The 54,928-nt window shown below is 41.5% G+C and carries 28 protein-coding genes and 6 pseudogenes (1 of these 34 only partly in view); 20 read left to right on the top strand and 14 right to left on the bottom strand.

All coding sequences use genetic code 11. From position 1 onward, the window contains the following. Window positions 1–931: 931 nt before the first annotated feature. The 3 genes from DXA05_RS08390 (at window position 932) to meaB (ending at window position 9,060) form a co-directional block, all read left to right on the top strand. A complete protein-coding gene (locus tag DXA05_RS08390; protein WP_165861490.1) occupies window positions 932–6,664 on the top strand; it encodes an alpha-2-macroglobulin family protein in 5,733 nt (1,910 codons plus the stop codon). A 225-nt stretch (window positions 6,665–6,889) separates the two neighbouring features. Then, entirely contained in the window at window positions 6,890–7,957 is a 1,068-nt protein-coding gene (locus DXA05_RS08385; RefSeq protein WP_004301426.1) for a DUF1573 domain-containing protein, read from the top strand. Window positions 7,958–7,968: 11 nt separating this feature from the next. Then, window positions 7,969–9,060 carry a methylmalonyl Co-A mutase-associated GTPase MeaB gene (gene meaB, locus DXA05_RS08380; protein WP_004305376.1) on the top strand — a complete coding sequence of 364 codons (1,092 nt, stop codon included), beginning with the start codon at window positions 7,969–7,971 and terminating at the stop codon, window positions 9,058–9,060. 91 nt (window positions 9,061–9,151) lie between these two features. On the opposite strand, the gene DXA05_RS08375 is transcribed toward meaB, so the two are convergent. Next, window positions 9,152–10,069, bottom strand: coding sequence for a DMT family transporter (locus DXA05_RS08375; RefSeq protein ID WP_118194829.1), 918 nt, complete (start codon window positions 10,067–10,069; stop codon window positions 9,152–9,154). A 122-nt stretch (window positions 10,070–10,191) separates the two neighbouring features. Between DXA05_RS08375 and DXA05_RS08370 the strand changes: the two genes are divergently transcribed. The 4 genes from DXA05_RS08370 to DXA05_RS08355 are packed head-to-tail and all read left to right on the top strand — an operon-like array spanning window position 10,192 to window position 14,415. Next, window positions 10,192–11,055 (top strand): AAA family ATPase, encoded by an 864-nt coding sequence (locus DXA05_RS08370; RefSeq protein ID WP_004315636.1) that lies wholly within the window; start codon window positions 10,192–10,194, stop codon window positions 11,053–11,055. Window positions 11,056–11,077: 22 nt separating this feature from the next. After that, window positions 11,078–12,106: a DUF4435 domain-containing protein gene (locus DXA05_RS08365; RefSeq protein WP_032852879.1), complete on the top strand. Its 1,029-nt coding sequence runs from the start codon at window positions 11,078–11,080 to the stop codon at window positions 12,104–12,106. Between the two features lie 37 nt (window positions 12,107–12,143). Continuing rightward, on the top strand, window positions 12,144–13,484 hold the full coding sequence (locus DXA05_RS08360; RefSeq protein ID WP_117809234.1) for a mechanosensitive ion channel domain-containing protein: 1,341 nt from the start codon (window positions 12,144–12,146) through the stop codon (window positions 13,482–13,484). Between the two features lie 34 nt (window positions 13,485–13,518). Then, on the top strand, window positions 13,519–14,415 hold the full coding sequence (locus DXA05_RS08355; RefSeq protein ID WP_004315639.1) for an AraC family transcriptional regulator: 897 nt from the start codon (window positions 13,519–13,521) through the stop codon (window positions 14,413–14,415). A 26-nt stretch (window positions 14,416–14,441) separates the two neighbouring features. On the opposite strand, the gene DXA05_RS08350 is transcribed toward DXA05_RS08355, so the two are convergent. Beyond that, window positions 14,442–16,007, bottom strand: coding sequence for an ATP-binding protein (locus tag DXA05_RS08350; RefSeq protein ID WP_128859035.1), 1,566 nt, complete (start codon window positions 16,005–16,007; stop codon window positions 14,442–14,444). Window positions 16,008–16,463: 456 nt separating this feature from the next. On the opposite strand from DXA05_RS08350, the pseudogene DXA05_RS08345 reads away from it, so the two are divergent. The 3 genes and pseudogenes from DXA05_RS08345 to DXA05_RS08335 all read left to right on the top strand — a co-directional run bounded on the left by DXA05_RS08345 (window position 16,464) and on the right by DXA05_RS08335 (window position 23,431). After that, window positions 16,464–19,177: pseudogene (locus DXA05_RS08345) on the top strand (TonB-dependent receptor). A 43-nt stretch (window positions 19,178–19,220) separates the two neighbouring features. Then, window positions 19,221–20,429 (top strand): hypothetical protein, encoded by a 1,209-nt coding sequence (locus tag DXA05_RS08340; RefSeq protein WP_009039047.1) that lies wholly within the window; start codon window positions 19,221–19,223, stop codon window positions 20,427–20,429. Between the two features lie 192 nt (window positions 20,430–20,621). After that, window positions 20,622–23,431: pseudogene (locus tag DXA05_RS08335) on the top strand (ATP-binding protein). Between the two features lie 140 nt (window positions 23,432–23,571). On the opposite strand, the pseudogene DXA05_RS08330 reads toward DXA05_RS08335, so the two are convergent. The 11 genes and pseudogenes from DXA05_RS08330 to DXA05_RS08280 form a co-directional block, all read right to left on the bottom strand. Continuing rightward, window positions 23,572–25,009: pseudogene (locus DXA05_RS08330) on the bottom strand (NADH-quinone oxidoreductase subunit N). Between the two features lie 37 nt (window positions 25,010–25,046). Next, window positions 25,047–26,531: an NADH-quinone oxidoreductase subunit M gene (locus tag DXA05_RS08325; protein ID WP_128859034.1), complete on the bottom strand. Its 1,485-nt coding sequence runs from the start codon at window positions 26,529–26,531 to the stop codon at window positions 25,047–25,049. 38 nt (window positions 26,532–26,569) lie between these two features. Further along, on the bottom strand, window positions 26,570–28,501 hold the full coding sequence (nuoL, locus tag DXA05_RS08320; RefSeq protein ID WP_004312108.1) for an NADH-quinone oxidoreductase subunit L: 1,932 nt from the start codon (window positions 28,499–28,501) through the stop codon (window positions 26,570–26,572). Between the two features lie 191 nt (window positions 28,502–28,692). Continuing rightward, entirely contained in the window at window positions 28,693–29,001 is a 309-nt protein-coding gene (gene nuoK, locus DXA05_RS08315) for an NADH-quinone oxidoreductase subunit NuoK (protein WP_004312109.1), read from the bottom strand. 37 nt (window positions 29,002–29,038) lie between these two features. Next, window positions 29,039–29,551: an NADH-quinone oxidoreductase subunit J gene (locus tag DXA05_RS08310; RefSeq protein ID WP_004312110.1), complete on the bottom strand. Its 513-nt coding sequence runs from the start codon at window positions 29,549–29,551 to the stop codon at window positions 29,039–29,041. Window positions 29,552–29,553: 2 nt separating this feature from the next. Further along, on the bottom strand, window positions 29,554–30,042 hold the full coding sequence (locus DXA05_RS08305) for a 4Fe-4S binding protein (RefSeq protein ID WP_004305338.1): 489 nt from the start codon (window positions 30,040–30,042) through the stop codon (window positions 29,554–29,556). Window positions 30,043–30,054: 12 nt separating this feature from the next. After that, window positions 30,055–31,131: an NADH-quinone oxidoreductase subunit NuoH gene (gene nuoH / locus DXA05_RS08300; protein ID WP_004312111.1), complete on the bottom strand. Its 1,077-nt coding sequence runs from the start codon at window positions 31,129–31,131 to the stop codon at window positions 30,055–30,057. A gap of 20 nt (window positions 31,132–31,151) precedes the next feature. Further along, a pseudogene (locus tag DXA05_RS08295) lies at window positions 31,152–32,743 on the bottom strand (NADH-quinone oxidoreductase subunit D). Between the two features lie 82 nt (window positions 32,744–32,825). Beyond that, window positions 32,826–33,428 carry an NADH-quinone oxidoreductase subunit B gene (locus DXA05_RS08290; protein WP_004301465.1) on the bottom strand — a complete coding sequence of 201 codons (603 nt, stop codon included), beginning with the start codon at window positions 33,426–33,428 and terminating at the stop codon, window positions 32,826–32,828. Beyond that, window positions 33,419–33,769 carry an NADH-quinone oxidoreductase subunit A gene (locus tag DXA05_RS08285; RefSeq protein WP_004312114.1) on the bottom strand — a complete coding sequence of 117 codons (351 nt, stop codon included), beginning with the start codon at window positions 33,767–33,769 and terminating at the stop codon, window positions 33,419–33,421. Before DXA05_RS08285 ends, DXA05_RS08290 begins: the two co-directional genes overlap by 10 nt. Window positions 33,770–33,887: 118 nt before the next feature. Further along, window positions 33,888–34,265, bottom strand: coding sequence for a hypothetical protein (locus DXA05_RS08280; protein ID WP_004312115.1), 378 nt, complete (start codon window positions 34,263–34,265; stop codon window positions 33,888–33,890). Between the two features lie 260 nt (window positions 34,266–34,525). On the opposite strand from DXA05_RS08280, the gene DXA05_RS08275 reads away from it, so the two are divergent. The 10 genes and pseudogenes from DXA05_RS08275 to DXA05_RS08230 all read left to right on the top strand — a co-directional run bounded on the left by DXA05_RS08275 (window position 34,526) and on the right by DXA05_RS08230 (window position 53,729). Beyond that, complete coding sequence (locus tag DXA05_RS08275) at window positions 34,526–36,130, top strand: DUF6377 domain-containing protein (RefSeq protein ID WP_032851024.1); 1,605 nt, start codon at window positions 34,526–34,528, stop codon at window positions 36,128–36,130. Window positions 36,131–36,322: 192 nt separating this feature from the next. Continuing rightward, complete coding sequence (locus DXA05_RS08270; protein WP_004312117.1) at window positions 36,323–36,847, top strand: RNA polymerase sigma-70 factor; 525 nt, start codon at window positions 36,323–36,325, stop codon at window positions 36,845–36,847. Between the two features lie 77 nt (window positions 36,848–36,924). Further along, window positions 36,925–37,155 carry a hypothetical protein gene (locus tag DXA05_RS08265; RefSeq protein WP_008650696.1) on the top strand — a complete coding sequence of 77 codons (231 nt, stop codon included), beginning with the start codon at window positions 36,925–36,927 and terminating at the stop codon, window positions 37,153–37,155. A gap of 12 nt (window positions 37,156–37,167) precedes the next feature. Beyond that, a complete protein-coding gene (locus tag DXA05_RS08260; protein WP_128859033.1) occupies window positions 37,168–39,732 on the top strand; it encodes a glycoside hydrolase family 38 C-terminal domain-containing protein in 2,565 nt (854 codons plus the stop codon). A gap of 18 nt (window positions 39,733–39,750) precedes the next feature. Further along, window positions 39,751–42,090 carry a GH92 family glycosyl hydrolase gene (locus DXA05_RS08255; RefSeq protein WP_128859032.1) on the top strand — a complete coding sequence of 780 codons (2,340 nt, stop codon included), beginning with the start codon at window positions 39,751–39,753 and terminating at the stop codon, window positions 42,088–42,090. Between the two features lie 48 nt (window positions 42,091–42,138). Further along, window positions 42,139–45,227: pseudogene (locus DXA05_RS08250) on the top strand (discoidin domain-containing protein). Between the two features lie 45 nt (window positions 45,228–45,272). Beyond that, window positions 45,273–46,679 (top strand): SGNH/GDSL hydrolase family protein, encoded by a 1,407-nt coding sequence (locus DXA05_RS08245; RefSeq protein ID WP_128859031.1) that lies wholly within the window; start codon window positions 45,273–45,275, stop codon window positions 46,677–46,679. 9 nt (window positions 46,680–46,688) lie between these two features. After that, window positions 46,689–49,370 (top strand): family 78 glycoside hydrolase catalytic domain, encoded by a 2,682-nt coding sequence (locus DXA05_RS08240; RefSeq protein ID WP_128859030.1) that lies wholly within the window; start codon window positions 46,689–46,691, stop codon window positions 49,368–49,370. Window positions 49,371–50,402: 1,032 nt separating this feature from the next. Further along, the gene (locus DXA05_RS08235; protein ID WP_128859029.1) at window positions 50,403–52,547 is read left to right on the top strand and encodes a TIM-barrel domain-containing protein; all 2,145 of its coding nucleotides are present in this window, start codon (window positions 50,403–50,405) and stop codon (window positions 52,545–52,547) included. Between the two features lie 384 nt (window positions 52,548–52,931). Continuing rightward, window positions 52,932–53,729 carry a KilA-N domain-containing protein gene (locus tag DXA05_RS08230; protein ID WP_074908808.1) on the top strand — a complete coding sequence of 266 codons (798 nt, stop codon included), beginning with the start codon at window positions 52,932–52,934 and terminating at the stop codon, window positions 53,727–53,729. 252 nt (window positions 53,730–53,981) lie between these two features. Here the strand turns inward: DXA05_RS08230 and DXA05_RS08225 are convergent. Continuing rightward, a pseudogene (locus tag DXA05_RS08225) lies at window positions 53,982–54,928 on the bottom strand (TonB-dependent receptor); it runs 2,148 nt beyond the window's last position.

The raw sequence follows: 54,928 nt of genomic DNA, 5'->3' as shown, positions 1-54,928 counted from the left end.
CTAAAAAGCAAACATATCTACAACTTTTTATAGGATTAAGAAAGAAGAAGAGGAAAACCATCGAAATAAAAAAGAGATTACCACCAAATTTGACGAAGAACCTGAAAAAACATAAAAACATCTGCCACCTGCAACGAAAAGCGTGTAATGCGCTAATTGATAAATAGTTGGAACGTTGCAGATACCTGCGGCAGATAGGTTGCAGATAAAGTATCTGCCGCACGTTATATAATCAAAGAAAAAGCCTTGATTCCTTGATGCAAAGCTATGGGATAATTGGGGTGACTCTATGGATAATTTGTGGTGTCTCTACGGGGAAACGGCAGTATCCTTACGTAGAAACTGTCGTTTCCCGCCTTAGAAACTCTCGTTTCCTGCCGTGGAAACTGTAATTTCTAATGCCGGAAACGACAGTTCCCCGCCTGGAAACGGGAAGTCAATGTATACAATAAACTTTTGCCCTCCTAGAGAATTAGCTTATGTAAGGTTTATACTGTGTTGCAGATACTTTATCTGCAACCTATCTGCCACAGTATCTGCAACGCTCCAACTATTTGTCAACTAGTGTATTACACGCGTTTGGTTGCAGGTGGCAGATGTTTTTATGTTTTTTCAACTTTATAGAGGAAGGATTACGCATCAAAATTAGGGTCACAAGCGTAAGTCATAAACCCAATTCACCTCTGTGCCCTCCGTGTCCTCTGTGGTGAAAATAGTGCAAAAATGAACTATTCAATTAAATAACAAACCGAATAATATTTTTTTATTCTAAAGTGAATCAGCTAATGAGCTAACGTCTATACGATACAGTATAAGGTTGGTAGCTTGATAAAAGTTTTTTTTAAGCTAAAAAGTACAAATCTTTAAACTTTATTTCTTTACTTTGTTATTTATAGAGTGAGACTTATAGCGAACTTAAACTAGAAAGATTATGAAAGTAAAGCAAATTTGTATGATGGTGCTACTATGGTTGGGAGTGATTCCGGCGGTGCAGGCACAGACTTTCGACAAATTATGGAAAGAAGTGGAGCAAGCAGAGAAAAAGAGCTTGCCTAAGACAGTGATAAAACTGACTGATGAGATTTATCAGAAAGGGGAAAAAGAGAAAAACTCTCCGCAGATGCTCAAAGCATACGCGTGGCGGATGAAATACCGGGAAATGTTGAATCCGGATAGTCTTTATGCTGGTCTGAAAGGACTGGAACAGTGGGTGAAACAAACCGACCAACCAATGGACCGTGCTATTTTGCATTCTCTGATAGCCGGAATTTATGCAAATTATGCTGCCAACAACCAGTGGCAACTTCGCCAACGGACGGAAATTGTAGGTCAAACGCCTTCTGCGGATATACGCGAGTGGACCGCCAATATGTTTGTAGAAAAAGTGCGGACAAATGTGAAAGAAGCCTTGGCTGACTCTGTGTTACTGCTCAAAACTTCTTCACGCGACTATATCCCTTTCGTAGAACTGGGGAAAACGAGTGAATATTATCACCATGACCTCTATCATCTATTGGCTTCCCGTGGAATTGATGCTCTGTTGCAAGTGGAAAAACTAGGTAGCGGGTATACTGAAACGAACGCCGTAAATCCGGTGAAACAGGATATAATAGCTATTTACGGAAATATGCTTTCTGCTTATAAAGCAGCCGGATTGAAAGAAGGTTATGTGTTGACCGCACTTAACTATTTGGAATGGAGACGGGGAGCGGAACGGTATATCCGACCTCTTCAAGCAAAGGGAGAGGCTTTGGTATTGACGGATGACACTTACCTGAAAGCATTGAATACATTGAAAAGTAAATATGCTTCGGAACCGATATGTGCTGAAGTGTACCTGGCACAAGCCCGTTATGCTATTGAAAAGCAACAGCAGGTTAATGCATTGCAGCTTTGCGATGAGGCGATTCGTCTTTATCCGGGGTATGACAGAATCAATGCTCTGAAAAATCTTCGGGAAGAGATATTGGCTCCTTATTTGAATGTCTATGCAGCAGATCAGGCTTTCCCGAACGAAGAGATAGAACTAAGAGCCTCACATAAGAATCTGGATGGCTTCACCGTCCGGATTTATCAGGCGAAGAAACTGATAAAAGAACAACATTACTCTGTAATTCGTCCGGAAGATTACCGGACACAGGACACGGTGTTTACGTTCAAAGCTCCTGAACTTGGAGCTTACGTAATGCGTATCATACCGGATATTCGTGCGAAGAGAGACAGTGAAAGCAAGTTTGATGTAACACGTTTCAAGGTGTTGACTTGTCGTCTGCCGGAAAAACAATATCAAGTGGTGACGTTGGACGGACAGACGGGACATCCTATTTCGAATGCGAAAGTTACGATGTATAGTAACGATGAAAAAGTTTTGCAAGAGTTTACGACGGACAAAGATGGTAAGGTGGTATTTCCCTGGAAATCTGAATACCGCTATTTGAAAGCCTCCAAGGGTACGGATACAGCGATGCCGAAGCAAGGTATCTATGCAGGAAGTTACGGATATTACGGTGACGAAGATAAAGTGGCGGAAAATATGACTTTATTGACTGACCGTTCTTTGTATCGTCCCGGACAGACGGTGTATGTGAAAGGAATTGCCTATTCTCAAAAATCAGATACGGCGGATGTGCTTCCGAACAAGGAATATATGGTTACTTTATTGGATGCAAATAATCAGGAAGTAGGGCAGAAGTCGGTACGCACCAATGAGTTCGGCTCGTTTGCCACTGATTTCGCGTTGCCTTCAGCTTGCCTGAACGGAATGTTCTCGTTGAAGGCAGGAAGAGGTCGTACAAGTATCCGCGTGGAAGATTATAAACGTCCGACATTTGACATCACTTTTGAAAAGCAACAGGGAAGTTACAAGTTGGGAGATGAAGTGCAGGTGAAAGGCAAGATAGAATCTTATAGCGGTGTATTGCTTCAGGATCTTCCGGTAAAATATAAGGTGATGCGTTCTACATATAGCCTTTGGCGCTTTGCGGAATCGGTGCAGATTGCTTCCGGTGAAGTGACGGCCAATGAGAACGGAGAATTTACGATACCGGTCCGCCTGCAGGAAAGTGACTCTTATAAGAATGATGATAAAGTATATTATCGCTATTCCATTGAAGCTACTGTTACCAATGTGGCGGGTGAAACACAATCTTCTACGGATGTCATTTCGGCCGGAAATCGTTCGTTGGTTTTGCAGGTGGAATTGCATGATAAGACTTGTAAGGATAAACCATTCGACACGATGTTTAACGTGCAAAACCTGAATGGACAACCTGTGGAAGTGAAAGGAAATTATTACTTATATCCTGCCAAAGACCAGGATTTCAAACAACTGGAAGAGAAACCGGTTTTAACGGGAACTTTTACTTCTAACGAAGAAATAACGCTCGATTGGAAGAATCTTCCTTCGGGCCCTTATGTACTGAAAGCATCGGTGAAAGATAATCAGGGCAAGGAAGTGACTACTGATACTAACACGATTCTTTTCTCCATTGAGGACAAACGTCCGCCTGTTGAAACGACGGTTTGGTTCTATGGAGAAAATATGGAATTTGATGCGACTCATCCGGCTGTATTCTGCTTCGGTACGTCGAAAAAGGATACTTATGTGATGATGAATGTATTCTCCGGTGATAAACTGCTGGAAAGTAAGATGTTGAACTTGTCTGATACGATTGTTCGCTTCGAATATCCATATCAGGAGAGTTATGGTGACGGTGTGTTTGTGAATTTCTGTATGGTAAGAGATGGACAGGTTTATCAGGAACATGCCCGGTTGACCAGACGTGTGCCGGATAAGACATTGACTATGAAGTGGGAAGTGTTCCGCGATAAGTTGCGTCCCGGACAGAAGGAAGAATGGAAACTGACGATTAAAACGCCACAAGGACAAGCCGCTAATGCGGAGATGCTGGCAACGATGTATGATGCTTCACTGGATAAGATATGGAACCGTCAGCAGAATTTCCAAATCTTCTATAGTCAGATTGTTCCGTATTCTAATTGGATGAGCGGATATTCCGGCAATAATTCATTTAATTACTGGTGGAATACGAAAAGCCTTAAAGTGCCGGGATTGGCGTATGATCGTTTTGTGATGCAGCCGGGGTATGGTATCGGAATTGCTTTAGAAGGAAAATTGGCCGGAGTGATGGTGAGAGGATATGGATCGACAAGAAAGATGACGTTGACAGGCAGTGTTTCGGCGATGGATGTTAGTGCACCAAATATGAAATCGGCTATGGCTGCTGATGCCGTGAATAATGTGGAGTTTCAATCGGAATTAGTATCGACGGAAGAAAAAGCGGATGAATCGTCTGACAGCGAAATGCTTCCCGAAGCTCCTGCCAACCTGCGTACAAATCTTGCAGAAACAGCCTTCTTCTATCCGCAACTTCGTACCAATGAACAGGGAGAAATCTCGTTCTCTTTTACGATGCCCGAAAGTCTGACGCGTTGGAACTTCCGTGGATATTCTCATACGAAAGGGATGCTGATGGGAACATTGGACGGTGAAGCTACCACGAGTAAGGAATTTATGCTGACTCCTAATCTTCCCCGCTTTGTACGTGTGGGAGATAAGACTTCTCTTGCAGCTTCTATCTCTAATATGACTGGTAAGCCGCAAGCTGGAACAGTAACTCTGATTCTTTTCGATCCGATGACGGAGAAAGTAATCAGTACACAAAAACAGAAATTCAGCCTTGTTGCCGGAAAGACGATTGGCGTGAGCTTCCAGTTTACCGTCAGTGATAAATACGAAATATTGGGATGCCGGATGATAGCCGACAGCGGTACTTTCAGCGATGGAGAACAACAGTTGCTTCCGGTGCTTAGCAATAAAGAACATTTGGTAGAGACACTTCCAATGCCTGTACGTGGAGAAGAAACCCGTACTTTCTCACTCGACCGCCTGTTCAACCAACAAAGTAAAACGGCAACCGACCGTAAACTGACTGTCGAGTTTACAGGAAATCCGGCCTGGTATGCTATTCAGGCATTGCCTTCTTTGAGTCTTCCTACAAGCAATAATGCGATCTCCTGGGCTACGGCATATTATGCAAATACCTTGGCTTCGTTCATTATGAACAGTCAGCCGAAGATCAAAGCAGTGTTTGAAAGTTGGAAATTGCAGGGAGGTACGAAAGAAACCTTCTTGAGCAATCTGCAAAAGAATCAGGAAGTGAAGAATATTATTCTGTCCGAATCTCCCTGGGTGCTCGAAGCGCAAACGGAAGAGCAACAGAAAGAACGTATCGCCACTTTGTTTGATTTGAATAATATCCGTAGCAATAATATAGCGGCTTTGACCCGATTACAGGAGTTGCAGAACGCAAGTGGTGCATGGTCTTGGTATAAAGGAATGACCGGCAGCCGATATGTCACTGCCTATATCGCCGAACTGAATGCCCGTCTGGCTATGTTGACAGGTGAGAAATTAACAGGTACAGCTCTCTCCTTGCAACAAAATGCTTTCACTTACCTTCATCAATCAGCTTTAGACGAATATAAGGAAATCTTGAAAGCACAGAAAGAAGGAGTGAAATTTACCGGTGTTTCGGGCAGTATTCTGCAATATTTGTATCTCATCGCTATTTCCGGAGAGCAGGTGCCTGCTGCCAATAAAGCTGCTTATACCTATTATCTTTCTAAAGTAGGAGAACTGCTTACTTCTCCTTCGATGGATACGAAAGCGATTGCCGCTATTGTACTGGATAAAGCCGGACGCAAGAAAGAAGCACAGGAATTTGTCGCTTCTCTGAAAGAATTCCTGACCAAGACGGATGAACAGGGAATGTTCTTTGCTTTCAACGAGAATCCGTATACATGGGGCGGAATGCAGATGCAGGCTCACGTAGATGTGATGGAAGCATTGGAGGCGATAGGCGGTAACAGCGATACCGTGGAAGAAATGAAACTTTGGCTGTTGAAGCAAAAGCAAACACAACAATGGAACTCTCCGGTAGCTACTGCCGACGCGGTATTTGCATTGCTGATGAAAGGTGTTAACTTGCTCGACAATCAGGGAGATGTACGGATTGTAATTGCTAATGAAGTGCTGGAAACGGTTGCTCCGAGTAAAACAACTGTTCCCGGATTGGGATATATCAAACGTTCTTTCACACAGAAGAGCGTGGTGGATGCCCGTAAGATTGAAGTGGAAAAGAGAAATCCGGGTATCGCCTGGGGAGCTGTATATGCAGAATTTGAATCCCCCATCAGTGATGTGAAACAACAGGGTGGTGAGTTGAATGTAGAGAAACAATTGTATGTGGAACGTATGGTAAATAATGTCCCTCAATTGCAGCCTATAACAGCGAAAACTGTTCTTCAGGTAGGTGATAAAGTCGTTTCCCGTTTGAGCATCCGTGTAGACCGTCCGATGGACTTTGTGCAGTTGAAAGATCAGCGGGGAGCTTGCTTCGAACCGATCGGCAGCATTTCCGGCTATCGTTGGAACAACGGACTGGGCTATTACGTAGACATCAAAGATGCATCGACCAATTTCTTCTTCGATCATTTAGGAAAAGGAGTCTATGTATTGGAATATAGTTACCGTGTCAGCCGTGCAGGAACTTACGAAACAGGTCTGGCAACCATGCAATGTGCATACGCACCAGAATATGCTTCACATTCTGCTTCGATGACGGTAGACGTTAAAGAGTAACGCAGGACATTTGTAAGAGAAATATTCGGGCACGGATTATGCCGATTTTACGGTTCATTAGATAAACTGAAATCGTAAAATAGGCGTAATCCGTGCCTGAATCTATTTGATACCTCTTGATGGAGAGAATTATCCTCTTTCGTCAATCTGTGTTAATCTGTGTAATCTGTGGTGAAAAACTCATCTAAAACCCCTACATTTGTGCACCAAAATAAAAAATATCGCATGAAACGTAGTTTACTATCTATATTATCTTTACTTACTGTCGCTTTGGCAGCCGTTGCCCAACCTCGTATCTCTTCAAATAAAGAGACACATAACTTCGGACAAATTGAGTGGAAACGTCCGGTGACAGTGGAATATACCATCACTAATACGGGAAACCAGCCATTGGTACTGACCAACGTCACAACCTCTTGTGCCTGTGCCGTGGCCGACTGGACCAAAGAACCGATTGCCCCGGGAGGAAAAGGAGTAGTAAAAGCTTCTTTTGACGCAAAAGCGTTAGGACATTTTGAAAAGTCGATAGGAATATATAGCAATGCCAGTCCGAGCTTGGTCTATCTGAAGTTTACCGGTGAAGTAGTGCAGGAAATAAAAGATTATACAAAGCTACTTCCTTATACAATTGGAAATATTCGTTTAGATCGTGATGAGTTTGCTTTCCCCGATGTCTATCGCGGACAGCAGCCTTCATTGACCTTCGATATCGCCAATCTTTCGGATCGTCCTTACGAACCGGTATTGATGCATCTGCCTCCTTATCTGAAAATGGAAGCGGAACCCAAAGTCTTGTTGAAAGGCAAGAAAGGAACTATCAAACTGACGCTGGATGCGAGCCAGCTAAAAGATTACGGATTGACACAGACTTCTGTCTACCTTTCCCGTTTCTCCGGTGATAAGGTGAGCGAAGATAATGAAATACCGGTTTCGGCCATTCTTCTTCCCGACTTCTCTCGTATGACGGAAAAAGATTCTTTGAACGCTCCTGCCATGCACATTTCGGAAACGGATATTGATCTTAGTATCCCGTTGATAAAGAAGAATAAGGTAAGCCATGATATATTGATAGCCAATTCCGGAAAGACTCCGTTAGTCATCAGTAAGTTGCAGGTATTCAATTCATCGGTAGGAGTGAGCCTGAAAAAGACAGTCCTTCCTCCGGATGGAATGACGAAGCTCAAAGTAACTATTCGTAAGCGTGACGTAGGTAATAAGAAGCATCATTTACGTATCCTGATGATAACAAATGATCCGTTACGCCCGAAAGTTGAAATCAATATCAAACGCTAAATCCTATGATTATGGAACATCCTGAAAATAGTGAAGAATATAAGGGGCTTGTTGTCAATAAAGGCATTGAGCAACCCTCATCTGTGAATCCCTACTTAAAGCGGAAACCTAAGAAACGCCAACTTTCAGTAGCAGAGTTTGTAGAAGGTATCGTAAAAGGTGATGTCACCATATTGAGTCAGGCTGTGACATTGGTGGAAAGCGTAAAGCCTGAACATCAGGCTGTCTCACAGGAAATCATAGAGAAGTGTCTGCCATTTTCCGGTAATTCGATCCGGATTGGTATCAGCGGCGTTCCCGGTGCGGGAAAGAGTACATCCATAGATGTATTCGGTCTGCACGTGCTCGAAAAGGGGGGCAAACTGGCGGTATTGGCCATCGACCCTAGTAGTGAGCGTAGTAAAGGCAGTATCTTGGGCGATAAAACCCGTATGGAGCAGCTTTCCGTACATCCTAAATCGTTCATCCGCCCTAGTCCGTCAGCTGGTTCTTTGGGAGGAGTGGCACGCAAAACACGTGAGACGATTATTCTTTGTGAAGCTGCCGGATTCGATAAGATTTTTGTGGAGACAGTAGGAGTGGGACAGAGCGAAACGGCTGTTCACTCGATGGTTGATTTCTTCCTGTTGATTCAGTTGTCCGGTACGGGCGATGAACTGCAAGGAATTAAGCGTGGTATTATGGAGATGGCGGATGGTATCGTTATCAATAAGGCCGATGGAGATAATCTGGAACGTGCCAAGTTGGCTGCCACTCAATTCCGTAATGCATTACATCTGTTTCCTGCGCCTGAATCCGGATGGATTCCCAAAGTATTGACTTACTCCGGTTTTTATAACCTGGGAGTGAAGGAAGTCTGGGACATGATTTACGAATACATTGACTTCGTGAAAGAAAACGGCTATTTTGAATATCGCCGCAACGAACAAAGTAAATACTGGATGTATGAAAGCATCAATGAACAACTTCGTGACAGCTTTTATCATAATCCGAAGATTGAAACAATGCTCTTAGAAAAAGAACAGCAGGTATTGAAAGGCAACCTGACTTCGTTTATAGCTGCAAGAAGTCTGCTCGATACTTATTTTGAGGATTTGAAATGAGACTTTAAATGATAATAAGATTCTGATTCTTAAAGAATACATTTGGCATAAGCGGGTAGGAAACGTTCAGTCTTTCTACCCGCTTGTACTATTAATGAGACTTTTCTGCTTTTTCAAGATCAGCTCTCGATTTACTTTGAGTCACAATATATACTCCTAGGAATACAAGTGCGATAGCAATCCCTTTCTCCCAGCCGAAACTTCCGATACCCATCGCGATTGCTGCAATCGTAGCCACGATCGGTTGCATATAATTGTACATACTGACTACCGTAGGACGGAGCAGTCTCTGTGCAGTCATAATGCAGAGATACGCGAGGAAACTACCTCCTAATACGACATAAAGTACCTGTAGAATGGCGACAGTGGAAACAGAAGTCCATTGAATCGTAGAAATATCATAATAGGAGAACGGAATGTAACACATCGAAGCATATATGAACATCCATTTATTAATCGTTACTGCCGAATATCGTTGAGACAATCCCTTGAATACAGTCAGGTATATGGAGAAACTGATTTGCGCAACGAGACAAAGCAGGTCGCCAATCAGGCTTCCATTTCCGTTGCTTCCTGCCTGGCTGCTCACAATGAGAATGAGCGCTCCCATAGCACCTATAAAAATCCCCATTACTTTCTTATTGGTAATAGGTTCTTTTAAGTAAATGGCCGCTACAACCATTGTTACAATCGGTAGAGTGGTAGTTACGATAGAAGCATCAATAGGAGAAGTCATAGAAAGCCCGAAGATGAACACTCCTTGATTGAATACTAGCGCAAACAGTGAAGCAAAGAAGATTTTCAGCATATCCTGATGGTTCACATGTTCCTGTTTGCAAAATATAGAAAGGATCCAGAAAGCGGCTGCTGCCCCTACCATGCGGAATGTAGTAACAGAAATCGGGGAAAACTCTTGAAGAGCCGACTTACCGATGGGAGACATTAATCCCCACATAACGTTTGCTGTAAGCGCAAACAAATGACCATACAGGTTCTTACTTTTGTCCATGTTGATACTATTTATTTTACCATATCTCTGATATCATTAACAATCAAATAGAGAAAACGGTTGCAAAGGTAGTCTTTTATCGTATGATTTGTTTATATTTGCCTTGATTAAACTTGAATATTATGGAACAACAAGCCAATTATATCCGTCGTATCGAGATACACGGACTATGGGAACGCTTTAATATAGGATGGGATTTGCGTCCCGATGTGAACATCCTCTCCGGCATCAACGGAGTGGGGAAGACTACCATTCTGAACCGTTCGGTGGGATACCTCGAAGAACTTTCCGGTGAAATGAAAAGTGACGAGAAGAACGGAGTGCGTCTCTTTTTCGACAATCCCCAGGCAACCTATATTCCTTATGACGTCATCCGAAGCTACGACCGTCCCCTGATTATGGGTGACTTCACAGCCCGCATGGCCGACAAGAATGTAAAGTCTGAACTGGACTGGCAACTCTATCTCTTGCAACGCCGTTACCTCGATTATCAGGTCAACATTGGTAATAAGATGATTGAAATGCTTTCCAGCACTGATGAAGAAGAGCGTCGTAAAGCAGCTACATTATCTGTAGCCAAACGTCGTTTTCAGGATATGATTGACGAACTGTTCAGCTATACACGCAAAAAGATAGACCGGAAACGGAACGATATCGCTTTCTATCAGGATGGCGAACTATTATTCCCTTATAAACTGTCGTCCGGTGAAAAGCAAATGCTGGTTATCCTGCTGACCGTACTCGTGCAGGACAACAGCCATTGTGTATTGTTTATGGATGAGCCGGAAGCCTCCCTTCATATAGAATGGCAGCAGAAACTGATTGCTATGATACGTGAACTGAATCCGAATGTGCAGATTATCCTGACTACCCATTCGCCTGCCGTCATTATGGAAGGCTGGCTGGATGCCGTGACAGAAGTAAGCGATATATCTACCACCGTAGGGCACAAGCTCGACAAGGATTCTCCCAACTGTAATTTGTAATTCGTAACCTGTAATAGAACAAATGGCAACTTCACTACGAGATAATCTGACTTCTTCTTATTTCAATGCCGCCCATAAGCTTTATCCGAAGAAAGCCCGCCGACGTATCATCGCTTACGTAGAAAGCTATGACGACATCGCTTTCTGGCGCACATTGCTTGAAGAGTTTGAAGACGACGAACACTATTTCCAAGTGATGCTTCCTTCGGCCACTTCCCTGGCAAAAGGAAAAAAGATGGTACTCATGAACACGCTGAATACAGCCGAATTGGGGAGAAGTCTGATTGCCTGTGTGGACAGTGACTATGATTTCCTGTTGCAGGGAGCTACCAATACTTCCCGTAAAATCAATCGGAACAGGTATATTTTTCAGACTTATACCTATGCTATTGAAAACTATCATTGTTTTGCCGAAAGCCTTCACGAAGTATGTGTGCAGGCTACGTTGAATGACCGTTCCATTTTAGATTTCAACTTCTACCTGAAGAAGTACTCTGAAATAGTATATCCGCTTTTCCTCTGGAACGTATGGTTCTATCGCCAACGGGATACTTACACTTTCCCCATGTACGATTTCCATACTTATACTTCTTTGCGCGAGATTAATCTCCGGCATCCGGAAAAGAGTCTGGAATCCCTTCAACAACGGGTTAATCAGAAGTTGGCAGAGTTGAAAAAGAAATTTCCCCATAACATCAATCAGGTGAATGGATTGCGGACTGAATTTAAAGAGCTGGGCTTGGTGCCAGAAACTACTTACTTGTATATGCAGGGACACCATGTGATGGATAATGTGGTAATGAAACTACTGATTCCAGTCTGCACCGTATTGCGCCGTGAACGGGAACAGGAAATCAAGCGGCTGGCCGAACACAATGAACAGTTCAAAAACGAACTGACTTGTTATCAGAACAGCCAGGTGAACGTAGAAATCATGCTCAAGAAGAATGTAGCCTACAAAAGGCTCTTCCATTATGATTGGCTACGGCAGGATATCAGTGAATATTTGGAAGAAGGAAAGAATAAAGAAGAAAAGAAACAGAGATCATAAATAAAAGAAAAACTAAAAAAGAGAGAGACGATTGCTTATGAAAGAAGTAAAAGAAGTGGTTGATACAGTGAGTGTGGCATTGGCAAACGGGCAACCGGAAGAAGCAGGTAATGTGGTGATACAAGAAGTGAATCATGCTTTGCTCTCGATGGGAGTGGATGAAGCTATGGCTGATAAGATTGATAACTTTATCATCTTATTGTTTATTATTGGAATAGCATTACTGGCCAATCTGATTTGCCGCAAGATTATTCTGCGTACCGTGGCTAAATTGGTGAGACAGACAAAAGCTACTTGGGATGATATTGTATTTAATGATAAAGTAATGGTGAACATCAGCAGGATGGTGGCGCCTATATTGATTTATATATCTATTCCTATTGCTTTCCCCGAACATGCAGACTCTGCTTTGCTTGATTTTCTTCGAAGACTTTGCATGATTTATATCCTTGCAGTCTTTCTTCGCTTCGTCAGTGCTTTGTTTACGGCTGTGTATCTGGTATATAGCGCGCGTGAACAATATAAAGACAAACCTTTGAAGGGGCTTTTGCAGACAGCGCAAGTCATTCTCTTCTTTATAGGAGCTATCATCATTATCAGTATTCTGATAAAGCAAAGTCCGGTGGTGTTGCTGACCGGATTGGGAGCTTCCGCTGCGGTTCTGATGTTAGTTTTCAAGGACAGTATCATGGGATTTGTCTCCGGTATCCAGCTTTCCGCCAATAATATGCTGAAGGTGGGTGATTGGATCACGATGCCGAAATACGGTGCGGACGGTACGGTGATAGAAGTAACATTGAATACCGTAAAAATACGTAACTTCGATAATACCATCACCACCATTCCTCCTTATCTATTGATTAGTGATTCTTTCCAAAACTGGCAGGGAATGCAGGAATCCGGCGGACGTCGTGTGAAACGTTCCATCAATATAGACATGACCAGTGTGCATTTCTGTACACCGGAGATGTTGGCAAAATACCGGAAGATACAACTGTTGAAAGACTATGTGGATGAAACGGAAAAGGTAGTGGAAGAATATAATAAGGAACATCATATCGACAACTCTGTGTTAGTGAATGGACGCCGGCAAACAAACCTGGGAGTTTTCCGTGCCTATCTGACTAACTATCTGAAGAATCTGCCTACTGTCAACCAAGACCTGACCTGCATGGTACGTCAGCTTCAGCCTACCGAAACCGGTATCCCGTTGGAACTTTATTTCTTTTCTGCCAATAAAGTATGGGTTGCCTACGAAGGCATACAGGCAGATGTTTTCGATCATGTGCTTGCCATTATTCCCGAATTCGACTTGCGTGTCTTCCAAAACCCGTCGGGGGCAGACCTGCATCGGATAGGGGTAAAGATAGAAAACTAATCAAACGATAAAACGCTTATAAATTGTAATTACTATGACTACACCGTTATCCAACCAGATTATCCGTGAAATCACTCCTTTGTCAGATAAGGATTGCTTTTACATTGCGGAACGTTATAAAACGGAATTCACTTATCCTATACACAACCACTCCGAGTTTGAATTGAACTTCACCGAAAAGGCTGCCGGAGTAAGGCGGATTGTAGGAGACTCTTCCGAAGTGATAGGTGATTATGATTTGGTATTGATAACAGGAAAAGATTTGGAACACGTCTGGGAACAGAACGACTGCCATTCGAAAGAGATACGGGAGATTACGATTCAGTTTTCTTCCGATCTTTTCTTTAAGAGCTTTATCAATAAGAATCAGTTCGACTCTATCCGCCGGATGCTGGATAAAGCACAAAAAGGGCTTTGTTTCCCGATGTCTGCCATACTCAAAATATATCCGTTGCTGGATACGCTTGCTTCCGAGAAGCAAGGATTTTATGCGGTCATTAAGTTTATGACAATCCTGTATGAACTTTCTCTCTTTGAAGAAGAAGCGCGTACCTTGTCCAGTTCGTCTTTTGCCAAGATAGATATTCATTCGGACAGCCGGCGTGTGCAGAAAGTGCAGGAGTACATCAATACACATTATCAGGAAGAAATACGTCTGGGGCAGTTGGCTGATATGGTTGGGATGACGGATGTGTCATTCAGCCGCTTTTTCAAACTGCGTACAGGCAAGAATCTTTCTGATTATATCATTGATATTCGGCTGGGCTTTGCTTCCCGGTTGCTGGTAGATTCTACGATGTCTATCGCTGAGATTTGTTATGAGTGCGGTTTTAATAACCTTTCCAATTTCAACCGGATCTTCAAGAAGAAAAAGAGTTGTTCGCCTAAAGAGTTTCGTGAGAACTACCGGAAGAAAAAGAAATTGATTTAGCGCATTCTCTTTTATGAACTCGGTGATTAATTCCCGAGTTCTATCTTCCATTCACCAATCGTTCGTGTGGCACTGTCAAAGTTTACACCTACTTTAACTATTTTCCTGTGATCCGCCTGATACGGAATAGCATACTTTTTGCTGTTAATCTGCGTTAATGCTTCTTCGGGTGTACCATCTACTTTAAATTCAAAAACATAGATGGTATCTTGAAGTTTCACAACCGCGTCTGCTCTTCCAATGGCTGTATCCACTTCCACATCTATATACTGTCCCATCAGCCGGAAAAACAGATAAAAGATAGTTTGGTAATGTTTCTCTTCCTTGTTGTTCAGTTTATTCGGGATAGACGCAAAGAAAGATTTCAGTCTTTCCAGACATTCCTCTAAATGACCGATACGCAAGTCTTTAATAAAGGACACTACATAAAATGTATTCTCTCGTGCAGGCAGATGCACATAAGCGGGCATCAGCGATTCGATAAATCCTTTTCTTACTTCTTTGTTGGGATAAGCCAGTGTATACAGTTGGAAATCCGGATCATATCCCTTAATTGTGAGATAACCGCTTTGGTAGAGCACCGGAAGAGGATCGGTGATTCTATTGCTAGGTGCATCAAACTGTTCGGCGGTGGCGGTCGTGTTATCCAGTTCCCGGATATCAAAATCGCTTTCTTGCAGAATATCTATCAGGAAAGTGGGAGTACCGGTCGAAAACCAAAAATTCTCATAACTCTTTTGCGCAAATGCATTGAATAAACTAAATGGGTTATAAATGTCTACACAATTCTTACTGAAATGATAACCGTCATATTGTTGTTTCAAATGTACACAGGCTTCCTCGTATGTTTCCTTGTTGGCTTGGGCCATTTGTTCAATATCAATTTGCAATTGCGTGCGCAGTTCTTGTTCGGTGATGCCGCAGATAGCACTGTAATCATCCCTCATGCTGATATTCTGCAAGTTATTCAACTCGCTGAAGATACTCATTTGGCTGAATTTGCTGATACCTGTCAATAATAAGAAACGAAGATACTGTCCCTGGGCTTTCAGTGGACTAAAGAAATCCCGCATGATATTACGTATTTCCTTTTGAACTTCATCATTATGATTGCTGTCCAGCATTGGTGAGTCATACTCATCTATTAATACCACCACCTGTTTACCCGTCTGTTTGTAAGCACGACGAATAATTCCTTCAAAACGTAAACTGAAAGTCGTTTCTCCTTCTTCCCGTTGATAAATTTTCTCCCATAAAAGCAATTGGCGGTTAATAACGGCTGACAGCATATCAGCGGTTATATATTTACTCACACTAAAATCAAAGTGTAATACCGGATAAACCGTCCAATCCTTTTCCAGAGTCTCCATAGCCAAGCCCTGAAACAGTTCTTTTTTTCCCAGGAAATAAGCCTCTAGTGTAGAAACCAGCAAACTTTTCCCAAAGCGTCGGGGACGACTTAGAAAATAGACTTTATTTGTATGAGTCAAACGATAAATCAATTCCGTTTTATCAACATAGACACAATCATTATTGCGTAAATCTTCAAAGTTCTGTATTCCTATCGGATATCTTCTGAAATTCTCTTCCATGACGCATATTTGTTTTTAGCGTGAAACATACACAAAGATAATGATATTTAGTTTCAAGTCAATTATGCCTGTTCTTTTTTTAAGAAAGTCCAACGTTGGATATATACTTAGTGGGAAAGGAGCTATCGGTGTTTCTTTGCGTAATGCATTGAAAAGCGATGAAACATATCTTTGACGACAAGCGGGTAGAAATACACTATCAGCCAGAATTTTCACCTTCTCACAACTATCAGACGATTAATTTTATGCATAATGAGAGATAAAAGAGTGAAGTTCTGGTCTTAAATTTGCTTATAAACAGGTTAAAGTTATAGCGTAACTGATTGATAATACGTTTGTAACATCTTGTCATCATCTTGCAATGACTCTTTCAATAGATTGTATTTATTTCGTCTTATAGTTGTAATGCTCACCCTCTATCTTTGCCGACGTAATTAAAACGTAGAGCAAAGTTAGATGAAAAAACTATTTCTTATCCGATTTTCAGTGGTAGCCTTCTTTTGCCTGTTGTGTGTACTTCCTGCATTGGCTGCTAATATCAAGATTAAAGGAGCTGTGAAAGACAAACTATCCAAGGAACCTTTGATAGGAGCTACGATACGTTTGCTCGGAACTCAAGCCGGAGCAGTGACCGATATGGAGGGCAATTTCGAATTGAACAGTATGGGCATTCTGGAAGGTATGTATGATATTGAGATTAAATATGTAGGCTACAAAACAGAAGTGCGCCATAAAGTGCGTGTGGAGAATGGAAAACAGGTGATACTGAATCTGGAGTTGGAAACCGATGCACAGGAACTTGCCGATGTGGTGGTTGTAGCTAAGAAGAATAGGGAAAATGAGAATATGCTGTTGCTCGAACAGCAAAAAGCAGTCATTGCCGTACAATCTGTTGGTGTCAGGGAGCTTTCCCGCAAGGGTGTTTCGGATGCAGAAGGTGCTGTGACGAAAGTTGCCGGAGTGTCTAAACAAGACGGAGTGAAAAATGTCTTTGTCCGTGGATTGGGAGACCGGTACAATGCAACTACTTTTAATGGATTTGCTCTTCCTTCCGAAGACCCGGAATATAAGAATATCTCTCTTGATTTCTTCGGTACGGACATTATTCAGTCCGTAGGCGTAAATAAAGCATTCAACGCGGGAGGCAGCAGCGATGTCGGAGGGGCAACCATTGATATCGTATCCAAAGAACTCATTGGTAGCGGTAATCTGGGATTCGGCATTTCCGGTGGCTTGAATACACAAACGGTAGCAGCCGATTTTCTGAAACAGGATGGAGTGAACTTCATGGGCTTTGCTAATCGCACCGAACCTGCCGATGAAAACTCATGGAACTTCAGAAATAAGTTAGACCCTTCCGCTCAACATTTGCAAATCAACCGGAGTTACAGTATTTCCGGAGGTAAACGATTCTATGTCGGAAAAGACAAAAATCCACTTTCTTTCTTCCTGACTGCCGGACATACGACGGACTATCAGTATACGGATGAAATCATACGTAATACAACTACCGGCGGTACGGTCTACAAAGATATGAATGGAAAGAAGTATGCGGAGAATATCAGTCAGCTGGCACTTGCCAATGTGGATTTCGATATGCAGAATCGTCATCACATCAGTTATAATTTGATGATGATTCATGCCAATACCCAGTCGGTGGGCGATTACAACGGTAAGAACTCGATTTTTAGTGACGACTATGAAAACCTCGGATTCACCCGTCGCCAACAAACGAATGATAATATGCTGATCGTTAATCAACTGATGACTAACTGGGGATTGACCAAATCATTAAGTCTCGATGCAGGTGCTTCCTATAATATGGTGAAAGGGTATGAACCGGATCGTCGTATCAATAACCTGACTAAAGCGGAAGACGGCTATACGTTGCTAAGGGGCAACTCACAACAGCGCTATTTCTCAACTTTAGATGAAGACGACTTGAATGTAAAAGCAGGCTTGGTCTATCGTCTGAAAGATAATATAGACGAAATTTCGAATATCCGTTTCGGATATACAGGCCGATTCGTAGATGATAACTTCAAAGCTACGGAGTATAACCTGACCGTAGGACATGTTTCTACCATCCTTCTTTGGACGACTTCTCGCTTGACGATTATTATAATCAGGAAAACTTTGCTTCCGACTGGTTCAAGATACAAAAGAACTTAGATGAATATACCGTGAAAAAGAATATCCATTCCGCTTATGCCGAGGCTACCTACCAGTTTACTCCCCGTTGGATTGTGAATCTGGGAATGAAATACGACAAGGTAGATATTGAAGTGGATTACAATGTGAATCGTGGAGGTTCTAAAGGAAACAATACCATCCAAAAAGATTATTTCCTGCCCAGCTTGAATCTCAAATACAATCTGAATGATAAAAACTCGCTTCGTCTGGGAGCTAGTAAAACATATACGCTTCCGCAGGCAAAGGAAATATCTCCTTACCGTTATGTCGGCGTGAACTTCAACAGTCAGGGGAATCCCAATCTGAAACCTTCGGATCATTATAACCTTGATCTGAAGTGGGACTTTAATCCCACTCCGACCGAGTTGATTTCTCTCACAGCTTTCTATAAATTGATTAAGAATCCGATATCCCGCATCGAAGTGGCAAGTGCCGGAGGTTATCTTTCTTATGAGAATATAGCGGATAAGGCAACCGTGGCAGGAGTGGAGATAGAAATACGTAAGAATCTGTTTGTCCGTCCGGTGAGTAATGCTGCGCACGGAATGAATAAACTCTCTTTGGGATTGAATGGCTCTTATATCTACACGAATGCAAAAATGCCTTTGGCAACGGTTACCACTGGCTCGCAACTGGAAGGAGCTGCACCGTGGATTGTCAATTTCGATCTCTCGCATAACTTCACGAAAGGAGAACGCAGTTTTGTCAATACATTGGTACTTAATTATGTGAGTGATAAGATATATACCATTGGCACGCAGGGTTATCAGGATGTGATGGAGCAGGGAGTACTGATACTGGATTTTGTGTCCCAAGCCAAACTGAACAAGCATCTTTCCCTTAACCTGAAAGCCCGCAACCTGCTGAATCCCTCTTATAAGTTAAGCCGCAAAGCGAACGAAAACGGGGAAAAGGTGATACTGAATGATTATAAGAAAGGAATAAATATAAGCCTGGGAGTGTCGTGTACATTCTAAGCCGGGTGATGAAATAAGATTATTAACTAATAATGAAAGCAAAATGAAAAGATTGTTTGTGAACTTTATGACGTTTGCCGTTATGGCAACAGCACTTACATTGACTGCATGTAGCAGTGATAGTGACGGGGACGGTGATGGTAACGGAGATGGTGGAAACAACGGTGGGACCGGTAGTTCTATTGTTGTGGGCGAAAATATCCTGTCCGGCACGCTGACCGGAGAACAGACACTGGAAGCTAAGGAATATATTCTGAACGGAACGGTAGTCATTGAAAATGGAGGCCGTCTGAATATCCCTGCCGGAACAACGATTAAGGCTCGCGAAGGTTTCAGCAGTTATCTGCTGGTAGCACAGGGCGGTAAACTTTATGCTGACGGTACAGCTGATAAACCGATTGTTTTCACTGCCAATTCAACAACCCCTACATCCGGCTATTGGGGAGGAATCATTATCAATGGTAAAGCTCCGATTTCCGGTTCGAACGCCAATAAGAGTGATACAGGTCTGACGGAAATCGACAACAACTATAAATACGGTGGTAATGTCGATAATGACAATTCCGGTTCACTGACTTATGTGAAAATCTGCTATGCCGGTGCCCGCTCTACTGCCGATATCGAGCACAACGGATTGACACTGAACGGTGTTGGAAACGGTACCAAGATCGAGAATATCTACATTCTTGAGAGTGCGGATGATGCCGTCGAATTCTTTGGCGGTACGGTGAATGTAACCAACCTATTGGCTGTGAACCCGGATGATGACATGTTCGACTTCACTCAAGGATATTCCGGTAAATTGAAAAACTGCTATGGTGTTTGGGAAAGCGGTTATACCAGTACGGAAGCAGATCCGCGCGGCATTGAAGCAGATGGTAACTTGGATGGCATTTATCCGGATCATTTACGTCAGTCGGACTTTGTGGTTGAAAATATGACAATCGTAAATAATGCTGCCAATACAACGGATAATGTAGACCGTATGCAAGATGTGATTAAAATCCGTCGTGGAGCAAAAGCTACGATCACCAATGCCCTTGTCAAAGGTTCAGGCGGTACAATCGATTTGATTGATATGAATGACAATAAAGGTACAGGAAATGCTGCTTCCAGCATCAGCATCACCCATACATTGAACTTTAAGAATAAGCTGAACGGTACATTGAATACATTTACCGAGCCAACTACGAATACAGGTGCAGATGCATCCCTGTTCACTTGGAGCGGATATAATTTCTCTTCCTTATAAATAAGATATAGAGTAGCAAAGTGTATCTTTTTTAATAGGAGGTATGGGAGAATTTGTAACAAACAGATTCTCCCATATTCTATTTATTTGTTTTCGTAATCTTCTTTTAGCTTTTTTATTTGCTCCTTTATGGTATCAGTGATTACCTTTTTCGTATATTTGTCAACCTATTATTTTACAACGATACAAAATATGCAAACAGACAACGAGCGATACAAAAAAATGGCTTCTCTTGCACAAATCGGATGGTGGGAAGTAGATTTAACGGCAGGATGTTATTTATGTTCCGATTATCTTTCTGATCTTTTGGGATTGGACGGCGACACCATCTCTACTTCGGATTTTCTAAACCTGATACGTGAAGATTATCGCAAGCAGATTGCTCAGGAGTTCCGGGCAAATTCTTCTATCCATAAGGACTTTTACGAACAAACTTTCCCGATTCATTCAAAATATGGTGAGGTTTGGCTGCATACCCGTCTGGCTTTTCGTGAGAAGGGTACGGGTGTTGATGGAGGTGATAAGTCCTTCGGAATAATCCAGCGCGTTGAGGCTCCCAAGGAGGAAGATCAAAGGGATGCATTAAGGCGTGTGAATGATTTGCTTTGTCGTCAGAATTTTGTTTCGCAATCGTTGCTTCGTTTCCTACGTGATGAGGCAGTAGAATCTTGTATCGCAGATATTTTAAGAGATATTCTGAATCTTTATAATGGAAAAGGTCGTGTTTATATTTTTGAATACGATGAAATTTATGCCCATCATAGTTGTATCTACGAAGTTGTTTCTGAAGGAGTATCGGCAGAGATAGACAATCTGCAGGACATGCCTGCCAGTGAGTCAAAATGGTGGAGTGAACAGATATTATCGGGCAAGCCGATTATTTTAAATACACTGGAGCAGTTATTAGAAGAGGCTCCTGATGAATATCAGATTCTTGTAGTTCAGGGAATCAAATCGTTAATGGTGACTCCTTTGATGACAGGCGACCGCGTTTGGGGATATATGGGGATTGATTTGGTTGAGACCTACCATGACTGGAGTAATGAAGATTTTCAATGGTTCTCCTCATTGGGAAATATTATAAATATCTGTATCGAGTTGCGTAAAACTAAGGACAAGGTAATCCGTGAACAGACTTTCCTAAATAATCTGTTTCATTTTATGCCGATGGGATATATACGTATGTCCATTATCCGTGACGAGAATAATAAACCTTGCGATTATCGGGTGACGGATGCGAATGAGGTCAGTTCAACCTTTTTCGGGCTTCCTTTGGAGTCGTATATTGGTTCTTTGGCATCTGAAAAGCATCCTGACTATCTCCAAAAACTTAATTTTCTGGAAGAGATACTGGATAGTAATTCTTATAGGGAGAAAGATGAATATTTTCCAAGAACGGAACGGTATACGCATTGGGTTATTTATTCTCCCGGAAAAGATGAAATAGTCGGTTTGTTCCTCGATTCTACAGGATCGGTACAAGCTAACCGGGCATTGGACCGTAGCGAGAAGCTCTTTCAGAACATATTTGCTAATATTCCGGCAGGAGTAGAGATCTACGATAAGGATGGCTATTTGATAGACCTGAATAATAAGGATTTGGAGATATTCGGTGTAGTGAATAAGTCGGATGTGATCGGAGTTAACTTCTTTGATAATCCGAATGTGCCGCAGAACATACGTGATCGTGTACGGAATGAAGATTTAGTAGATTTCAGACTTAATTATTCTTTTGAGCAAGCAGGAGGATATTATGAGACAAGCCGTTCTAATGTGATAGAACTATATTCGAAGGTTAGTAAACTATATGATAATGAGGCAACTTCAGCGGATATATTTTAATAAGCATTGACAATACGGAGCGTATTGATGCAATGAACCGTATTCGTGATTTTGAGAATTTCTTCTTGATGATATCCGATTATGCAAAAGTAGGATATGCTAAATTGAATCTCTTGAACCGCAAAGGTTATGCTATAAAACAGTGGTATAAGAATTTAGGTGAGGAGGAAGATATTCCTTTGAGTGAGGTGGTAGCAGTTTATAGCCAAATGCATCCCGAAGACCGTAAGCGTTTCCTTGATTTTTATGATGGAGTCAGAGACGGAAAAAGGAGGCATTTCCAAGGGGAGATGCGTATTCGTCGTCCCGGAACGAAGAACGAATGGAATTGGGTCAGCAGTAATGTGATGGTCACCAATTATAAACCGGAAGAAAATGAAATAGAAATCATCGGTATCAATTATGACATTACAGAATTGAAGGAGACTGAAGCCGAATTGATTCAGGCACGTGATAAAGCAGAGATGATGGATCGTTTGAAAAGTGCTTTCCTTGCCAATATGAGTCATGAAATCCGTACGCCGCTGAATGCCATTGTCGGTTTCTCCGATTTGCTGGTAGAAACTGAAGAGCTGGCAGAACGTCAGGAGTATATTAAGATTGTACGTGAGAATAATGAACTTTTGTTGCAATTAATTTCAGATATACTCGATTTGTCAAAGATTGAAGCGGGTACATTTGAGTTTACTAACGGAGATGTAGATGTAAATCTGTTATGTGAGGATATTGTCCGCTCTATGGGGATGAAAGCGAAAGAAGAGGTGGAACTGGTGTTTGATGATCATCTTCCGGTTTGTCATGTCATTAGTGACCGTAACCGTATACATCAGGTGATCTCTAACTTTGTTAACAATGCAATGAAGTTTACCTCTGAAGGTAGTATTCATGTGGGATATAAACTAAAAGATGGCGAATTGGAATTCTATGTTGAAGATACAGGCATCGGTATTGAAAAAGAGCAGTTGCCACATATCTTTGAGCGTTTTGTGAAGCTTAATTCTTTTGTACACGGTACAGGATTGGGACTTTCTATCTGTCAGAGCATCGTTGAACAATTAGGTGGGCGGATTGGCGTTGATTCTGAAAAAGGAAAAGGATCAAGGTTTTGGTTTACTATTCCCGGAGTGATCGTGACGGAAGAGATGAACTGTGCCCGGTAGAGTGGTAATAAGGCAGGTGAATATCTTCCTTCCTCATTAATAAAAGCGGCTTTTATATAGAAGAAACGGTCTTGGTTTTGATGTCGATTGATACTGACATGAAACCAAGACCGTTTCTTTGGTGAAAAGGTGTAGTCCGTTTAAATTCCGAACGACAGTTTATCGATAGATTGATATACGATACTTGCAATACCCAGTCCGATGATACCCAATGTGCAAAGTGCTAGTCCCCATTTTGTGCAACGATCGCTGCGGAAAGTAGGAATCGGGTTGTCGGAAGGAGTGATGTACATTGCTTTTACAATCAATAGATAGTAATACAACGAAATCACTGTATTTACCAATGCGATGAATACCAGCAAGTGGAAACCTGCATCGAAAGCAGCCATGAAGATAAAAAACTTAGAGAAGAATCCGGCAAACGGAGGGATGCCTGCCAATGAGAACAGAGACAGAGTCATCAAAAGAGCGATTTTGGGATTCGTTTTATAAAGTCCTGCGTAATCTTCGAGCGTGAATTTCTGACTGCGTAATGCCACGATAGTGATAACGGCAAATACTCCGAGGTTGGCGGCAGCATACACTAATACATAATATACCAATGCTGTCATGCCTTGTGCTGTGCCTCCGATAACGCCTAACATAATATATCCCGCTTGCGAAATACTGGAGAACGCCATCAAACGTTTCAGGTTTTGCTGACGGACAGCAAATATATTGGCAATAGTGATAGAAGCGATGGTTACCCAATAAAGTACTTCCTGCCAGTCATTAATCATTGGAGCGAATACTTTGATAAGGACGGCCAATAATACAAATGCAGCCGATCCTTTTGATATAACACTCAAATAAGCGGTAACTGTACTCGGAGCGCCTTCGTAAACGTCTGCTGTCCATAAGTGGAACGGAACCAGTGACAACTTGAATGCCATTCCTGTGAAGAAGAATATAAATGCCATGATCTGTAACGGATTTCCGTCGATATGGGCAGGGAGGTCATCGAAATAAAGAGTCCCGGCAGAACCATAGATCATGGACAGACCAAATAACAGCAATGCACTGGAGAAAAGAGCTGTCAGAATGTATTTGGCACCTGCTTCGGCAGAGTTGTGACGGTATTTATCGAAGGCAATCAATGCTGCCATCGGAATAGAAGCTGTTTCGAGCCCGATGAAGAACATCAGGAAATGGCCGGCGGAAATCATGAGATACATACCAAACAAGGTAGAGAGTGTAAGCACATAGAATTCTCCTTGTTTGAATGAAGTGTCTTCTCTTTTCATCACTCGTGTGCCATCAGGAAAACAATCAGTGTACCGACGTCAGGATCGATTTAACAACTGTGTGCATCGGTACATAGTGATACATACCACCGAATGCATCGGCAGCAGTTCCCGGAATCAGGTTGATAGCCGTATGGATAGCCATCAGAATAACGGGCAACATGGTGTTCAGGCGTGCTTTCCCACTATTTTTGTGTGCATCCGGACTCATGAAGAGGTCAGCTAGAAATAGCAGCAGTAAGACAGCTATGAGCGACAGCTCTTCTCGCATATTTAGAAATTGTGAATAATCCATCTTGTTTATTTATGAATTAAGAATTATGATTTATGAGTTAGGGGATTAGTTGTGAGACAACCGGTAATACGCTTTCACCAATCATGTGGCTAACCCAGAAAGGAGCCATACCTAGTCCGGCAACGCAAACGATGAGGCAGATAACGGCTACACGTTCGTCCCACGTTGCGTCGGTCAGTTCGAGGTGATGTTTGTTGGTGCAGGTTCCGTACAGGATCTTACCTACCAGGCGCAGGATGTAGACTGCGGTAATCACAATCGAAGAGCAGGCGATGATGGTCAGTGTACGGTGAAATACGTCGTTGTTCTGGAAAGAGCCGACGAAGATGGTCATTTCAGCAATGAAACCGCTTAATCCCGGCAGACCGAGGTTGGCAAGACCGGCAATCACATAACATACACTAAGGAACGGCATAATTTTCATTAAACCGGCAAGTTCGCGAACGTCACGTGTGTGTGTACGTCCATATATCATACCGATCAGAGCAAAGAACAAGGCTGTCATCAATCCGTGCGAAAGCATCTGAAGGATTGCTCCTGTTGCTGCTGTCTGGTTTAGCATCAGAATGGCGAAAAGAACCAGTCCGCAGTGTGATACGGATGAATAAGCATTGATATATTTCAAGTCGGTCTGTACACAAGCGGAGAAGGCTCCGTAAACGACAGAGATACCTGTCAGTATCAGGAATATCCAGGAAAGTTCGTTGGCTGCTTCCGGCATCAGATACATGGCGATACGGAAACATCCGTAACCTCCCAGTTTCATCAATACTCCGGCATGAAGCATGGATACGGCAGTCGGGGCGGAAGCGTGACCGTCAGGGCTCCATGTGTGGAACGGGAAAAGGGCGCCCAATACACCGAAGCCGAGGAAAGTCAGCGGGAACCAGATGCATTGCTGTGCAAAAGGTATGTTGTGCAACTGTGCAATTTCGAGGAGGTTCATGGTGGTTGCTCCCGAACCGAAATAGATTCCGAGAATACCGATCAATAGGAAAGCGGAACCGCCCATCAACATAAGAGTCAGTTTCATGGCTGCATATTCTTTACGTCCTGATCCCCATACACCAATCAGCAAGTACATCGGTATCAACGCAATTTCGTAGAACATGAACATGGTGAACAAATCGACGGATATAAAGAATCCGAATACTCCCATAGACAACAGGGTGAACCAGAGGAAATATTCTTTCGTCAGCGGTTGCAGGCGCCAGGAAGCGAATGTACCGGTGAATACGATGACAGCAGACAATAACAACATGGCTACCGAAATTCCGTCAACACCTACTGAATAGGATATGTGAAGCGGGGCATACCAAAGCATATCTGCACGGAAAAGCATTTCTGCCGTGTTTCCGGCGCTACGCTCTCCCAGATACAGGAATGTAAGTACGACGGAGGCAATCAGAAGTGCCGATGCGCCAGTAACCATAACCCCCCGGATGGCTTTGATTCCTCGTGCTGCCCAAAGTCCGGCCAGCATCAATAAGGGGATAAGTACGAATATGGATAAGAAATTCATCTTTATGATTTACTATTTAAAGATTTACTATTTACTATTTAGAGAATCAGCAGTAGGATAAGTGCCAATGCACCGCAAAGGAACACATACGCATATTGTTGTACCTGACCGCTCTGCAAACCACGAATCTCGTCGCTTGTTGTGTTGGTAGCCCATGCCAGGAAGTCAAAGAATCCATCCACTACATGACGGTCGAACCATGCGATAGGAGTAGAGATGCAGCGGAAGATAATCTTATGCGTAATAAACTGGTAGATATCATCAATATAGAAGCGATTATAGGCTGCCTTGTGCAGACCTTTGAATCGTTTTGCCAACGAATCAGCAACAGGCTGTTTGGCATTCTTGTACATCCATGTAGCGATTGCAATCGAAATAATCGCAATAACAACGCTCGTAATAGCTACTGACGGATCGAGATGGATAGAATAAGATTCACCATTCGAACTGATGAAGTGTCCGAAAGGAATAAATCCTGCTCCACAAGTTACAACTGCCAGGAACATCAGCGGGAAAGTCATAGCCAACGGACTCTCATGTGGGCGGCAAGGTGCCGCTTCCAAGTTTCCGTGCGGCGTGTTATGTTCCGAATGGGAACCTGCCCGGGGCGGCTCGCTCCCCCAAAAAATACCGTAGTAAAGGCGGAACATATAGAAAGCTGTCATTGCAGCGATGACTGTCATCACCCATCCCATTACAGGGCTGTATTGGAAACAAGCAGCCAGAATTTCATCCTTCGAGAAGAAGCCCGAGAACGGAGGAATACCGGCAATAGCCAGACAAGCAATCAGGAATGTCCAGTGAGTGATCGGCATATATTTGCGTAAACCTCCCATAGCGGACATTTCATTAGAATGTACGGCATGGATAATGCTACCTGCACCGAGGAAGAGTAATGCCTTAAACATGGCATGTGTGAAAAGGTGGAACATGGAAGCCATGTAGCCCAAACCTCCTTCGTGCGGATTCATGGAAGTACAAACACCCAGAGCTACCATCATGAAGCCAATCTGTGAAATGGTAGAGAAAGCCAGTACACGTTTGATGTCTGATTGTACGCAAGCCACACTTGCCGCGTAGAATGCTGTAAATGCACCTACCCAAGCAACCATGTGCAGCGTATTCGGTGCGTATGTAATGAAAAGTGGGAACATACGTGCCACCAGATATACACCGGCAACTACCATGGTAGCCGCATGAATCAATGCGCTGACCGGAGTAGGACCTTCCATTGCATCCGGCAACCAGATATGCAACGGGAACATGGCACTTTTACCGGCACCACCGACAAACATCAGTCCGAGAGCCAACGGAAGCATAGAAGCTCCACCGCTTATCAAGGATACTGTATCCGGAGTGAAGCCGAATGTACCACCGTAATATCCGTAAATCAGGATACCGATCAGGAAGCCCAAGTCAGCAAAGCGAGTAACAATAAACGCTTTCTTGGAAGCAGCAATGGCAGCCGGTTTTGTATAATAAAAACCGATTAGCAGGTAAGAACTTACCCCCACCAGCTCCCAAAAAAGGTACATCTGGAAGATGTTGGTTGCAACGACCAATCCCAGCATAGACATGGTAAACAGGGATAGGAAAGCGTAATAGCGTTGAAAACCGACTTCTCCTTTCATGTAACCGAAAGAGTAGATATGTACCATCAGTGACACTGTAGAGATGACGATCAACATCATTACCGATATAGGATCGAGCAAGATGCCCAAATCGAAGTGTAAAGTCTCTGTAAAAGGAAGCCACGTGAAGTTGTAAGGCATCAGTGTGGCGAATGTTCCGTCTTCCAGTCGTGGAGCGGAGAAATATTGGATAGCTGTAACGTAGGATAGTACTGCTACTGCTCCCAGTATCAGCGTACCGATTGTACCCGCTGTCCGGTGGGACATCCATTTACCTCCGATTCCCAATATGAGAAAGGAGAAGAAAGGAAGAAGGAGTATTAGAATTGTTAGTTCCATACAGTTTTATTTAATTACTTGAGTTATTATTATTAATTTTTGGTCTTATAGCTGATAATCACTATACTCGGACCTTCTGTTTGGTTTCCCGGTGTGAAACTAGTTGTTCCTCGGTGAGAAACACTTTGTTTCTCGGTGTGAAACGAAGTGTTTCAAGGGATGAAACACCTTGTTCCTGGGAATGAAACAAATCACCACTTCAACTCGTCCAGGTTGCGCACCTGAATGCTTCGAAGATTACGATAAATGTTAATCATGATGGCGATAGCTATTGCAGTTTCCGCAGCCGAGATGGCGATGGAAAAGAGTGCAAAGAAATAACCCTCCATTCCCCCCGGAAAAAGGAAACGATTGAATACGGCGAAGTTGATGTCCGTAGCATTCAGCATTAACTCTACAGAAATCAGGATAGCCAGTGTATTTCGGCGGGTAAAGAATCCATAGATTCCTGCAAACATCATGATGGTAGAAACTACCAGGTAATATTCCATGTGTATCATATTCGAACTCTATTTTGATAGTTAATACTTAAAATTCCTATCTCTTACGTGCAATCATGATGCCACCGATGATACACGCCAGCAATAATATGCTGACAGCTTCGAAAGGCAATACATAACCGTATTTGTCACTACTTAATAAAGCGTTCCCGATAGCATGAATGCTAATTTCTTGCGGGGCCAAATTAGCTGTCTGCATGAAATCGTGCTTCAGTGTGATAAAAAGGATAATGGCTAAACCGGCAATCATAGTGAAGAGTCCGGCTAAGACTTTACTTCGTTTTGCTTTCTCGGCCCGGTCGCCTTCTCCACTGGTCAACAGGATGGAGAATACATAAAGAACGACGATACCACCGGCATAAACCATAATCTGAACGGAACCCAGAAAGGTGTAACCCAGCAAAAAATAGATGCCGGCCGTGCCGAAGAGCACGAAGAGCAGGTAGGTGGCCGAGCGTACGATACGTTGGGTAGTCACCGTCATGATGGACATAGCAATAATAAATGCTGCCAAAAAGTAGAATACTACTGTTTCAAGTGTTGATCCCATATCTAAACTTCTTTTTTCTTTTCTATTACTTTACTACCGTCGTGGTTCAACTTCAGGACAAGTTTCGTCCGGTCGAAGACTGCATGTTCGAAGTTCTGATCGAACGTGATGGCATCGTGCGGACAAGCATTGACACAGAGCTGGCAGAACATACAGGCACCCAAATCATATTCATAGGTTGCCAGGATTTTCTTCTTCTTTCCATCTTCTGTTTCGACGGTTTCGCTGGTCACTTTGATTGTATCGTTCGGACAGGCCATTTGACACAGTCCGCAAGCTACACAGCGATGTTCATTATTCTCATTGTGGGGCATATTCAGCGTACCACGGAAACGGTCGAACATTTTCAGCTCTTTCCGGTTTTCGGGATATTGCTCGGTCACTTTCTTACGGAAGTATACCTTGATGCTGGTTTTCATACCCGTTGCCAGTGTACTGATGCCATGCACCAGACCACCTAAGTACGTATATTTTTTATCTTTATATTCCATAATTTTCATTTATCAAAAGTGGAAGCCGAAAGCTACGCAGCATGCCATTAGTAATAGATTTACCATAGAAATTGGGACCAGGTATTTCCATTCCAGATTCAAGATCTGGTCGATACGCAAGCGTGGGAAAGTCCATTTGATCCACATCAGAAGGAATACCACAAAGAATGCTTTGGCGAAGAACCAGATAAAGCCCGGAATATAATCCATTACAGCATTAAATCCATCCAAACCAACAATGTGCAGCGGCATCCATCCTCCCAGGAAGATGGTGGCGGCAACACTGGCTACGATAAACAGATTCAAATATTCTGCCAGATAGAAGAAACCGAAGCCCATACCAGAGTATTCAGTATGATATCCGGCAGTCAACTCACTTTCTGCTTCGGGAAGGTCGAACGGGCCACGGTTACATTCTGCATTTCCGGCAATCAGATAGATGATGAAAGCAATGACCGCAGGAATATGTCCCTTGAAGATGAACCAACCATTAGCTTGTCCTTCTACGATTTCAGAAAATTGCATGGTTCCCGTCAGCACTACCATTGTCATGATACTCATACCAACAGAAAGTTCATAACTGATAATCTGTGCACCGCTTCGCATGGCACCGATCAAAGAGAATTTGTTGTTACTACCCCAACCGGCCAGCAAGATACCGACAACTCCAATGCTGGAAGCTGCCAACAGGAAGAACACGCCCACATTAAAGTCCAGAATCGCCGCACCTTTATTAAAAGGAATACAAGCGAAAGTCAGGAATGAAGCGATAATCACCATGAATGGAGCAAGATTGTAAAGGAAATGGTCGGCACCCTTCGGCATGAAGATTTCTTTGGTCAGCATTTTGAGCACGTCGCAGACCACTTGGATAGAACCCCATTTACCAACACGGTTCGGTCCAAGACGACACTGGAAGAAACCGCAGACCTTACGCTCCATGTAGATCAATATGATAGCCAGGATGGCATACAGTGCTACGAGGCACACGCCGACAGCTACACATTCTATAAAGATGGCTAATCCCTCCGGCATAATGGAGAGCAGTAGCTCATGTATCCAGTTTGTTACTATACTAAAGTCGAACATATATTTTTAATAATTAAGTATTATCTGTCAATATCCGGAACGACATAATCTATTGTTCCGCCAATAGCAATTAAGTCGGCAATCTTTGTGCCCCGGCAAATGGTGTCAATTGCAGCAACAAGCGGCAATCCCGTAGCACGGTAGTGCAGACGGTAAGGCGTTTTGTCACCCTGACTTTCCAGGAAGACACCAAATTCACCACGACTTCCTTCTACTGCTGCATAGTAACTGCCTTCCGGAACACGGATGATAGGTTTCATCTTCTCCTGATAAGGTCCTCGGGAATATTGTCTATTAATTGCTCAATGATGTTCAGACTTTCCATGATCTCATCCATACGCACCAGGTAACGGGCAAAGCAGTCACCTTCCGTATAAACGATTTCTTTGAAATCGACTTTGTCATATACACCGTATGGCATTCGTTTACGTACGTCACACGCCCATCCTGATGCACGGCCTGTACCTCCGGTACAACCGAAAGAGATGGCATCTTCACGGCTTAACACACCGACGCCTTTCATACGGCTCTGTGCGATGATGTTACCCGTGAATATATCGTGATATTCGTGGATAATTCCTCTCATATATGGAATGAACTCTTTTACTCGTTTGACGAAGTTAGGATGAAGATCAGCCTGTACACCGCCAATCGTATTGTAGTTCATAATCAGACGTCCGCCGCAAGTTTCTTCAAAGATATCGAGAATTTTCTCGCGGTCACGGAATCCATAAAAGAATGCTGTCAACGCTCCTAAGTCCATAGCAAGACAAGAGTAAAACAGCAAGTGAGAATCGATACGTTGCAACTCGTCCATTATGGTACGGATGTACTGTACGCGTTCACTGACCTCAATGCCCATGGCTTTTTCAATACACATACACAATGCGTGACGATTTTGATGCGCGCCCAAATAGTCCAGACGGTCTGTCAAAGCTAATGTTTGAGGGTAAGTGAGGCTTTCATTCATTTTCTCGATACCTCGGTGGATATACCCGCAGTTCGCATCAATCTTACGAATAATTTCACCTTCCAGAGAAACACGGAAGCGCATTACACCATGAGTAGCAGGGTGTTGCGGACCGATGTTGACTACATATTCTTCTTCGCCGAACAGTTTCGTCTCTTTGTTCTTGATGGTTCCGTCCGGGTTCAGTTCTATTTCTTGAGTCGTATCAAACGTCTCTTCATTGGTCATGCACAGTGGGTTATCCTTTTCCGGGTCGTTATCTTTACGCATCGGATAACCAATCCAATCGTTGCGCAGGTAGAGCCGGCGCATATCAGGATGACCGACAAAGGTGATGCCATAAAAATCAAAAACTTCACGTTCGTAGAAGTCGGCTATCTTCCAGATGTCGCTGACAGACGGAATTTCCGGTAGCTCGCGGTTGGTTGTTGCTGTTTTTAGTGCTATCCGTTCGCCTGTAATGGTAGATTCCAGATGGTAGACTACGCCTAAGCCGCGGAGTTTTTCCGGAGCGTCTTTCTCATCGGCTACTCCCCAGTCCATACCGGTGAGGCTTTCGAGAAAGTCCATCTGTTTTTCATTTCGCAAGCGCAGCATCTCGTCGTGTAACGCTGCAGGAGCTATAAATTGTATTTCTTGCATAAATCAAATTAAATTAAGAATGAAAAATTAAGAATGAAAAATCTGCCGGGATGTTGCATGCGAATTCTTCATTCATCATTCATCATTCTTCATTTTTTAAATAATCCGGTTTCTTCTCTTTTCTGTTTACTCCACCAAAGAACTTTTCTATTTTCACTTTGCGTTGCAATTGCATCATGCCATAATAGAATGCTTCAGGACGTGGCGGGCATCCGGGAATATATACATCTACCGGAAGAATCTTGTCCACCCCGTTTACTACGTGATAGGACTTCTTGAAAGGACCTCCGCTGACAGCGCATCCGCCTACGGCAACCACATACTTCGGATCGGGCATCTGGTCGTAAAGTCGTTTCAGTACCGGAGCCATTTTATTGGTGATTGTTCCGCATACCATAATCATATCAGCCTGACGCGGGCTGGCACGTGCTACCTCAAACCCAAAGCGGGCCATGTCATAACGCGCGGCACCCAGTGCCATAAATTCGATACCACAACAACTGGTTGCAAAGGTAAGCGGCCACAGTGAATTGCTGCGTCCCCAGTTGATAAAGTCGTCAAGTACTCCGAGGGCAACATTGGCTCCTCCTGCATTAAGTTCCTTGACCAACTTTTCCAATGATTCATTGTCGATAAACTCATCATACGGAATAGATTTTATTTTTGGCTTTTTGGTTATTTCCATTCCAAAGCTCCTTTCCTCCAGGCATAAGCAAGACCCAGAACTAAAATGATAAAGAAGAAGAGAACACTAATAAGTCCCTGTGGTCCCATGTCACGCATAACTACCGCCCACGGAAACAGAAAAGCTGTTTCGACATCGAACATAAGGAATAGGATGGCAAACAAGTAGTAGCCTACACGGAACTGCATCCATGATTTACCACGTGTCGGTATACCACATTCATAAGCCTCAAACTTTTGCAGGTTGTATGAACGGGGAGAGATAGCACGCGAGAGGGCTATTACTACACCGACAAAAGCAAGCGCTGTCAGTAAAACAACAACTAAAAATGTAAAATTCATAATTCAATAGCTGTTTAGATTGAATATTATATAGAAATAAGCAATTAGTCTATTCGCCCTATGGAGAATAAAACCAACTGTAATAAATGACGAGCAAAAGAGTCTACTGTACTGTAGGCTAAATGACAATCTTTCTCAACCCATATATATAATAGGAGATAGGATCGTAATAATATGTAGGAGAATGGGATGAGACAGGGTAAGGTGGACTTTGATGTTTGTAATGGTCACAGAAATATGCGATTAACAAAAACATGCTTTTATCTGTCGGAACATGTGCGACGTCTGTATGACTCATGTCACAGGTTTGCGTCGTATAAAGATTATAAAGACGTTCCAAAGCATCCTGAATCGGACGATCTTGTGATACATAGCATTTCTCCTGCCGATAAGTCGGGGAGGAAACTTTGCACATATCTTCCATTGCTCCATTAGTTGCACAATGGATGAGCAAAGCCAACACTAAAAGTAGTCCGAATTTTAAGCTTTGTTTCATCTTTCTCCTTTAACGGCTGCAAATATAGAACTAATATTTATACTTTTTGCAAAGTCCGTATAGCAAAAAAGCTTTTTTTAACTCCATATCTTTTAGATTCATTTTTTAGTCAGCATGGTTTCACAAATATCATTTAGAATGGGGTAATTTCTCCATCTTCATTTGTTAAAAGATGCAATAAAAAGAATGATTTACGCTCTTTTTGGCGAATAACACAAAGAAAATACATTTTTTTGCAGATTAAGAAAGAATACATGATTATGAAACGCACACTTTGGTTTATATTTTTCCTTCTAAACTCCTTGTTTTACCTCTATGCAGATAGTGAGAATGATTCTTTGTTGAAGGTGTTAGACAAAGTGATTTCTGAACGTTTGATATATACCCAGAAAAAAGAAGCTACCATAAAAGAATTAAAGAAAAAGAAAGTTGGCCTTAATTCGTTGGAGGATATATACAATTTAAATAAAGAGATTATCCATCAATATGAGACTTTTGTCTGTGATTCGGCAGAACAATATATTCATGAGAATATTGATATAGCAAAAACGATTGGTAATAAAGAATATCTTTTGGAAGAGCAGCTCCGGTTGGCTTTTGTCTATTCTTTATCCGGTTTGTTTATTCAAGCAAATGATATTTTTAAGTCGATAAAATGTGCGGATTTACCCGATCATTTGAAAGCTTTGTATTGCTGGAATCGTATACGTTATTATGAAAATCTCATTAAATACACGGACGATGTACGGTTTTCAAACGAGTATATATCGGAAAAAGAGGCTTATCGGGATACTGTGATGAGCATCTTATTTGACCAGTCGGATGAATATAGAAAAGAAAAAGCTGTGAAGCTTCAAGATAAGGGAAGTACCAAAGAGGCTCTTCTGATTTTGACAGAGATATATGATAAACAAGAGCCGGCATCTCATGGATATGCTATGATGGCTATGGGGCTTGCCAGAGCTTATCGGTTGATTGGGAATTATGCACTGGAAGAAAAGTTTCTAATGCTGGCTGCTATGACAGATACAAAACTGGCTGTCAAAGAGAATGAGGCATTATTGACATTGGCAGTTAATTTATATCATAAAGGAGATATAGACAGGGCTTATAATTATATTAAAGTAGCGTTGGATGATGCCATCTTTTATAATTCCCGTTTTAAGAATACAGTAATTGCCCGCATCCATCCGATTATTGAAAATACATACTTGATCCGGTTGGAAAAACAAAAGCAGAACCTCCGTTTCTATATATTTCTGACTAGCTTGTTTGTGGTAGCTCTTGCTATCACCCTGTATTTTACATATAAACAAACAAAAATTGTATCCCGGGCTAAACGGCATCTTAAAGCTATGAATGAGGAACTGGTCGGGCTGAATAAGAATCTCGACGAAGCTAATCTGATTAAGGAAAAATATGTGGGGTATTTTATGAATCAATGTGCCGTTTATATTAATAAACTCGATGAGTACAGGAAGAATGTGAACAGGAAAATCAAGACCGGACAGATTGATGATTTATATAAGTCATCCTCCCGACCTTTTGAAAAGGAACTTGAAGAACTATATCATAACTTTGATAAAGCGTTCCTTAAATTGTATCCTAACTTTGTGGAAAAGTTCAATTCTTTGTTGAAACCGGAGGAACGTTATAAACTGGAAAAGGACCAACTGAATACAGAATTACGCATATTTGCATTGATACGGTTAGGAATTACCGATGTTGGACAGATCGCTGTATTTTTGCATTATTCTGTGCAGACAATCTATAATTATAAGAGTAAAGTGAAGAGAATGTCCACTCTTGATAGTAATATCTTTGAGGAGGAGGTAAAAAAGCTTGGTTCTTTGTCTCAAAAATGATTCTATCCGGTTTACCAAAACTAAAAAATGGTCTTGTTGTAAGCTGTTGATTATTAAATGTATATGCAGTAATTGTTCTATAAAACGTTTACTTTCCCGCCTACTTCCACTAAGAAGTAGGCTTTTTTCATCTCTATATTTGCATCACAAGATTTTTGATAACTGAATACTAATCTAAAGAAACACACAACTATGAGTTTTTCAGAATTGTATCTTATTTATTATCCCAAACTAGTTCGGTTTGCAAAAGAATTTGTGATGTCGGAAGAGGATGCTGAGAACATAACGCAAGATGTGTTTACAGACTTATGGGAAAAGAGAGAGTCTATGAATCATATTGAGAATATGAATGCTTATCTTTTCAGACTTGTGAGAAACAAATGTTTGGATTATTTAAAGCATAAAGTATTCGAGCAAAAGTATGTCGAGAATGTGAAGGCTTCTTTTGAGATTGAGTTGAATCTGAAATTACAATCTTTGGATCGTTTTGATGTATATGATATATCAGAAAGAAATCAGATGGAGAACCTGATACGGGATGCTATCAATAGTTTGCCTAAAAGATGCCGTGACATATTTTTGTTAAGCCGCATGGAAGGATTGAAGTATAGGGAAATATCCGAACGTTTGGGCATTTCGGTAAATACAGTGGAATGTCAGATGGGAATAGCACTGAAAAAGTTGAGAGCAAAACTCAATGTAACATTGGCTGCATAACTTTTTAATGATTTTATCGGTATTTTTTAGGGGTATTTATTGAGATAATCGTTCTTTGATAAAAAAGGACTGTGTATATGGAGAATTGTCTGAATAAATATTTTGCGGATGAATTTACTTCTGATGAAAAAACAGAGTTTCTCATAGAAGTGGAAAACAACGAAAGGCTGAAGGAAGAATTTATAGAAAATCAGAATTTGCTGGCACTCGTTGATTGGATATCTCCGGAATATGAAAATAATAAAGAAGTTGTCCAACATAAATTATATGAATTTATGTGTAGAATGGAGCAACACAAAGATAAATAGGTTTAGGATACCATGAATAAAATTTATATCATATTACTGACTGTTTTCTTTTATGCAAATGTTTATTCTCAACAAGCTTATTTTGTTGATGGGTATCATGGCGGGATATATGGACATTATCCGGTAAAGTGGAAAACTCAATTCATTGTGGATCAGCTGGCTATGCACCCGGACTGGCGGATTTGTATGGAGATAGAGCCTGAAACATGGGATACAGTCAGAGTGCAGACTCCGGAGGCTTATTTGCGTTTTAAAGAGATGGCTACTAGTAATCAGGTAGAGTTTACGAATCCTACTTATGCACAGCCTTATTGCTATAATATTTCGGGAGAGAGTATAATAAGACAGTTTCAATATGGTATTGCTAAAATAAACAAACATTTTCCGGGGGTAGATTTTGTAACCTATTCGGTAGAAGAACCTTGCTTCACAAGTTGCTTGCCACAAATCCTTAAACAATTCGGCTTTAAATATGCTGTATTGAAATGTCCCAATACCTGTTGGGGAGGGTATACTGCTGCTTATGGCGGAGAATTGGTTAATTGGGTGGGACCGGACGGGACTGCAATATTGACCGTTCCCAGGTATGCTTGTGAAAAACTAGAGCCGGGATCAACTTGGCAGACAACTGCTTGGGGAAATTCGGATGCTTATTTAAAAGATTGCCGTAACGCAGGTATCAAACACCCCGTTGGTATGTGTTTTCAGGATGCCGGATGGAAAAACGGCCCATGGCTGGGAAGTGGAAAGAACACAAAAAATAACTCTATATATGTGACATGGAGAGATTACATTGAAAATGTCTCCATTGGAAAAACGGATGATAACTGGTATTTTTCACAGGAAGATATACATGTGAATCTTATGTGGGGAAGTCAGGTTTTGCAAAAAATAACGCAAGAAGTACGTGTTTCAGAAAATAGAATTGTCATGGCAGAGAAAATGTCTGTAATGGCTTATCTAGAAAATAAATATATTTGTCGACAGGCAGATATGGATGAGGCTTGGCGTACACTGATGTTGGCACAACATCATGATTCGTGGATTGTGCCTTATAATGGACTGCATAGGAAAGGAACATGGGCTGATCAGATTAAGCGATGGACAGACAGTACCAATCATCTTGCAGATGGAATTATTGAGGCATCTATGCGGAGCTTTAATGAAAAGTTTATTCCGCAAAATAATGCTCAACAGCAATATATACGTGTTTTTAATACATTAGGAATGAGAAGAAAGGAAATCGTAAGTGTTCTTCTGCCTACGGAATCTGAAAATGCGGATTTAAGTGTTTATGACTGGAAAGGTAAAGATATAGGTTGTTTGGTAGAAAATGAAGGTAAAGAGATAAGATTATTTTTTGAGGCAGAGATTCCTCCCTTTGGTTATTCCACGTATTGTATAAAAAAGAAAGAAGCCGGTAAGAAAGAGGCTTCGGAGAGTAGATTCGTTTTGGAAGGTAATAAGGTGAATAAACAGGAATACGTGGTTGAAAATGATATGTATAAAATTGTTTTTGACTTATCAAAGGGAGGAACCATAAAAAGCCTGATAGCTAAAAAAGAAGGGAATAAGGATTTTGCAGGTAAAACGGGGAAATATGCTTTAGGGGAGTTACGAGGCTTTTTTTATGAAGAAGGCAAATTTCGTTCTTCTATAGAGACTCCGGCCAAGCTGACAGTAGTAAGGGATAATGTATATGAGCAAAAAATTAAGATAGAGGGTGAGATTGCTTCCCATCCGTTTACACAGGTAATCACTCTCACTAAAGGAACGAGACGAATCGATTTTGATTTGACGGTTGACTGGAAAAAGAATGTAGGTATTGGTGAATATAAAGAGGAACGTTGGCGTGATAATCGTCGGGCTTATTGTGACGATCGGTTTAAACTAAGTGTATTATTCCCGACTGATTTACATTCTCCCCGTGTTTATAAAAATGCACCGTTTGATGTATGCGAAAGCAAACTGACTGATACTTTCTTTGACTCTTGGGATCAAATCAAACATAATATTATACTTCATTGGGTTGACTTGGCTGAACAGGAAGGCGACTATGCTCTGGCTTTATTATCAGACCATACTACTTCTTATTCTTATGGAGAGGACTATCCGCTAGGACTGACTGCTCAATATTCGGGTGGAGGACTTTGGGGACCTGATTATAAAATAACACACCCTTTGAGGATGAAGTATGCAATTATACCTCATCGTGGCAAATGGGACAAAGCATCAATCGCAGATGATAGCGATTGTTGGAATGAACCATTGCTGCATTCTTGCTATCCAGTGGCAAAACCGGAATCGAAATCATTTATTGATTTACAGAATACTGGTTATCAAGTGAGTGCTCTTCAAATGAAAGATGGAAAGGTACTATTGCGCCTGTTCAATTCTGAAGGGGACGAAAAATTACAAAAGGTTACCATTGACATGCCATTATCCGGAGTGGAGGAAGTTGATTTGAATGGACAATGTATCGAAAGAAAGAAGATAAAAACACGTGCAGGTAAATCGGAAATGATGATTTCAATGCCGCGGTTTGGTATTAAGACTTTCGTTCTTAGTTTGACTTAAAATAATTAGATTATTGTTATGTATAAAGCGACTGCTAATCTTTTAATTGTTTGCTTTTTGTGTTGGATGACGGGTTGCTCATCAACCAATACCGTATCGGAAGATTTGGTTCCGACCGATTATGTAAACCCGTTTATTGGTGCCAGTACTAGTGTAGGGGCTGCCGGTGTTTATCACGGATTAGGTAAAACTTTTCCCGGAGCTACGACTCCGTATGGTATGGTACAGGTTAGTCCTAATACAATAACGGGAGGTGATAACGGTTCCGGATACAGTGATGAACATAAGACAATCGAAGGATTTGCCTTTACCCAGATGAGTGGTGTGGGATGGTTTGGTGATTTGGGCAATTTTCTTGTGATGCCTACAACTGGTGAATTATATAAAGTGGCAGGTAAAGAGAATAATGATAGTATAAAAGGCTATCGTTCGGCTTATAACAAAGCCACTGAAACAGCTAAGGCCGGATATTATTCGGTAGAATTGACTGATTATCATATCAAAGTAGAAAGTAGCGCGACACCACATTGTGGAATTTTACATTTTACTTATCCTTCTAGTGACCAATCGCGTATTCAGATTGATTTAGCTCGTAGAGTAGGGGGAACATCTACTTCACAGTATATTAAAGTTGTAGATGATTACACTATTCAAGGATGGATGAAGTGTACACCTGATGGTGGTGGATGGGGTAATGGTGAAGGAAAAGCCGATTATACCGTTTATTATTATGCGCAATTTAGTAAACCTTTGACTAATTATGGCTTTTGGAGTGCAGATATTCCCGAACATTGGGTTCGGAAACGTGATGAAGTAGTGAGTATTCCTTATTTGACTCGTATATCACAAGCTCCGGTTATAAAAGATAAGAAAGAACTGACGGGTAAACACCTGGGCTTTTTTACTGAATTTCCAACGAAGGAGGGAGAGACTGTAGAGATGAAAGTTGGTATCTCTTTTGTTGATATGGAGGGTGCTGCAAATAACTTTGAACAAGAAATAGCCTCTAAAAATTTTGGACAAGTAAAGCAGGAAGCTACTGAATTGTGGAATAAAGAACTTAATCGTGTCCGGATATCCGGTGGTACGGATGATGAAAAAACGATATTCTATACTGCCATGTATCATACGATGATTGATCCTCGTATCTATACAGATGTAGACGGACGTTATGTAGGCGGTGATTATAAAATACATACGGCTGACAGCACTTTTACAAAACGTACTATATTCAGTGGATGGGATGTATTTCGTAGTCAGTTTCCTTTGCAGACTATAATTAATCCGCGTTTAGTAAGTGATGAACTGAACTCATTGATTACTATGGCAGAGCAGAGTGGGCGCGAATACTATGAACGTTGGGAATTGCTGAATTCCTATTCCGGCTGTATGTTGGGAAATCCTGCTTTGTCTGTTTTGGCGGATGCTTATATCAAAGGGATTCGTACGTATGATGCAGAGAAAGCATATCGTTATGCCATTAACACATCCCGTCGTTTTGGTAATGATTCATTGGGGTATGCTCCGGAACCATTGAGTATTTCAACCACTTTGGAGTATGCTTATACTGATTGGTGTATATCTCAATTAGCGAAAGCTATGGGGAAAGAAGACGATGCCAAATGTTTCTATGAAAAGGGACAGGCATATCATTCTATTTTTGATAAAGAAAAGGGATGGTTCCGTCCCCGTAAAGCAGATGGTACATGGGTAGAATGGCCGGAGAATGCACGTCTTAAAGAATGGTATGGGTGTATAGAAGCAAACTCTTATCAGCAAGGTTGGTTTGTACCTCACGATGTTCCGGGAATGGTGAATTTGATGGGTGGCAAGGAGAAAGTTATTGCGGATTTAACAGATTTCTTTAATAAAACTCCTTCTAATATGCTGTGGAATGAATATTATAACCATGCGAATGAACCTGTGCACTTCGTTCCTTTTTTGTTCAATCAGCTTGAAGTTCCCTGGTATACTCAAAAATGGACACGCTATACATGTGAAAAGGCTTATGCAAACAAAGTTGAAGGGATTGTTGGCAATGAAGATGTAGGTCAGATGTCGGCGTGGTATGTGTTGGCTGCTTCCGGTATTCATCCTTCCTGTCCGGGAAATACACGTATGGAGATTACAAGTCCGGTTTTTGATAAAGTAGAGTTCAATCTTGATCCCAGCTATTATACTGGTAAGAAATTCACGGTGATAGCTCATAATAACAGCATAAATAACGTCTATATACAAAAGGCCTTGTTGAACGGTCAGGAATACAATAAATGTTATCTTGATTTTGCGGACATTGCAGCCGGAGGTACATTGGAGCTGTTTATGGGTGATAAACCTAATGTTGAGTGGGGACTTTGATTGAATAACATACTCTGAAACAAATTGTTACTTTAAAATCTTGATAGTATGATGAATAAACTTGGGCTTATCATTGTATCGGTTATATTAGCTTTAATCCAGACAGGGTGTGCAGAGCAGAGTACATGGATGTCTTTGAACAGCTCTAATCCTCGGATTATCTGGGAAGTGAAACCCCAGGCAGATTTAGAGAACATAACCGGAGAGCAGATTTCTACTCCGGAATTTAAAATGTCCGATTACGTTAAAGGTGTGGTTCCCGGAACTGTTTTTACTGCTTATGTTGAAGCAGGAATCGTTCCTGATCCTAATTATGCCGATAATATTTATAAAGTAGACGAAACGTTTTATAACCGTCCTTTCTGGTATCGTACGGAATTCGAACTCCCGTCTTCTTATTCGGAGGGGAAGCGGGTATGGCTTCATTTCGACAATACGAATCGCTTTGCCGATTTCTATTTTAATGGCGAGAAGATATCAGGAACAAAAGCATCTACTAAAGATATAAGCGGTCACATGTTACGTTCGAAGTTTGATGTAACCAATCTGATAAAGAAATCCGGTAAGAATGTGATAGCTGTTCTGATTACCGATGCCGATCAGAAAAAGACGCGTAAGGCTAAAGACCCGTATGGAGTTGCGTGTAGCCCCAGTTATCTGGCTGGTGCCGGTTGGGATTGGATGCCATACGTACCGGGACGTCTGGCTGGTATCACAGGCAATGCTTATCTTGTGGTAACGGGAGATGTAGTGATGGAAGATCCTTGGGTACGTTCAGAGTTACCGACCTTGCAGAAAGCAGAGCTTTCTGTCTCAACAGATATTAGAAATGCTTCTTCTTCCCCCAAAGATGTCGTTGTATCCGGAGTGATTCAGCCGGGGAATATTTCTTTCTCTAAAGACATCGGGTAGAAGGAGGAACAACAGCCAGACTATCTATTAACAAAGATGACATAGCGCAATTGGTCGTTGACCATCCGAAACTTTGGTGGCCGAATGGTTATGGTGATCCCAATCTTTATACTTGTAAGCTGACTTGTTCTGTAGATGGAAAAGTGTCGGATGTAAAAGAAATGACATTCGGTATCAAGAAGTATGAGTATAAAATGGTCGATAATGTAGTGGGATATCCTGTTCTTACATTCTTTATCAACGGACAGAAGATCTATCTGAAAGGTGGAAACTGGGGAATGAGCGAATATCTGCTTCGATGTCAGGGTAAAGAGTATGAAACGAAAATCAGACTTCATAAGGAAATGAATTACAATATGATCCGTCTATGGACAGGGTGTGTTACTGATGATGAGTTTTATGATTATTGTGATAAATATGGGATTATGGTATGGAATGATTTTTGGTTATATGTAGCATACAATGACGTGGCTCAACCGGAAGCATTTAAAGCGAATGCCCTTGATAAAGTCAGACGCCTTAGAAACCATCCTTCTATTGCTATTTGGTGTGGAGCAAATGAAACGCATCCGGCACCTGATTTGGATAATTACCTGCGTGAAATGATTGCGAAGGAGGACAATAATGACCGTATGTATAAGTCTTGCTCCAATCAGGATGGATTGTCCGGAAGTGGTTGGTGGGGAAATCAACCTCCAAGACACCATTTTGAAACTTCAGGCAGTAATCTGGCATTTAATACACCGGCTTATCCATACGGTATTGATCACGGTTACGGTATGCGTACAGAAATAGGAACGGCCACTTTCCCCACATTTGAAAGTATCAAAGAGTTTATCCCGGAAAAAGACTGGTGGCCTCTGCCTACTGATGAGCAGTTGAAGAATGATGATGACAATGTATGGAACAAACATTTCTTCGGTAAGGAAGCGTCTAATGCCAACCCGGTTAATTATAAGAATTCAGTGAACACACAGTACGGAGAATCATCCGGATTGGAAGAATTCTGCGAGAAAGCGCAAATGCTGAATATCGAAGTGATGAAAGGTATGTATGAGGCTTGGAACGATAAGATGTGGAATGATGCAGCCGGACTTCTGATCTGGATGAGCCATCCGGCTTATCCCTCGTTTGTATGGCAGACTTATGACTATTATTACGATCCTACAGGTGCTTATTGGGGAGCAAAAAAGGCTTGTGAACCTTTACATATCCAATGGAATGCTTCCAATAACAATATAAAAGTAATAAATACTACAGCAGAGGACTTGAAGGCTGCAATAGCTAAAGCTGCAATTTACAACCTGAATGGAAAAGAAGTATCAGCATACGGACAGACAAAACAGGTCGATGTGGCAGCCAGCAACATTGCAGAAGCATTTTCTTTGAACTTTAACCCTTTCAATCTGGCTTATGGAAAGAAGGCTGTAGCTTCTTCTTCAACAGGTGCCTCTAAAAGTGCTTCAATGGTTACTGACGGAGGAGCCGGAAGTCGTTGGGAAAGTGCATACAGTGATCCTCAATGGATATACATTGATCTTGGTAAAGAAGAAAAGATAGAAAAGGTTATTTTGAAATGGGAGGCAGCTTGTGCTAAGAAATACGAACTGCAAGTATCGAATGATGCGCAAGAATGGAAAACCGTTTATGCCAACAAAGATGGAAGAGGTGGTACTGAACAGATTGAATTGGAACCTGTTACAGCACGTTATGTGAAATTGGCAGGCATCAGCCGTGCCACACAGTTTGGATATTCATTGTTCGAATTCGAAATCTACGGTGAGAAACCAAAAGAGATAGAAGAACTGACTCCGCTTCATTTTATCAAGTTGGAACTGATAGATGCCAAAGGTAATCTAATCTCTGAAAACTTCTATTGGCGGAATGGCGTGAGAGATCTTGACTATACATTGCTGAACACACTTCCGGAAGTTGCTTTGTCTTGCCGATTGGTGGATAAATCGATGTCTGACGGAAGGATGAAGATAGCTGTAAAGAACAATTCCGAGACTGTGGCTTTTGCTAATCGGGTGAGGCTTGTTAATAAGGCTACGCAAAAACGAATACTTCCAATTATTATGTCCGATAATTATGTGACGTTGATGCCGGGCGAAGAAAAGGTTATCACTATGGAGGCGACTCCCGAACTGTTGAAAGGAGGCGTAAGTGTATTGGTGAAACAGTATGGGAAAGCAGAGAAGAATAAGCTGAATATAGCAGATTGATTGTTGTACGGTTATCTTTATGGTTTGATTAAAAGAATAAAGAAAATGGATAATAGACTAAAAATGAGGATACTCTTGTTGTTATCTTTAGTTTATATAAATTGCGATTACTTACAGGCACAAACAACAATACCCCGGTTTGAAGAAGGGGAACGTGTCGTATTTGTAGGAAACAGTATTACTCACGGCGGACATTATCATTCATTTATCTGGCTGTATTACATGACTCGTTTTCCGGATAAACCGATTACTATCATGAATGCCGGAATTGGTGGAGAGAGTGCGTGGGATATGAAGGATCGCTTGGACTATGATGTTTTCAACAGGAAACCAACTTATGTGACTCTAACTTTCGGTATGAATGATACCGGTTATGATATTTACATGAAAGACGATGCAAAAGAACTGTCGGAACAACGGATTGCAAAGTCATTGGAAAGCTATCGGGAAATAGAAGAACGCTTACTGGCTAAAAATAAAATAAAGAAAGTTTTGATTGGTGGTTCTCCTTATGATGAGACTTCCCGGTTTAATAATTTTATATTGCGTAATAAGAACAACGCCATTTTAAAAATCATAGATGCCCAACGTACATCGGCTAAAAAGAATGGCTGGGGTTTTGTTGATTTTAACCAACCGATGCGTGAGATAAGCAGAAAGGAGCAGGAGGCAGATTCTACATTTACATTCTGCAGGATAGATAGAATTCATCCGGATAATGACGGACAGATGGTCATGGCCTATTTGTTTCTGAAAGCACAGGGACTGGCTGGGGATGAAGTGTCATCAGTATCTATTGATGCATATCATTCATCTGTAATAACCCATAAGAACTGTAAGATTTCAAAACTAAAAAAGAGCGGATCTGATCTGACTTTTGATTATCTGGCGTATGCTCTTCCTTATCCGCTGGATTCTATTTCTAGAAGTGGCTGGGGAAATAAAAGGTCACAACGCGATGCAATGCAGTTGGTTCCATTTATGGAAGAGTTTAATCAGGAACGTTTTCAGGTAACAAACTTAGAGAAAGGAATGTATCGGTTAACTATAGACAATCAGTTTATTGACAATCTCTCATCCGAAAAGTTGGCGAATGGAGTGAATTTGGCAGATTACCCGAATACTCCCCAATATCAACAAGCTGCGAAAATCATGTATCTGAATGAAGAACGATTTGAAGTGGAGAAACGTTTCAGAGAATACTTGTGGACCGAATATTCATTCCTGAATAAAGAAGGATTACTGTTTGCTGATGATCAGAAAGCTATCGATAAACTAAAAGAATATTTACCTAAAGACGGGTTTCTTAGGATGAGCTACGATTGGTATATAAAAGCGATGAATCCCGAAATACGGGAGGTTTGGAGCAATTATATGAAGACTATTGTTGAAACAATTTATAAAATCAATAAACCTGTCACTCATAAAGTGAGGCTGGCAAGAGTTGAATAATAATAGAAGATGAATAGAATGAAACGATTGTTATGTTTAGGTTTGATTTGTTATTTCTGTTGTCTGCCGATGATAGTATATGGAAATGAGAAAACTTCGCCTTTCTATTTGGCGGAATTAAAATGTGAGAATCTTATTGATCCTTTGGGGATTGATAATGTGACTCCTCACTTCAGTTGGAAGTTAAAGGGGGACGGCTGGAAAGGCGGGCAAACTTATTATGAAATACAGGTAGCTTCGGATAGTATTCTGTTGGTGCAGGATAAAGCTGATTTATGGAATACCGGAAAATTGAAATCCAAAACTTCGGTTATGGTACCTTATCAAGGGAAGATTTTAACTTCTCGTTCTTTGTGTTATTGGCGGGTACGCGTTTGGGATGTTAAAAAACAAGATTCATCATGGAGCCCTGTTGCCCGTTTTGGAGTTGGCATCTTGGATCAGTCACAGATGAAAGGAGAATATATAGGGGCTTCTGTTGAAGGTGGTAAGATTTGTGCTCCTATTCTTCGCAAAAAAGTGAAACTGACTCAAGGGGAGACTTCTTTCTTGCATGTAAATACGTTAGGTTATCACGAAATTTATATCAATGGGAGAAAGGTTGGGGAGGACGTTCTGACCCCTGCTGTATCACATTTATCTAAACGTTCACTAATTGTTACTTATGATATTACTCCTTATTTAAGAGAAGGAGAAAATGATTTGCTTATCTGGCTGGGACAAGGTTGGTATAAAACGACGACTTTCGGAGCAGCTTATGAAGGTCCGCTGGTAAAAGCAGAATTGGATGTGTTGAGAAATGGTAAATGGGAAGTCGTAACGAAGACAGACGGATCATGGTACGGACGTGAAAGTGGCTATTCTGATACAGGTACTTGGCGTGCTTTGCAGTTTGGAGGTGAGAGGGTGGATGGAAGGATTCTTCCACGAGATCTTTCAACACAGGCTTTAGACAAAATGAAATGGACTCCTGTTGTGAAAGTGAATGTTCCCGATCATATCACTTCCCCTCAAATGTGTGAGATAAACAAGATACATCAGATTTTGCAGGCTGTTTCTGTAAAGAAGCTGGGTGAAGGTCTCTGGCTGGTAGATATGGGAAAGGTTCAGACCGGATGGTTTGAGATGCAAATGCCTATATTGCCGGCAGGTCATGAAGTTATTATGGAATATAGTGATAATTTGACGAAAGACGGTGAATTTGACAAGCAAGGTGAAAGTGATATTTATATATCTGGTGGTAAGCAAGGAGAATACTTCAGAAATAAATTCAATCATCACGCTTTTCGATATGTGCGCATCTCCAATCTTCCTCAAAAACCGGAAACAGGTGCTATGAAATCTCTGCAGATTTATGGAGATTATAAACAGACCGCAACTTTTGAATGTTCGGATGCCGACTTGAATGCTATTCACCAAATGATTCAGTATACGATGAAATGTCTGACTTTTAGTGGATATATGGTAGACTGTCCGCATTTGGAACGTGCAGGATATGGTGGTGATGGAAACTCCTCAACGATGTCTTTGCAAACGATGTACGATGTAGCTCCAACATTTGAAAACTGGGTGCAAACATGGGGAGACTCCATGCGTGAAGGAGGAAGTTTGCCGCATGTTGGTCCTAATCCGGGTGCCGGTGGCGGCGGTCCGTATTGGTGCGGATTCTTTGTACAGGCTCCCTGGAGAACGTATGTCAACTATAATGATCCCCGCTTGATTGAGAAGTATTATTCTCAAATGAAAGAGTGGTTTAAGTATGTTGATAAGTATACAGTAGATGGTTTGCTGAAACGTTGGCCCGATACCAAATACCGTGACTGGTATTTGGGTGATTGGCTGGCACCCATGGGAGTAGATGCAGGTAATCAGGCTTCAGTGGATTTGGTAAGTAACTGTTTTATCAGCGAATGCTTGAGCACTATGTATAAGACAGCCTTAACATTAGGAAACAAAGAAGAGGCGGAAGAGTTTGCTATTCGTAGAGAAAAACTTAACAAGTTGATTCATCAGACGTTCTACCGTGCGGATGAAGGAATCTATTCTACCGGCTCACAGTTGGATATGTGCTATCCTATGTTGGTAGGTGTTGTACCTGATTCTTTGTACAATAAAGTGAAAGAGAATGTTGTTACGATGACCGAAGAAAAATATAAAGGACATATTGCTGTTGGTCTGGTTGGAGTACCTATTTTGACAGAATGGGCTGTTCGGAATAAACAAGTGGATTTCTTCTATCAAATGATGAAGAAACGTGATTATCCCGGTTATCTGTATATGATTGATCATGGTGCGACAGCGACTTGGGAATATTGGAGCGGAGAACGAAGTCGTGTGCACAATTGTTACAATGGAATTGGTACTTGGTTTTATCAGGCTGTAGGAGGAATACGTCTTGACGAGGCTAAACCTGGATATCGTCACTTCTATGTCGATCCTCAAATTCCAAACGGTGTGACCTGGGCAAAAGTAACGAAAGAATCACCTTATGGCACAATTGCTGTTAATTGGAAGTTGAAAGATGATAATCAGTTGAATCTTCAATTGACAGTTCCTGCCGGAACAACGGCTACAGTTTGCATCCCTAATAATGCTGTCTCATGTAAAAAGAATAAGAAGAAAGTGAGCGTTAAGGAGCAGACTGTTGATGTAGAAGCAGGGCATTATGATTTTCTATTTAATTTGAAATAGATACCCTACTAGAGTGTATTTATGATTTTCATTTCTCATATTCTCATTCATTAATCATAAATGGCAGAAAACTAATAGGATAGACTATGAGAAATGATTTTTAAGATGGTATTTCTCATAGTTTTTCCGTCAAATACCCCGTATTTTACCTTATTTCTCATACTTGTTGGATGCATTTCTCATAGTGTTTTTCCAATCAACCTATACAAGAATAAAGAAACAGCTAGTCAACCATTATCAGGGAAGTACATATTCTCTTTGTCCCATATATTGTGGGAAAGTATTCCCTATTAACAGGGAAAAGATTCTCTTATTTTGTGGGAATAAATTCTCATAATATTAGGGAATATTTTCCCATAATATATGGGAAAATCGGAACTACAGTTTATCTTCAACCAGAAAAAAGGAGAAGATCGTATTTAACTATGAGAAATACTCTGAAATACTATGAGAATAAGGTGAATTTTAAGCTAAAATAGAAGGTGTATTATGAGAAATGCCGTCTTAGAAAGTATTTCTCATAAGCTATTTATTTGATTATTTGTTGTTTATCAGTCACCTATGAGAATATGAGAAATGAAAATGAAAAATCTTTTCTAGAGGCTGCTGAATTTTTTATTGATACATTTAAAAACGCACCGTAATAAACTAATTTATCATTTAATTTAAGTCTGTGCAGAAACAAAATTAACTTTAGGAAAATTGTCCAGTGAATGGACTTGAAGTTAATCGCTTTGATTATTATTTTTATATGATTCTTTTTAAATTTCTCTTTAGTGGTTTCTTAAATTTCAAGCGTTCATAGTATAAATTTCAATAGATATAGGTAAAAAGTTAGGATTGGTGTTTGAAATTCCACAATATTCCTCCGGTCTGTTTATTTTTCTTTTATGAGTGACCGGAGGAGTTGCTGGAAATCCTGTTTGACTAAAATGAAAACATGATATCATGAGGACTGTTTTCTAAGCTTTTGATTATGAAATTGCCAGACTAAAATCCGTTGGCGGAACTAATAACTAAAATAATATTTAAATGAGAAAAAGAATATCGTTATTGCAAATGGCTGTTTTCTTCTTTACGGCTCAGGTAGCTTGGGCAGGTAATATAAAAACAGAAAAAGTAACACTGGTAGGAAATGGAATTGTAGAATTTATCCCCGTAGGGTATGATGTTTCCTGTACGCCTTCATTAATTCTCTCCCATGAACCGGAAAAGAAAGGTGAAGTACCGGAAAACTGGAAATTAGTTCCTCAATTTACGATGACTGATGGCAAGGCAAATGCCTTATTGGATGTTCCAGCCGGAACAAGTCTGTATGGAGGTGGTGAAGTGACCGGTCCGTTGCTGCGTAATGGGCAAAAGATTAAAATGTGGAATACGGATAATGGTATGTATCGGGTTGATGGTGGCTCACGTCTGTATCAAACGCATCCGTGGGTATTGGGTGTTCGTCCGGACGGGACAGCATTTGGCGTATTGTTTGATAGTTTTTGGAAGGCTGAATTGATTACTAATTCAGATAAAATTGAATTTAATACTGAAGGAGCACCTTTTCGTACTTATATCATAGATCGTGAATCTCCGCAAGCTGTATTAAAAGGACTTGCCGAATTGACCGGTACTATAAGTATGCCTCCCAGATGGGCAATCGGTTATCATCAGTCTCGTTTTTCTTACGTGCCGGAAGCTAGAGTGAAAGAAGTTGCCAATACTTTTCGTGAAAAGAAGATACCGTGCGATGTAATATGGTTTGATATCAACTATATGGATGAATTCCGTGTATTCACGATCAATAACAGGGATTTTCCCGATCCGAAGCGCATGAATAAGTATCTGCATGATAATGGATTCCATTCTGTGTATATGATAGATCCGGGCGTAAAAGTGGATGATAACTATTTTGTGTATAAAACCGGAAAAGAGCAAAATGCTTTTGTTTGTGATATCTATCGTAATGAGTTTCACGGGAAAGTATGGCCGGGTGCTTGCGCATTTCCTGACTTTACCCGTCCGGAGACGCGCACTTGGTGGTCCGGACTTTATAAAGACTTTATGGCTAATGGAATAGATGGCATTTGGAATGATATGAATGAACCGTCTGTATTTGATGGTCCTGGGGGAACGATGCCGGAGAACAATATTCATTTAGGAGGAGGCAACTTACCTATTGGTAGCCATTTAATGTATCATAACGCTTATGGTCGTCTGATGGTCGAAGCTTCTTATAATGGCATGATGGCTGCTAATCCAGGCAAACGTCCATTTCTTCTTTCCCGCTCCAATATTATTGGCGGACAGCGTTATGCAGCCATGTGGACGGGCGATAACGAAGCTACTTATGAACACATGAAACTTTCTATACCGATGTCTATTACATTGGGGTTGTCCGGTCAACCTTTCAATGGTCCGGATATAGGTGGATTTGCTGGGAATACGACTCCCGATTTGTGGGGAAACTGGTTAGGCTTCGGTGCATTTTTCCCTTTTTCCAGAGGACATGCTTCCTGTGATACAAATAACAAGGAACCCTGGGCATTTACTAAAGATATAGAAAAGGAATCACGCATGGCATTAGAACGTCGTTACCGTTTGCTGCCTTATCTCTACACAGCTTTTCATGTGGCTCATAAAGATGGACAGCCTGTGATGGCTCCGGTTTTCTTTGCCGATCCGAAAGATGAAAGTTTGCGTGCTGAAGAGCAAGCTTTCATGTTGGGGACAGACCTGTTGATAATTCCTGCATTTGCAAAGAATCCTTCTCTACCCAAAGGGATTTGGGAAAATTTATCTTTGGTTAAAGGAGATACAAAAGGTAAATATCAGGCTAAATTAAAAGTGAGAGGTGGCTCTATTATTCCAGTAGGCAAAATAATTCAGAATGTGAATGAAAATTCATTCGACCCATTGACTTTAGTTGTTTGCCCGGATGAGGATGGCAAAGCGGAAGGCTCTCTGTATTGGGACAAAGGAGATGGATGGGGATTTCAGAAAGGAGATTATAAACAGCTAACTTTTAAAGCAGAGTTAGTAGACGGGCATCATCTTGTTGTAAAAGTGACAGACGATAAAGGGGAAGACCAAATTGATTTTGGAATGATAAAGGTAGAAGTATTGCATGCTGGTCATACTTATAAATCTTCTGGTGATATAGCTAAAGGCATTACAGTGAAATTGTAAAGGAGAATACAATAAATGAGGAGTTCGTTTATTTAACCATCTTCTTTTTGTACTGTTTAGAACTAAACTTCATCCTTATAATCCAAATGTGATTACTAAAAATAGCTTCCAGTCAAAAACATCAGTAAAAAAGGTTGTTGACTGAAAGCGAACCGAAAGCAAAAAAGAGAGATGAGTTCAGTCTCTTTTTTAGAGCCTCTATATTCGTTCAATAGAGCCTCTGTTTAAGTGAAATGCAGGCTTCGTTTCACTTAAACAGAGGCTCTGTTTTATTCACCTGACGCGTTCTTTGACTTGTTGTAAACGAAAACTATTCATAAATAATGTGTTAGGGATTGAAGGGAAAAGTGTACCTTTGCCCATCGTTTAACCGGAGAAGACAAGATGGCCAAAATAACAGTATTGACTACAGACATCAATGTAGTGTCTATTAATAACGAAGATTATATCTGCATTACTGACATGCTAAAAGCCAAAGATGGCGATTTCTTCATATCAGACTGGCTGAGAAACAGGAATACACTGGAATACCTCGGTATATGGGAGCGGTTGTATAACCCAGGATTTAATTATGGCGAATTCGCCACAATTAGAAATCAGTCGGGGTTGAACAGTTTCAAAATCAGCGTGAAAGAATACGTGGAGAAGACCCATGCTATCGGTATTCAAGCGAAAGCCGGAAGATATGGAGGCACCTATGCACACAAGGACATCGCATTTGAATTTGGAATGTGGATTAGTGCTGAATTTAAAATCTATTTAGTCCGCGAGTTCCAGCGCCTTAAGGAGCAGGAACTCGCGCAACTGGGCTGGAGTGCCAAGCGAGAACTGTCGAAAATAAATTACCGCATCCACACCGATGCTATCAAACAAAACCTTATCCCGGCAGAAGTCACACCACAACAAGCTTCCCGCATCTATGCCAGCGAAGCCGATGTGCTGAACGTTGCCATGTTCGGCCTCACTGCCCTCGAATGGCGCGATGCGCATCCCGACCTGAAAGGAAACGTCCGCGACTATGCCACGGTGAACGAATTGATTTGCCTCTCGAACATGGAGAATCTGAATGCCGTATTCATAGGAGAAGGACTTCCTCAGCACGAAAGGCTTGTCCGATTGAACCGGATAGCTATCCAGCAGATGCAGATACTGGAAGATGTAAACAAGAAGTACCTCAAGTAGCTGCTTTTACCAGGATGAACCGATAGATTTTTAGCACGGCAACTATAATAGTTTTCGTCCCGCCCCGCACACCGACTTGTGTGTGGAGTGGGACGTTTTCGTTTACGGCAAGCCATGTACCCCTACATGTACGGATTCGGGTTTCTACCAAATAACAATGCTTGATTTACAATGTGTTATCAAAAAAAAGGATGCGTCTATGAAGACGCATCCCCTTTTTCATTGATACTACTATGAGTATTTATCAGTTTATTAGAATGTAAGTTGTACTCCTAAGTTAAACACGCGCTGGTTCATGTATGCATCACCGGCGGAGTTGGACTTGATTTCCGGGTCTTGTTGATACTTATCAAAACTTGTCCATGTAAACATGTTGTAAGCATTGAGATAGACACGGAGGTTTGTAAGCCATGAAGGCAACACTTTTGTGGGCACTTGATAGGAGACGTCGATGGTTTTCAAGCGGATGTACCAAGCATCAATTAACCAAAAGTCGGACATATACGCTGCTGCGCTGTTTACAGTTGACGGATTGCTTGTTAAGCGCGGAAATTCGATGGCTTCACCGTTCAGGTAGCGTTCCAATGTCCAGCGTTTCTGGTGTAGAGGTTGGAATTGACTCTTGAAAGGTTCGATACCTGTGCCGTTTACCGAGAAACTGTAGTTGAACGAACCTTGGAAGAGTACGCTCACTGACAATCCTTTCCACGAACCACCGATTGTCCATCCCAGTGTGGTGTTGGGTAAGTTTGGCTTACCGATAGCTCCCTTGTCGAAGTCGTTGATAACACCGTCTCCGTTCAAATCTTTGTATTTCAAGTCGCCGGCTTGGATAGGCACATCGGTATTAGGCACAGCCGGTGCATTTGCGGCTCCTGCATGAATCAAGTCCACTTCTTCAGGTGTATAATAACCTATCCAAGTGTAACCGAATGGTTGACCGATAGGACGACCTGTTGCCGACAACCAATCGTATCTTTGTTGTGCTTCGGCATTAAACTCTACCTTATTCTTAGCATACGAGAATACAAAGTTGGTATTGAAGTTGAACTCACCGAAACGGTCTTGATAACCAATTTGTCCGTCAAAACCCATATTGCTAGTGCGTGCTACATTGATAGGTGAAGTACCCACACCTAGGATTTGCGGTATGTCATTGCGTTTCACAAGCTGATTATATCGTCTATCGTAGAACCAGT

This window comes from Bacteroides sp. AM54-2NS (assembly GCF_003602935.1).
Taxonomy (GTDB): domain Bacteria; phylum Bacteroidota; class Bacteroidia; order Bacteroidales; family Bacteroidaceae; genus Bacteroides; species Bacteroides xylanisolvens.
The sequence above is the reverse complement of the archived record's forward strand: the minus strand, read 5'-3'. Positions and strand labels throughout refer to the sequence as shown.

What these genes read in the sequence shown, in the direction of transcription:
- DXA05_RS08390 (WP_165861490.1), top strand. Translation starts at nt 932, where the DNA reads ATGAAAGTAAAGCAAATTTGTATGATGGTGCTACTATGGTTGGGAGTG.
- DXA05_RS08385 (WP_004301426.1), top strand. Translation starts at nt 6,890, where the DNA reads ATGAAACGTAGTTTACTATCTATATTATCTTTACTTACTGTCGCTTTG.
- meaB (WP_004305376.1), top strand. Translation starts at nt 7,969, where the DNA reads ATGGAACATCCTGAAAATAGTGAAGAATATAAGGGGCTTGTTGTCAAT.
- DXA05_RS08375 (WP_118194829.1), bottom strand. Translation starts at nt 10,069, where the DNA reads ATGGACAAAAGTAAGAACCTGTATGGTCATTTGTTTGCGCTTACAGCA.
- DXA05_RS08370 (WP_004315636.1), top strand. Translation starts at nt 10,192, where the DNA reads ATGGAACAACAAGCCAATTATATCCGTCGTATCGAGATACACGGACTA.
- DXA05_RS08365 (WP_032852879.1), top strand. Translation starts at nt 11,078, where the DNA reads ATGGCAACTTCACTACGAGATAATCTGACTTCTTCTTATTTCAATGCC.
- DXA05_RS08360 (WP_117809234.1), top strand. Translation starts at nt 12,144, where the DNA reads ATGAAAGAAGTAAAAGAAGTGGTTGATACAGTGAGTGTGGCATTGGCA.
- DXA05_RS08355 (WP_004315639.1), top strand. Translation starts at nt 13,519, where the DNA reads ATGACTACACCGTTATCCAACCAGATTATCCGTGAAATCACTCCTTTG.
- DXA05_RS08350 (WP_128859035.1), bottom strand. Translation starts at nt 16,007, where the DNA reads ATGGAAGAGAATTTCAGAAGATATCCGATAGGAATACAGAACTTTGAA.
- DXA05_RS08340 (WP_009039047.1), top strand. Translation starts at nt 19,221, where the DNA reads ATGAAAAGATTGTTTGTGAACTTTATGACGTTTGCCGTTATGGCAACA.
- DXA05_RS08325 (WP_128859034.1), bottom strand. Translation starts at nt 26,531, where the DNA reads ATGAATTTCTTATCCATATTCGTACTTATCCCCTTATTGATGCTGGCC.
- nuoL (WP_004312108.1), bottom strand. Translation starts at nt 28,501, where the DNA reads ATGGAACTAACAATTCTAATACTCCTTCTTCCTTTCTTCTCCTTTCTC.
- nuoK (WP_004312109.1), bottom strand. Translation starts at nt 29,001, where the DNA reads ATGATACACATGGAATATTACCTGGTAGTTTCTACCATCATGATGTTT.
- DXA05_RS08310 (WP_004312110.1), bottom strand. Translation starts at nt 29,551, where the DNA reads ATGGGATCAACACTTGAAACAGTAGTATTCTACTTTTTGGCAGCATTT.
- DXA05_RS08305 (WP_004305338.1), bottom strand. Translation starts at nt 30,042, where the DNA reads ATGGAATATAAAGATAAAAAATATACGTACTTAGGTGGTCTGGTGCAT.
- nuoH (WP_004312111.1), bottom strand. Translation starts at nt 31,131, where the DNA reads ATGTTCGACTTTAGTATAGTAACAAACTGGATACATGAGCTACTGCTC.
- DXA05_RS08290 (WP_004301465.1), bottom strand. Translation starts at nt 33,428, where the DNA reads ATGGAAATAACCAAAAAGCCAAAAATAAAATCTATTCCGTATGATGAG.
- DXA05_RS08285 (WP_004312114.1), bottom strand. Translation starts at nt 33,769, where the DNA reads ATGAATTTTACATTTTTAGTTGTTGTTTTACTGACAGCGCTTGCTTTT.
- DXA05_RS08280 (WP_004312115.1), bottom strand. Translation starts at nt 34,265, where the DNA reads ATGAAACAAAGCTTAAAATTCGGACTACTTTTAGTGTTGGCTTTGCTC.
- DXA05_RS08275 (WP_032851024.1), top strand. Translation starts at nt 34,526, where the DNA reads ATGAAACGCACACTTTGGTTTATATTTTTCCTTCTAAACTCCTTGTTT.
- DXA05_RS08270 (WP_004312117.1), top strand. Translation starts at nt 36,323, where the DNA reads ATGAGTTTTTCAGAATTGTATCTTATTTATTATCCCAAACTAGTTCGG.
- DXA05_RS08265 (WP_008650696.1), top strand. Translation starts at nt 36,925, where the DNA reads ATGGAGAATTGTCTGAATAAATATTTTGCGGATGAATTTACTTCTGAT.
- DXA05_RS08260 (WP_128859033.1), top strand. Translation starts at nt 37,168, where the DNA reads ATGAATAAAATTTATATCATATTACTGACTGTTTTCTTTTATGCAAAT.
- DXA05_RS08255 (WP_128859032.1), top strand. Translation starts at nt 39,751, where the DNA reads ATGTATAAAGCGACTGCTAATCTTTTAATTGTTTGCTTTTTGTGTTGG.
- DXA05_RS08245 (WP_128859031.1), top strand. Translation starts at nt 45,273, where the DNA reads ATGGATAATAGACTAAAAATGAGGATACTCTTGTTGTTATCTTTAGTT.
- DXA05_RS08240 (WP_128859030.1), top strand. Translation starts at nt 46,689, where the DNA reads ATGAATAGAATGAAACGATTGTTATGTTTAGGTTTGATTTGTTATTTC.
- DXA05_RS08235 (WP_128859029.1), top strand. Translation starts at nt 50,403, where the DNA reads ATGAGAAAAAGAATATCGTTATTGCAAATGGCTGTTTTCTTCTTTACG.
- DXA05_RS08230 (WP_074908808.1), top strand. Translation starts at nt 52,932, where the DNA reads ATGGCCAAAATAACAGTATTGACTACAGACATCAATGTAGTGTCTATT.